At 50.2% G+C, this 57,671-nt stretch carries 46 protein-coding genes and 2 tRNA genes (2 of these 48 cut by a window edge); 23 read left to right on the forward strand and 25 right to left on the reverse strand.

Annotated features, from left to right (window positions below):
• The 12 genes from C4F51_RS03770 to C4F51_RS03825 form a co-directional block, all read left to right on the forward strand.
• A protein-coding gene (locus C4F51_RS03770) for a bifunctional metallophosphatase/5'-nucleotidase (protein WP_193907297.1) crosses the window boundary here: on the forward strand, nucleotides 1-468 show its end. 1,539 nt of this gene lie to the left of the window's left edge; only the last 468 of its 2,007 coding nucleotides appear in the window; its start codon lies beyond the left edge, outside the window; its stop codon occupies nucleotides 466-468.
• 411 nt (nucleotides 469-879) lie between these two features.
• Entirely contained in the window at nucleotides 880-2,142 is a 1,263-nt protein-coding gene (locus tag C4F51_RS03775) for a glycoside hydrolase family 28 protein (protein WP_193907298.1), read from the forward strand.
• A 414-nt stretch (nucleotides 2,143-2,556) separates the two neighbouring features.
• On the forward strand, nucleotides 2,557-3,837 hold the full coding sequence (locus tag C4F51_RS03780) for an HlyD family secretion protein (RefSeq protein ID WP_193907299.1): 1,281 nt from the start codon (nucleotides 2,557-2,559) through the stop codon (nucleotides 3,835-3,837).
• Nucleotides 3,837-5,948: a peptidase domain-containing ABC transporter gene (locus tag C4F51_RS03785; protein ID WP_328701303.1), complete on the forward strand. Its 2,112-nt coding sequence runs from the start codon at nucleotides 3,837-3,839 to the stop codon at nucleotides 5,946-5,948. Before C4F51_RS03780 ends, C4F51_RS03785 begins: the two co-directional genes overlap by 1 nt.
• A gap of 50 nt (nucleotides 5,949-5,998) precedes the next feature.
• Nucleotides 5,999-6,265: a hypothetical protein gene (locus C4F51_RS03790; protein WP_193907302.1), complete on the forward strand. Its 267-nt coding sequence runs from the start codon at nucleotides 5,999-6,001 to the stop codon at nucleotides 6,263-6,265.
• A 130-nt stretch (nucleotides 6,266-6,395) separates the two neighbouring features.
• Nucleotides 6,396-6,599 carry a hypothetical protein gene (locus C4F51_RS03795; protein ID WP_193907304.1) on the forward strand — a complete coding sequence of 68 codons (204 nt, stop codon included), beginning with the start codon at nucleotides 6,396-6,398 and terminating at the stop codon, nucleotides 6,597-6,599.
• Nucleotides 6,600-6,717: 118 nt separating this feature from the next.
• Nucleotides 6,718-7,959, forward strand: coding sequence for a nucleotide disphospho-sugar-binding domain-containing protein (locus C4F51_RS03800; protein WP_193907306.1), 1,242 nt, complete (start codon nucleotides 6,718-6,720; stop codon nucleotides 7,957-7,959).
• 11 nt (nucleotides 7,960-7,970) lie between these two features.
• Nucleotides 7,971-9,680: a hypothetical protein gene (locus C4F51_RS03805; protein ID WP_193907308.1), complete on the forward strand. Its 1,710-nt coding sequence runs from the start codon at nucleotides 7,971-7,973 to the stop codon at nucleotides 9,678-9,680.
• Complete coding sequence (locus C4F51_RS03810) at nucleotides 9,667-10,092, forward strand: hypothetical protein (RefSeq protein WP_193907310.1); 426 nt, start codon at nucleotides 9,667-9,669, stop codon at nucleotides 10,090-10,092. Before C4F51_RS03805 ends, C4F51_RS03810 begins: the two co-directional genes overlap by 14 nt.
• 101 nt (nucleotides 10,093-10,193) lie before the next feature.
• Nucleotides 10,194-11,444, forward strand: a complete 1,251-nt coding sequence (locus C4F51_RS03815; protein WP_193907312.1) for a glycosyltransferase — start codon at nucleotides 10,194-10,196, stop codon at nucleotides 11,442-11,444.
• A 103-nt stretch (nucleotides 11,445-11,547) separates the two neighbouring features.
• Nucleotides 11,548-12,456 (forward strand): hypothetical protein, encoded by a 909-nt coding sequence (locus C4F51_RS03820; RefSeq protein WP_193907314.1) that lies wholly within the window; start codon nucleotides 11,548-11,550, stop codon nucleotides 12,454-12,456.
• 46 nt (nucleotides 12,457-12,502) lie between these two features.
• Nucleotides 12,503-13,486: a UDP-glucuronic acid decarboxylase family protein gene (locus tag C4F51_RS03825; RefSeq protein WP_202987604.1), complete on the forward strand. Its 984-nt coding sequence runs from the start codon at nucleotides 12,503-12,505 to the stop codon at nucleotides 13,484-13,486.
• A 159-nt stretch (nucleotides 13,487-13,645) separates the two neighbouring features.
• On the opposite strand, the gene ychF is transcribed toward C4F51_RS03825, so the two are convergent.
• From ychF to C4F51_RS03895, 14 genes are all read right to left on the reverse strand, one after another.
• The gene (gene ychF / locus C4F51_RS03830) at nucleotides 13,646-14,737 is read right to left on the reverse strand and encodes a redox-regulated ATPase YchF (RefSeq protein WP_193907316.1); all 1,092 of its coding nucleotides are present in this window, start codon (nucleotides 14,735-14,737) and stop codon (nucleotides 13,646-13,648) included.
• Nucleotides 14,738-14,891: 154 nt separating this feature from the next.
• Complete coding sequence (locus C4F51_RS03835; RefSeq protein ID WP_193907318.1) at nucleotides 14,892-15,167, reverse strand: hypothetical protein; 276 nt, start codon at nucleotides 15,165-15,167, stop codon at nucleotides 14,892-14,894.
• A complete protein-coding gene (locus tag C4F51_RS03840; RefSeq protein ID WP_193907320.1) occupies nucleotides 15,164-15,451 on the reverse strand; it encodes a DUF3325 family protein in 288 nt (95 codons plus the stop codon). Before C4F51_RS03840 ends, C4F51_RS03835 begins: the two co-directional genes overlap by 4 nt.
• Nucleotides 15,451-16,965 (reverse strand): PepSY-associated TM helix domain-containing protein, encoded by a 1,515-nt coding sequence (locus tag C4F51_RS03845; RefSeq protein ID WP_193907322.1) that lies wholly within the window; start codon nucleotides 16,963-16,965, stop codon nucleotides 15,451-15,453. Before C4F51_RS03845 ends, C4F51_RS03840 begins: the two co-directional genes overlap by 1 nt.
• A gap of 25 nt (nucleotides 16,966-16,990) precedes the next feature.
• On the reverse strand, nucleotides 16,991-19,426 hold the full coding sequence (locus tag C4F51_RS03850) for a TonB-dependent receptor (protein ID WP_202987605.1): 2,436 nt from the start codon (nucleotides 19,424-19,426) through the stop codon (nucleotides 16,991-16,993).
• A 269-nt stretch (nucleotides 19,427-19,695) separates the two neighbouring features.
• The gene (locus tag C4F51_RS03855; RefSeq protein ID WP_202987606.1) at nucleotides 19,696-20,700 is read right to left on the reverse strand and encodes a FecR domain-containing protein; all 1,005 of its coding nucleotides are present in this window, start codon (nucleotides 20,698-20,700) and stop codon (nucleotides 19,696-19,698) included.
• A 6-nt stretch (nucleotides 20,701-20,706) separates the two neighbouring features.
• On the reverse strand, nucleotides 20,707-21,249 hold the full coding sequence (locus C4F51_RS03860; protein WP_193907324.1) for a sigma-70 family RNA polymerase sigma factor: 543 nt from the start codon (nucleotides 21,247-21,249) through the stop codon (nucleotides 20,707-20,709).
• 170 nt (nucleotides 21,250-21,419) lie between these two features.
• On the reverse strand, nucleotides 21,420-22,019 hold the full coding sequence (gene pth / locus C4F51_RS03865) for an aminoacyl-tRNA hydrolase (protein ID WP_193907326.1): 600 nt from the start codon (nucleotides 22,017-22,019) through the stop codon (nucleotides 21,420-21,422).
• Between the two features lie 35 nt (nucleotides 22,020-22,054).
• Nucleotides 22,055-22,666 (reverse strand): 50S ribosomal protein L25/general stress protein Ctc, encoded by a 612-nt coding sequence (locus C4F51_RS03870; RefSeq protein WP_193907327.1) that lies wholly within the window; start codon nucleotides 22,664-22,666, stop codon nucleotides 22,055-22,057.
• Nucleotides 22,667-22,788: 122 nt separating this feature from the next.
• The gene (locus C4F51_RS03875; RefSeq protein ID WP_202987750.1) at nucleotides 22,789-23,721 is read right to left on the reverse strand and encodes a ribose-phosphate pyrophosphokinase; all 933 of its coding nucleotides are present in this window, start codon (nucleotides 23,719-23,721) and stop codon (nucleotides 22,789-22,791) included.
• A gap of 169 nt (nucleotides 23,722-23,890) precedes the next feature.
• Nucleotides 23,891-23,965 (reverse strand) — tRNA-Gln (locus C4F51_RS03880).
• A gap of 21 nt (nucleotides 23,966-23,986) precedes the next feature.
• Nucleotides 23,987-24,826, reverse strand: a complete 840-nt coding sequence (ispE, locus tag C4F51_RS03885) for a 4-(cytidine 5'-diphospho)-2-C-methyl-D-erythritol kinase (protein ID WP_193907331.1) — start codon at nucleotides 24,824-24,826, stop codon at nucleotides 23,987-23,989.
• A 3-nt stretch (nucleotides 24,827-24,829) separates the two neighbouring features.
• Nucleotides 24,830-25,471, reverse strand: coding sequence for a lipoprotein insertase outer membrane protein LolB (lolB, locus tag C4F51_RS03890; protein WP_193907333.1), 642 nt, complete (start codon nucleotides 25,469-25,471; stop codon nucleotides 24,830-24,832).
• Complete coding sequence (locus tag C4F51_RS03895; RefSeq protein WP_193907334.1) at nucleotides 25,468-27,255, reverse strand: tetratricopeptide repeat protein; 1,788 nt, start codon at nucleotides 27,253-27,255, stop codon at nucleotides 25,468-25,470. Before C4F51_RS03895 ends, lolB begins: the two co-directional genes overlap by 4 nt.
• A 232-nt stretch (nucleotides 27,256-27,487) precedes the next feature.
• On the opposite strand from C4F51_RS03895, the gene hemA reads away from it, so the two are divergent.
• Genes hemA through C4F51_RS03915 form a run of 4 tightly spaced genes read left to right on the forward strand, consistent with a single transcriptional unit; the run spans nucleotide 27,488 to nucleotide 31,512 of the window.
• On the forward strand, nucleotides 27,488-28,762 hold the full coding sequence (hemA, locus tag C4F51_RS03900) for a glutamyl-tRNA reductase (RefSeq protein WP_193907336.1): 1,275 nt from the start codon (nucleotides 27,488-27,490) through the stop codon (nucleotides 28,760-28,762).
• Nucleotides 28,762-29,844, forward strand: a complete 1,083-nt coding sequence (gene prfA, locus C4F51_RS03905) for a peptide chain release factor 1 (protein WP_193907338.1) — start codon at nucleotides 28,762-28,764, stop codon at nucleotides 29,842-29,844. The genes hemA and prfA overlap by 1 nt, the downstream gene beginning before the upstream one ends.
• 10 nt (nucleotides 29,845-29,854) lie before the next feature.
• Entirely contained in the window at nucleotides 29,855-30,751 is an 897-nt protein-coding gene (gene prmC / locus C4F51_RS03910; protein ID WP_328701304.1) for a peptide chain release factor N(5)-glutamine methyltransferase, read from the forward strand.
• 8 nt (nucleotides 30,752-30,759) lie between these two features.
• The gene (locus tag C4F51_RS03915; protein WP_193912333.1) at nucleotides 30,760-31,512 is read left to right on the forward strand and encodes a HesA/MoeB/ThiF family protein; all 753 of its coding nucleotides are present in this window, start codon (nucleotides 30,760-30,762) and stop codon (nucleotides 31,510-31,512) included.
• 176 nt (nucleotides 31,513-31,688) lie between these two features.
• On the opposite strand, the gene C4F51_RS03920 is transcribed toward C4F51_RS03915, so the two are convergent.
• On the reverse strand, nucleotides 31,689-32,687 hold the full coding sequence (locus C4F51_RS03920; protein ID WP_193907340.1) for an adenosine kinase: 999 nt from the start codon (nucleotides 32,685-32,687) through the stop codon (nucleotides 31,689-31,691).
• A gap of 178 nt (nucleotides 32,688-32,865) precedes the next feature.
• On the opposite strand from C4F51_RS03920, the gene mrcB reads away from it, so the two are divergent.
• Both mrcB and C4F51_RS03930 read left to right on the forward strand, forming a co-directional pair.
• Nucleotides 32,866-35,211 carry a penicillin-binding protein 1B gene (gene mrcB / locus C4F51_RS03925; RefSeq protein ID WP_193907342.1) on the forward strand — a complete coding sequence of 782 codons (2,346 nt, stop codon included), beginning with the start codon at nucleotides 32,866-32,868 and terminating at the stop codon, nucleotides 35,209-35,211.
• A gap of 38 nt (nucleotides 35,212-35,249) precedes the next feature.
• Complete coding sequence (locus C4F51_RS03930) at nucleotides 35,250-35,735, forward strand: tetratricopeptide repeat protein (RefSeq protein WP_193907345.1); 486 nt, start codon at nucleotides 35,250-35,252, stop codon at nucleotides 35,733-35,735.
• 24 nt (nucleotides 35,736-35,759) lie between these two features.
• On the opposite strand, the gene C4F51_RS03935 is transcribed toward C4F51_RS03930, so the two are convergent.
• Nucleotides 35,760-36,374: a LysE family translocator gene (locus tag C4F51_RS03935; RefSeq protein WP_193907346.1), complete on the reverse strand. Its 615-nt coding sequence runs from the start codon at nucleotides 36,372-36,374 to the stop codon at nucleotides 35,760-35,762.
• 436 nt (nucleotides 36,375-36,810) lie between these two features.
• On the opposite strand from C4F51_RS03935, the gene C4F51_RS03940 reads away from it, so the two are divergent.
• From C4F51_RS03940 to C4F51_RS03960, 5 genes are all read left to right on the forward strand, one after another.
• A tRNA-Pro gene (locus C4F51_RS03940) sits at nucleotides 36,811-36,887 on the forward strand.
• Between the two features lie 347 nt (nucleotides 36,888-37,234).
• A complete protein-coding gene (locus C4F51_RS03945; protein WP_193907347.1) occupies nucleotides 37,235-37,669 on the forward strand; it encodes a hypothetical protein in 435 nt (144 codons plus the stop codon).
• 718 nt (nucleotides 37,670-38,387) lie between these two features.
• Entirely contained in the window at nucleotides 38,388-41,597 is a 3,210-nt protein-coding gene (locus tag C4F51_RS03950) for a TonB-dependent receptor (protein WP_193907348.1), read from the forward strand.
• A 499-nt stretch (nucleotides 41,598-42,096) separates the two neighbouring features.
• Nucleotides 42,097-44,898, forward strand: coding sequence for a TonB-dependent receptor (locus C4F51_RS03955; RefSeq protein ID WP_328701305.1), 2,802 nt, complete (start codon nucleotides 42,097-42,099; stop codon nucleotides 44,896-44,898).
• 200 nt (nucleotides 44,899-45,098) lie between these two features.
• Nucleotides 45,099-46,994: a metallophosphoesterase family protein gene (locus tag C4F51_RS03960; protein WP_202987607.1), complete on the forward strand. Its 1,896-nt coding sequence runs from the start codon at nucleotides 45,099-45,101 to the stop codon at nucleotides 46,992-46,994.
• Between the two features lie 80 nt (nucleotides 46,995-47,074).
• Here the strand turns inward: C4F51_RS03960 and C4F51_RS03965 are convergent, their stop codons facing one another.
• The 9 genes from C4F51_RS03965 to C4F51_RS04005 form a co-directional block, all read right to left on the reverse strand.
• Nucleotides 47,075-47,863, reverse strand: coding sequence for an EcsC family protein (locus C4F51_RS03965; RefSeq protein WP_193907350.1), 789 nt, complete (start codon nucleotides 47,861-47,863; stop codon nucleotides 47,075-47,077).
• A 35-nt stretch (nucleotides 47,864-47,898) separates the two neighbouring features.
• Nucleotides 47,899-48,327 (reverse strand): GNAT family N-acetyltransferase, encoded by a 429-nt coding sequence (locus C4F51_RS03970; protein ID WP_193907351.1) that lies wholly within the window; start codon nucleotides 48,325-48,327, stop codon nucleotides 47,899-47,901.
• 277 nt (nucleotides 48,328-48,604) lie between these two features.
• Nucleotides 48,605-49,804 (reverse strand): pectate lyase, encoded by a 1,200-nt coding sequence (locus C4F51_RS03975; protein ID WP_193907352.1) that lies wholly within the window; start codon nucleotides 49,802-49,804, stop codon nucleotides 48,605-48,607.
• Nucleotides 49,805-49,931: 127 nt separating this feature from the next.
• Nucleotides 49,932-51,515 (reverse strand): carboxylesterase/lipase family protein, encoded by a 1,584-nt coding sequence (locus C4F51_RS03980; RefSeq protein WP_193907353.1) that lies wholly within the window; start codon nucleotides 51,513-51,515, stop codon nucleotides 49,932-49,934.
• A gap of 184 nt (nucleotides 51,516-51,699) precedes the next feature.
• Nucleotides 51,700-52,221, reverse strand: a complete 522-nt coding sequence (locus C4F51_RS03985) for a hypothetical protein (protein ID WP_193907355.1) — start codon at nucleotides 52,219-52,221, stop codon at nucleotides 51,700-51,702.
• A 384-nt stretch (nucleotides 52,222-52,605) separates the two neighbouring features.
• Nucleotides 52,606-55,626, reverse strand: a complete 3,021-nt coding sequence (locus C4F51_RS03990; protein WP_202987608.1) for a TonB-dependent receptor — start codon at nucleotides 55,624-55,626, stop codon at nucleotides 52,606-52,608.
• Between the two features lie 89 nt (nucleotides 55,627-55,715).
• The gene (locus tag C4F51_RS03995; RefSeq protein ID WP_193907357.1) at nucleotides 55,716-56,780 is read right to left on the reverse strand and encodes a FecR family protein; all 1,065 of its coding nucleotides are present in this window, start codon (nucleotides 56,778-56,780) and stop codon (nucleotides 55,716-55,718) included.
• Nucleotides 56,780-57,337, reverse strand: a complete 558-nt coding sequence (locus C4F51_RS04000) for an RNA polymerase sigma factor (protein WP_193907359.1) — start codon at nucleotides 57,335-57,337, stop codon at nucleotides 56,780-56,782. The genes C4F51_RS03995 and C4F51_RS04000 overlap by 1 nt, the downstream gene beginning before the upstream one ends.
• 134 nt (nucleotides 57,338-57,471) lie before the next feature.
• Nucleotides 57,472-57,671 carry the 3' end of an alpha/beta hydrolase gene (locus C4F51_RS04005; RefSeq protein ID WP_193907361.1) on the reverse strand. It continues 811 nt past the right edge of the window, so 200 of the gene's 1,011 nt are visible here — the last part of the coding sequence; its start codon lies off the right edge, out of view; the stop codon is at nucleotides 57,472-57,474.

Consider the following 57,671-nt stretch of genomic DNA (forward strand, 5'->3'; position numbering starts at 1 on the left):
CTGGTTACGCTGGAATTGACCGGTGCACAAATTAAAGCCGTATTGGAAGATGCCATGAGCAGCGCACTGCGTGTTGGTGGCTCCAGCGGCTCTTATCCTTACGCTTCAGGTTTGCGCTATCACGTTAACGCGTCAGCCGCTGAGGGTTCGCGCATCTCCAATATTGAAGTGAATCCTCGAGTCAGTGGTGACTGGGCTGCCATTAACACTACCGCCACTTACACCGTAGTTACCAATGACTTTATTGCCGCCGGTCAGGATGGCTACGCTACCTTCGGCGGGCTCTACGATGCCGGCCTGTATGTGAATACCTTTACCTTGTACACCCAGGCGTTTATCAGTTACATCACCCGGTTGACGGCCAATGGCGACGTGCTGACCAAACTGCCAGCCAGCGAATACAGCACACAGCAATATATCGGTCGCGATGGTTGCAATCACTCGCTGGAAAATTGCAGCGGGTATTAGTAGCTGCGGCAAACCTGTCATGCGTGATTGATTGGGTGGCTGCAAGTGTTTGACGTTAATCGGGCACTTGCAGTCTGAAAATTTCGTTGTTATTTTTCATCTCAAAAATTGCAGGCTCTATATTTTGAGCCTGCAATTCCTCAGTTCTCTCTCTTACCGTCGCCACTCAGGTTGTACCTTCTATCGACTTTCTCTGATATCAGAAAAATCCTGTCATATTTAATCTGCTGCGATCTTGTGATAGCGTTGCAAAAATGTTTCTGCCATACCTGGTGGAAATGATGCGCCCATGTCTTTATCCAATAATCTAAAAATCGGAGCATGCGTAGTATGTCGATGGCACCCTTTACCCGGCGGGGTTTCACTTTTTCTGTTCTTTCGGTTCCCTTTTGGAGTTTGTCTGCAAAAGCTATGAAACCTCATCAGGCGGTTATCTCCGACTTTGGTGCCAAAGCTGACGGCAGCACGGTTAATACAAAAGCCATTCAATCCGTCATTGATGATTGCGCCGCGAAAGGTGGCGGAACCGTGGTTGTTCCGTCTGGTGTGTTTGTCAGTGGCGCCTTGTTCCTGAAACCTGGTGTAAACCTTCATCTTGAAAAAAATGCCGTTCTTAAATGTTCTACAGATATGGCAAATTTCCCCCGTCAGCGGACCCGTATCGAAGGCCAATATAATGAAAGTTTTAATCCGGCACTGATCAATGCGGATGGCTGCGATGGTTTGAAAATCACCGGCGAAGGCACGCTCGACGGTGCAGGGAGACCCATATGGGATTTATTCTGGAAGCTGCGTGGCGAAGCGTCAGATCCGGCAAGTTTTCCCAATCTCAGCGTTGATCGCGCTCGCCTCGCGCTCATCGAAAATTCAAAAGACGTAACCGTTGAAGGCGTTACTTTCAAGGATTCCCAGTTCTGGAATCTTCATTTATACAAATGCCAACATGTGCTGGTGCGTAATGCCCGCTTTGAAGTGCCGGATGATTACGAACAGGCACCGAGTAGTGATGGTATCGATCTGGATAGCTGCCAGAATGTTTTGGTAGACGGTTGCTATTTTTCAGTCACGGATGATTGCATAGCCGCAAAAGGTTCAAAAGGTCCGCTCGCAATGCAAGACAAAAACAGCCCGCCTGTTGAGCACATCTGCGTGCGCAACTGCCACTTCAGGCGCGGCCACCAGGCGTTTTCCTGCGGCAGCGAAGCAACCATCATCCGCGATGTCATTATTGAAGATTGCAAACTAACCGGGGCGTTGAATTTATTAATGCTCAAACTGCGCCCGGACACACCGCAACGCTACGAAGATATTCATCTGCGCAATATCACGCTCGATAACGCCGGCGGCCGGATCATGTTGATAGAACCTTGGGCGCAATACAAAAACCTGCAGGGCGAAGCCCCGCCGCAATCAACCGTCCGCAATATTACCTTCAGTGATATTAAAGGTCGCTTTGGCTCGTTTGGAATTGTTCGACCGAATCCAGGGCAAACCGATATCAGTGATATCACCGTAAGCCGAATTGATGTGCAACTGGAAAAAGAACCCGAGCTAATGGTTTCCGGCGCAACCAACATCCGCTTCGAGCAAGTGGTGGTAAATGGTAAAACCGTAACCGAACCGACCACCGGATCAGTGCCACTTCCGGAGGGTGGTTTTCGGGTATCGGGTTGAGACGATAAGGCTGAATTAATATTGGTTCAGTTCTGAGCGGGTGAGTGCAGCAACTGAGTACCCGCAGGCTGCTAGTTTTTTATCCTCGAGCATTACCCACATCTTCCTGTTGTATAGCTTTTCTCTTAAAATTAAGCGTCTGCATTTAAGAAAATGGCTGGAAAAATTTCTATCCACCTATGGAGAGATGCATTCATTTAAAAACTATTTATTTACAGCCAATACAAGTCAGATAAATTTTTCACTTTAAAAAGTTAGTTTATGGCTTGTTTCCATTGTAGAAAATTGTTAGGGTAGCTCGAAATAGAGTTCAAAGAGTGCCAAAGCTGGTGCTCATTGGAAAATAATAATAGCCAGTGTTAACTGGCGACATAGCGTCTTCGCTAATGACTATCAAGGAACTGATGGCCCCCAATGAACAGTGAATGTTCTTCCTTCAAAAAAGCATCGCTTTTTCGAGAGCAAGTAATTGAACAGAAAGCAGACCGTTTGCACGGTGATGTTCTGCTCTTGCCACATTTGCGTCATTCGGTATTAATTTTTTCTTTGCTGGTTTGGTTATTGGCTGTGGCTATCTGGCTGGCTACCAGCACTTATGCGCGTAAAGAAACCGTGGTGGGCTGGCTTGAACCACCGACAGGGGTGGTGCGGTTGTATCCCGAAAGCTCTGGTCAGGTCAAGAAAGTTTTGGTTAAAGAAGGCGACCGAGTGCAGGTAGGCCAGCCGCTAATGATTATCAATGGTGACAGAACCTTAGCTGACGGCGGCAATCTTGAAGGTCGTCTGTTGGAAGAGTTTGAAAGCCAGCGCCGATTACTTAAAGAACAAATAACTCGTGCAGGGCAGACGCATCAGCACCGGGAGGGGAGTCTGGTGCGGCAGGTCGAATCCCTTCAGCACAATTTGGCGCTTATGGACGAGCAAATGGCTACATTGGATGCTCGCCACACTCTCATAAAAAATCAGCTCGAACGATATCGTCCGCTCGTTGAAGAGGGCCATATCTCACACAGAGAATATGACAGCTTTCTCTCGCAAGAGCTGTCTGTGCGAAGTGAAAGGCAGGCATTGCTGCGGGAAATCGGGAATCAACGCGATTTGCTATCGCAACGGCTTACCGATCTGCAGCTGCTCCCGCAGGATGCCGCTAATAGTCTTGACCAGCTGCAATCGCGCCTGAGCGAACTTGCTCAACAAATTGCCCAATTGAATGGCGAGCGTGCTCATGTGATCACAGCTACTCGCGCTGGCATCATTAACAATCTTCAGGCTCGAGAGGGGCAGTTTGTCTCATCGGTAAATCCGGTACCTTTGTTGACGTTGGCGGATAGTGCCAGTCCTTTGGTCGCTCATTTGCTGGTTCCAGTAAGGGCGGCAGGATTTATTGCACCGGGGCAGCGCCTGGATATTCGCTATGATGCTTTTTCGTATCAAAAATTTGGGCTATACCAAGGTGAAATTGCGCAGGTAGCTAAAACGCCACTCCTTCCTGGCGAATTGCTAAATGCCTCTTTTACCTTACAAGAACCTGTATATCTTGTTGAAGCCCGCTTGTATGAACAGGGGGTGCATGCCTACGGTCAAGAGATATCCCTAAAGTCTGGTATGACGCTAACCGCTGATGTTGAACTTTCCGAGCGTCGACTATGGCAGTGGTTGCTGGAGCCCATTTACAGTTTGAGAGGGCGTCTGTAGTGGATACGACCGAAAACTTAAGACAAAAAAGCACACGGCCGGATCAGCTCCTTAATTTCAGCGTGGCCCGCCGCCTGCCCGTGATTCATCAAACTGAGTCTGCCGAATGCGGATTAGTTTGTTTGGCCATGATTGCCAGTTTCCATGGTTATGAAACAGACCTTGCACACCTAAGGCAACGGATTCAGATATCCAGTCATGGCACGAATCTTAAAAATCTTATAGACATGGCCGCTCGGCTGCACTTGGCTGGACGAGCCCTAAAGCTGGATTCAGATTCTCTGGGTGGGCTTCAGTTGCCCTGTATTTTGCATTGGGATCTGAACCATTTTGTTGTCCTGAAAACGGTAAAGCACCGCAAGGCGGTTATTCACGATCCAGCCACTGGTGAGCGAACGTTAACAAAAGAAGAGTTCGATAAACATTTTACCGGCATCGCTCTGGAGCTAACACCTACAAGCAAATTCGAGATAGCAGACACTAGAAAACGCTTGGGCTTACAACATTTCTGGTCACGGATTAGCGGTTTAAAGCGTAGTCTTTTGCAAATACTTGCGCTGTCGCTGCTGCTGCAAGTATTTGTCGTGATCAGTCCTTATTACATACAAACAGTGGTAGATGACGTTGTTCTTAGAAATGATCAGAACCTGCTGCTAGTGTTGGCGTTAGGCTTTGGCCTTTTATTGTTAATAGAGACTGGTACTCATGTGCTCCGTCAATGGGTAATGCTTTATTTGTCCAGCCGCTTGAATATGCAGATGGCAGCTAACCTGTTTCGTCATCTGATTCGTCTCCCTATGAGCTACTTTTCCTCTCGTCATATGGGGGATATCGTATCGCGTTTTGGCTCCCTGCAGAGTGTGCGAGAGTTGCTTACCACCAGTCTGGTAGCGGCTATAGTAGATGGCATTATGGCTATCATAACCCTGACGGTAATGTTCTTTTACAGCATCAAGCTCACCTTCCTGGTTCTTTTTGTAGTGTTACTCTATGCCACTTTACGCTTAGCTCTCTATCGGCCCTTACGACTCCTGACTGAAGAGCAGATTGTTGCCCAAGCCAGACACGACTCTCATTTCATGGAGTCTGTGCGAGCGATTCAAACCATCAAGCTCTTTCAGCGTGAAAATGACCGACAAGGTCAATGGCAGAATCGTCTTGCCGACACGATTAACCAGAGTATACGCATAGCCCGCTGGAATATCGGTTACGAAACTATCAATAGATTGTTGTTTGGTTTTGAAAACTTGCTGGTAATTTACTTTGCAGCGACTGCCGTTATGGGGAATATTTTTTCGATAGGTATGCTCTACGCTTTTCTCAGTTACAAAAGCCGCTTTGTAGGATCCATGGATACTCTGATTGCAACATGGATTGAGCTGAAAATGCTTGGTCTGCATATGGACCGTTTATCCGACGTGGTCTTTACCGAGATAGAAGAGCAGGATGATCTGTTACCAGCACAATTGCCCCTGCCTCCTTTGCAGGGAAAAATTGAAGTTCGCAATCTTGGTTTCCAATATGGCGAAACCGAGGGGCCAGTCTTTCAAAACCTTAACTTCACCATAGAGCCGGGTGAAACTGTAGCTATAACTGGATCCAGTGGTTGTGGAAAAACCACTCTTATCAAGTGCTTGATGGGGTTGCTACAACCTACAGAGGGCGAAATCCTTATTGATGATCGCCCCATCAAACAAGTACCCGAATATCGCCGACAAATTGCCGGTGTAATGCAAGATGACCAATTACTTGCAGGTAGCATCGCTGACAATATCGCCTGTTTTGAGTCGCAGATCGATTTCGAGCGCCTTGCCCTATGTGCTCAAATGGCCTGTATTCACGATGAAATTATTAAAATGCCCATGCAGTACAACACCTTGGTTGGTGACATGGGCAATAGCCTCAGTGGAGGGCAAAAGCAAAGAATTGTGTTGGCGCGCGCGCTCTATCGTGCTCCACGTATTCTGTTCATGGATGAAGCCACCAGTCACCTGGATGTGGAAAACGAGTCTATGGTGAATAGCCATATTAAGCGGCTTACAACAACTCAGGTTTTGGTGGCACATAGGCCGGAAACGGTCAGGTCTGCAGAGAGGCAGATCGTGCTTTAACCTGGAAAGTCCGTTTTATTGGACGTTCAATTTAATAATGGAGCTATTTTATGAATACTTTTGGTTTGGATAAAAATTACACTCAATTCAACTTTGAGGAAATTTCTGTTGATGAGCTGCAAATTATATCTGGAGGATCTGGGTCGGGAACTGACGGAGCTTATTGGGCAATGCTTGGTATGTCCGCTGTGTTTGTTGTTGGGGCTGCCACTGTTGCTGCAGGCCCTGTAGCGTGGGCAATGGTTGGTGCCTCTTATCTACTTTCAGGAGGAGCGACATATCACGCATTAGGCTGGAATGGTCCAATATTTGGTTGATTTTTCTAGCTGATAATTAAAAATAAAAGTTGTAAAAGAGTTGGTGAGATCTGCTAACTCTTTTACTATTTTTGATTGGTTTTTAGGTTTCACAATTTATATTTGAAGATCCAAAAAAACAGGTGTTGATATGATGAATTCCAAAATAAAATCGTTTGCTGTTGCACTAGGGCTGTCTGCTTGGGCTGTTGCTGCTTTAGTGTTAACTGAAATGGTAGGAAAATTTGAGTCTGTATGGATATTTTTTGCAGTTTTCTTGGTTTCAATACTTTCAATGATCTATTCAGATTATATTGAATCAAAGAAGTCTACTCAAAGCCTGAAAATAAAATAATAGTGTTATTTTATACGCTATTTTTACTCTTTTATTTTATCATTAAAATTAAATAGAGATGTTAATTTTTTTGGTGATATTAAGTTTATTGTTACTTCAAGGTGTCTCAATTTTTAATATGGATTATTTATTTTATTCGCTAGGGACAATGGGTGATGCACTTCCATTTATCAAATTAGCAGCCTCAATTAATGAGGGCGGAGCTAAGGCAGCTTTTATTGGTAATGAAAAATTTGATCATCTGGCAAGCTCAATGGGAGTTAAATTATTTTCTGTTTCATCCTTGGCTGCTTATCAGAATAGCTATAATAATCCCTTAACATGGTCTCGTCATCATGCACAAAACCATTATAACGATTTCCATTTTCCAGCAATAAAGCGAACGTTCAAAACCATTGAAAGTATTATCCGAAAAGGCCACAAGCCAATTATTATTTATCAGGATGCATTATCGGGTGCGAGAATGGCCGCAGAGGAGTTTGGCCTGAAGTCATGCCAAGTAGTTCTAGCGCCTCAAGGAATTGGTTCCATATTAAGTCCGCCTTATCCCATGCGAAGGCAGGTTGAAGAGCGCCTGTGGGGGGAAATATTTCCTCAAATAAGAGGAAAGGCAAAGAAAGATACTTTCGATAGACTGGTTAGGCCTTTGATAAATCCGGCTAGGAAAGAGTTGGGGCTTGCACAGTGGTCCTTGTCGGATTTGCCTGATATGGAAACCAGTCCCTCTATATTGGCATTGTTTCCTGCGTGGCTTAAGCCTAACCCGGGGGACTGGCCCAAACAACTGGTCAATACTGGCTTTATTTTGGGTGAAACTCAGGATAGTGAAAGCAACGCGAGGTTGGATGAATTTATTAACCAGTATGGCGCACCTCTTGTATTTACATTTGGTACAGGAATTCCAGTTACCAACTTACTAATCGATAAAATTAGAAATCTCTGCCGCATAATTGGTAAGCCGGGTATATTTGTTGCACATTCGAAAAATGAGAGCTTTTTCGAATGTGGTGAATTTCCCGTCTTGATTCTACCATCCGTCCCTTTCAGTTATCTATTTGCTCGTGCAGCGCTCGTTATTCATCACGGTGGCATAGGTACCTGTGCACAAGCACTCGCCACTGGTATTCCACAAGTAATTTCCCCTTACACATTTGATCAGCCCGACAATGCTTTTCTTCTGTGGCAGCTAGGCATTAGCAACGCGATTGATTTTTTAAGCGATTCGGTTAATCAGATTGCGAGCTGTGTGATGGAAGTTCTGTCATCACACAGTATCAAGGAAAAAGTAAAGTACTATCAAAACCTCACTACAGATGAAACGGAATCCTCGGTACAGTTTCTGCTGTCACTAAAGGAATAAGGATTACAGAAATGCTAATTAAACTTGCAGACTCGTTTAATCTACTCCCGGTAGAGATGAATAAAGTATCTGGAACGCATCTATTATGGAGGAATAGATCTACTAACGGTGATGTATCGGATGACGAATTTGTTGATAATTATTCTTGGGTCGTAAAAGGTAGTACATTTTCTGACACACTTAACAGCTACCCCAATTCTACAAGGATGATGTTTGCTGAGCGCTATGGTGGATTTGGCGTAGGCACAAATGGTGGTGGAGCCAGAGTGGTTAATATCAATAATGCGCAAATAAAAGGTGTTGGTGCCAATGCGTTGGCTGGTGATGGTGCACTGAAATCACACTCATATGGAGGGCTTGATATCCAGGGTGCAGTAAAGGAGGTCATCTATTCTCGACTATTGAATAAAATATCACCCATCGGTGTACAAAATATCCATGGTCTGATTTTTCTGGATGAAACCTCTGCGCTGCATAACAACAGCAATGCACCTAGTGTGCTAATGGTAAGGGAATCTATAGCAAGGCCAAGTCATTTTCTTCCTTGCATGTACTTCAGGTTAAAACCAGAGCATCGCGCATTGATGCGATCGGATTACTCAAGAATATTTAGTATTTATAAAAATATTAGAGAAAATAATTTGTTGTCAGAATTTTATTCGATGATACAAAATTTTTTAGAAAGATGTGCTGACCAGTTGTCATTTTTCAGAATGGCACGGTTTTCTCATAATGCACTGACGCCTTCAAATATTAGCATGGATGGCCGCGTTCTGGATACTTCATTGTGCAGCTTTGTTATCTCCGGGAGTAATTATGGTCAAGTTACTAGTTACTTTGAAGAGCCTGCCACTCCAGCTCAAGTGATAAAAGAATGGTTTTATCTCATTAATAAATTTTTATTTGATAAGCCGGTTGAGGAGCATTTTTTGATGCTCTATGAAGAAAAATTTTATCAATATGCACACGTCAACATGGGGTATATGTTCGGACTAGATAGAGAAATGTCCACCAAGCTGTCTTGCACCGTCGAATGGAGAAGGGTTTCAACCCGCTTGCTGTCTTTATTGTCAATGGGGTCCCCAATTAAAATTGGTACTTTACCTACTGATGATTCTATTGACTTTGTCAACGATATATTAACTGCCAGTCTCTACTCTATATTGAATAACCTGAAGATTGACAAAGCCAATAAATTTCTTAGCGAATTCATCTTGGACCTAGATTTACTGATGACACTACTTTCCTCTTCTTTGGGCTGGCATGGACAAAATGAGCATGTGTTTCATAAGGTGTTCGTCATTCAAACAATAAAAAGAGCAATTCTGAGCAGCTATTTCTTTATAACTTATATCGGTCGAACAGTGGATGAATTCTGCGCAGATGGTCGTGTCGAAGATACTGAAAAAGTAATCATCCAAAACGATCGTATCGCTGACTGGATTTACGAAAATTTGTTATCCGAACGCTGTACCCTTTATTCGGGCAATGGGATATCTATTGAATACGATCGCGTCTCTGACGAATATCTCTATTGCGATAAAGCGGGTATCGTAAAGCATATTAATAGCTCTCGCCACTTACGTCAGATAATTGATAGCAACAAGAGTGATTGTATTGTGCAGGGTTATAATTTTCACCCCTATTTAAAACGCCTTGTCGCGCTTATGGATGGTGATGCGGAAAACAGCTTTAACGGAGTGAAAAATGTATTTTGTTGAAAGTCAGGGCGCGGATTTGTTAAACGAGGCTATTGTGCTGCGTGTAATTAGTGGGGCTGGCATAGATTCTCAGTGTCTCGGATCTTTGCTAGAAGCAAGTAAGCATCGGCAGATAATGATGATAAAAACACAAAAGGATGAACCCTTGGCAAGTCTTGCCTTTGCCAAAATATCTAAATACACACTTAGGTTGTTCGCGGCTAATCCAGTACATAAATTGCAAGCCTATGAATATAATGAGGGGAAAATTCTATATATTCTAGATGGGTTTTTCAGGAAAGGCAGCTTTAAAAATTCATTGCGGTTATTGCTGCCTCAGCTTAAAAGATACCGCTTAATTGCGTATGTAAAAAATGGTAAGCTGAAGGTTTTTTATAATAAAGGTGGTTGTATTTTTAGGGTTTCTATTTGATTTTTTATCCAATTAATATTTGATACTTGGTCGTATAAATTGAAAAGGCGGATTCAACCGCGAAGTGCATAACTTGGGTTTAGAATATGTTTTCACGGAAGATGAAATTTATTTTGCATGCATTAGGAACGAGTGGAGACGTTTTTCCAGTTATGGGCCTAGCGAAGTCGCTGCTTCTGGCTAAATACGATGTGGTAGTTCTATCAAATGAAAAATTTAGGTGTATTGCTGATAAGGAGGGAATTCCATTTTATTCGACCGGTGGGATAGGAGAATATTGCGCTGGGAATACATCTGAGATTTATCGTTCTGGAAGTTGGGATAGTCAAGTTCTTTACTACATTCTTCCTGCTTTTAAGCCATCTTTTGATTATGTTCATTCAGAGTATAGAGAAAATAAAAATATTATTGTGATTAGTTCTTGTAAGAGCAATGGTGCGCGAGCTGCTGCCGATATTCTTTCAATATCTGTAGTGGATTTAGTGATTTCCCCTGCTAGCTTGCTTTCGGTGTATGATTTGTCTGCGCCTTTTTGTTGGTATTATAAAAATAAATTTCCTTTTTTTATTCAGCGATGGCTGTTATCGAAAGCTTTTAAAAAGCTCAGTAAAATTTGTATTGATTATTCAATAACAGTTTCAGTAAATAAGGCGCGTCGAGCATTAGGTGCGTTGCCCTACGGGAAGAACAATAAAAAAATAGAAAATCTGTCCTTTGGTCTTTTTCCAGAGTGGTTTTCGCCGAGAGCTAAAGATTGGCCTAGCCATTTTCAAAGTGTAGGCTTCCCTCTCGCCTGTTTTTCAAAAAGCAATGATGAACTTGTCAGAAAATTTATTGGCGAAAACGGTCCGCCCATAGTGTTTTATTTCGGGTCAGGGGCTCATGATCTTTATGCGCTTCAAGAGCATTGTTTTAAAATTTGTAGTCAATTGAAAGTTTCTGCAATATTTCTTGGGCCATCGGAAGATGTGGTAATTAAAAGAGATGGGTTAAATCATCTTTTGCTTGCTGAAATGGATTTTTCGGTAATCCTGAAAATGTGTCGAGCTATAGTTCATCATGGTGGTATTGGGACTGTTTCGCAAGCGATTAACGCCAGGATACCTCAGCTTATAAGACCTTTGCGGCCTGATCACATTAATAATGCTTATAGAGTTAAACTTAATGGATTTGGTGACTATCTACTCCCGAGAGATTTTCGTGTAGTTGATGCGGCTAAAAAGCTGGGTGATCTGCTTTCTGTCCGGGATGCTTTTAATAGCTTGGATGTCAGTGAAGGCTCTCTTGATGGCAACTCTGTGTTTGATCGAATTGTTTTGGAAATAGAAAAAGTTTATGTTCGACGCTCATAGCTCTGTTTGTGACATGATGGAATCGATCGCCTATTAATGGCTTAATGTATATGTTTATTGGTGCATAGCCAGAGTTTTTGGCTTTTTAAAGGAGAAATTTACTATGGAAAGCAGAGGGGTATATTTTCTGGCAAATGACCGCGTAAAGGAAATTGCTATTGCCTTTCTAAATAGCTTTAGATTGCATAATCCTGAGATGCCATTATGCCTTATCCCATTTAATGATGATTGCGAGGGTATTGTTTCATTGCAAGATGAATATGATTTCACCATCTTCAATGATTACGATATTTTATCAGCCTGTGACTATGTGAGTAGTATCTTCCATGGAAATGTATGTGGTGCTTATAGAAAATTTTCTGCCTGGCATGGTGGATTTGAAGAATTTCTCTATATAGATATTGATACCGTTGTTTTAAGAAACATAGATTTTTCCTTTTCTTTCAACCAAAAATTTGATGTTTATACGTCTCACTCTGATCTTCCTGGCCTGATTCAATGGTGTTGGAAATTGAGTATCTTTGAAAAGAACGTATTAAGCCGTTTGCAGATAGAGTTTTCTGCTAATACTGGTTTTATAGCGAGTCGAGTCGGGGTTTTTTCTGTAGCTAGATTTTTGGAGGCGGCTGGGGAGGCTGTAAGTCTTAAGAATGATATGAGACTTGAGTGTATGGAACAGCCTTTCTTTAACTATTTGTTTGTCAATTCTGGGGTGAAATATAGCAGTCTTAGGATGATATATTACAAGTATGGTATTGCCGATGGACCTGTCGAGTATTGGGCTGGTCTTCAGCATGGAAAGTTAATTAATAATGAAATAATAATAGAATCTGGCCCGCCCATTTTTCTTGTGCATTGGGCTGGCATTATGCAGGGCGTTGGAAAACGAGGTCATTACTTTCCCTATAGAAAATTATGGCTTCACTATAGACACTTCCGTAGCCGGAATGACTCGAATCATGGCTTCTTTCGTGGCTTTCTTAGGTTTTTAAAGCCTTTTTGTATAAAGTAATTGCGCTAATTTTATATTGGTCTGAAGATTAAGATAGGGATTATTTATGATTTTAAGGAAAAGACGATGTTTGGTTACTGGTGGGGCTGGCTTTCTTGGTTCCCACGTGTGTGAAAGATTATTAAATAACGGGTGTGCGGTGATTTGTGTTGATAATCTCTACACAGGCTCAAGATTAAATATTCAGCATTTATTCGCCAATCCATTTTTTCAGTTTATTTTCCACGATATTACCCAGCCTTTATTTATCGAGGTTGACGAAATTTATAATCTTGCTTGTCCGGCTAGTCCAGTTCAATATCAAAAAGATCCTGTCCAAACGACTAAGACATGTGTTTTAGGGGCTATCAATATGCTGGGCTTGGCAAAGCGTTTAAAAGTAAAAATATTCCAGGCCTCTACTAGCGAAGTATATGGCGATCCGGAGGTGCACCCTCAAGTTGAGTCTTATAGAGGATCTGTTAATCCTGTCGGAATTCGCTCATGTTATGACGAGGGTAAGCGGTGTGCGGAAACGCTCTTCTTCGATTATCATCGCCAACATGCTGTTGACATAAGGGTGGCCAGAATTTTTAATACTTATGGACCTCGAATGCAATCAAATGACGGTCGAGTTATTTCAAATTTCATTATTCAGGCCCTGTTAGGGCAGCCGATAACGATATTTGGATCAGGAAACCAGACGCGATCTTTTTGTTATGTTGATGATTTGGTTGATGGAATTATTGCTTTAATGGGCTTGGATACATCAGTAAATTCACCTGTTAATCTGGGAAATACTATTGAAATTTCCATGATTGACTTGGCTACCCTGATAATTTCTTTATCTGATTCATCATCTACATTGATTTATAAAGATTTGCCTTTGGACGATCCATCCCGGCGAAAACCAAATATTAATTTTGCCAAAGCTCTATTTGGCTGGACTCCAGCCGTGAGTCTTGATGGTGGTCTTATGCAGACAATTGATTTCTATCGATATAAGGTTATAAATAGAGAGGTAGTTGGGGAGAGTTATAGTCTTGTTTAGGGGATAGGATTAGTTTTCAATTGTAAATTAAGATATTAATTTTGTTTTTATAGGATGGTACCTAAGTGGTGTATTAATTCCATTTTTATTTTTTTGAAATTGCAACCACGCCCCTCCCCTTTTAAGTTAAGCAGGAGGAGCTTGGCTATCAGAGCATATTTACACATTAAACAAAAAGTGCAACACATCCCCATCTTTCACAACGTAATCCTTTCCTTCCTTACGCGCTTTACCGGCGGTTTTTGCGCCTTGTTCGCCTTTGTATTCAACAAAGTCTGCGTAGGAAATGGTTTCGGCGCGGATGAAGCCTTTTTCGAAGTCGGTGTGAATAACACCGGCAGCTTGCGGGGCGGTGGCGCCTACCGGGATGGTCCAGGCGCGTACTTCTTTTACGCCGGCGGTGAAGTAGGTTTGCAAACCGAGTAACTGGTAACCGGCGCGAATAACGCGGTCGAGGCCGGGTTCGGTCATGCCCATTTCGGAAAGGAATTCAGCTTTGTCTTCGCCTTCAAGTTCGGCGATATCAGCTTCCAGTTTGTTGCAGATGGGCACAACTACGGCGCCTTCTTCTTCGGCAATTTTACGCACGATATCCAGCAGCGGGTTATTTTCAAAACCGTCTTCGGATACGTTGGCGATGTACATGGTCGGTTTTACGGTGAGCAGGTTTAACTCACGCAGCAACAGCAATTCTTCTTTGTCCAGACCAAATGAGCGCAGCGGTTTGGCTTCGTTCAGGTGCGGCAGAATTTTTTCCAGTAGCACTTTCATCAGGCCGGCGTGCTTGTCCTGGCCTTTGGCGGCGCGGGTGTAGCGTTGCAAGGCTTTGTCTACGGTTTCCAGGTCAGCCAGCGCCAGTTCGGTGTTGATCACTTCGATGTCGGCAGCCGGGTTTACTGCGTTGGCCACGTGAATAACGTTGTCATCTTCAAAGCAACGTACTACGTGCGCAATAGCGTCGGTTTCGCGGATATTGGCGAGGAATTTGTTACCGAGGCCTTCACCTTTGGACGCGCCGGCAACGATACCGGCGATGTCGATGAACTCCATGGTGGTGGCGATCACTTTTTCGGGTTTGACGATTTCAGCCAGTTTTTCCTGGCGCGGGTCGGGTACTGCAACCACGCCAGCATTGGGCTCAATGGTGCAGAAGGGAAAGTTTTCAGCACCGATACCGGCATTGGTCAATGCATTGAAGAGGGTGGATTTACCGACGTTTGGCAAACCGACGATGCCGCAATTAAAGCCCATGGTGTTATTCCGCTCTTGATCAAGGAAAAAGCGCGATTATACCGCGCCTGAGGCGGCTATGGCGCTTTTTCGGGCGGAAACCGGCTTGCTGCGCCAGGATGGCAGCGGAAATAACTCCTTGTAATCCGTTATGGATGCCCGACAGCGCGGCGGCTCAGAGCGCGGCGCGTAGCCACCCGCCCAGCAGCGCCAGTGGTAGCGCTGCGCCCGCCAACCAGCACCAGGCGCGCAAAGCGCTGCGGGCGTGAAAACTTGCCATGGCGATTACCGGGTAAATGATAAAGCTGGCCAGCGTGGCGCCAACGACGGTTTCTGCGCGATTCAGGCCGACGCTTGCCAGTAACAGTGAAAGGGTTACGGTGATGATGACCGTGAGTCCGAAGGCGCCAAGTGTGACCGCCAGTGCACGTGCGAGGTTGGAGCGGTTCATGGTCGCCCTCTCTTCAACGACCATTGGCGGGCGTTTAACGTGATGACCGCCATGGCTGCGAGGCTTGCCCAGCCAAACCAGATAACACTGCCGTAACCAAAGCCGGTATGACGACCGGCGACCCACCAGGCGATAGCCAAACAGATAAACCCGCTGGTGCGTAGCAGCCTGCCAGGTGTTGGAGAGAATGGCTGGCGCAGCCAGAGTGATTGCTGACGTGGCAGGCCGAGCAGTAACAGCGTAAAGCCTGTGAGGCAGAGTAGCGCGGTGGCGGCATGTGTCATCAGCGGCTGCGCTCCGTTTTATGGGGGGACGTAGGGGGGCGGCTAATACGTTTCGCTGCACCGGCAAAAAACAGCGCGCTAATCAGCATCGCAATATCGAAGCCGATAAATAATCCATCACCTTGCAGCAGGCTTTGATAAATACCCCGCGATGTGGCCAGCGTATTCACTACCGGAACCAGCGCAAACAACAAGGCGCACATCACCAGCGTTTCCCGCCAGGCCGATTTGGGTGGCCGCACCAGCGTCCATAACAGCACCGCAGCCCAGGTGAGAAACAGGCAATGAATTTCCCACGCTGCACGTTCTGCCAGCGCGATGGGCAGCAATCGATTAGCGAGAAAGTAAGCCGCGATGCCTGCCGATGCGCCCACTATCACAGTGATATTTAAACGCTCAACCAGAATACGACCCATGGTGGATGCGGGCATTTGTCGGCCACGTTTTACCGACCAGAGAATCAAGCCGGTGGCGATCATCAATGTGCCGCCCACGCCCGAGAAGAAATAAAGCCAGCGCAATACCGGGTCGGCAAAGCGGGCGCTGTGTAAATCGGTCATTACGTCCAGGGTGCGAATGGCTGCGCCGGGGGTAGCTGGCGGCTGCAATAATTGCCCATTAACTCCGCTGAAAAAAATCGCCTGGTGTGGCGAGCCCAGCCGGTCGGTGTGCGGAAAAATTTCAACCATGGCATTCAGGTCGCCAGGATGATGGACTCGGATAAACGCTGGCCGTACGCCATTAAAATGTTGCTCTGCGGTAGCGATTATTTTTGATAATGGCATCGGTTCTGCCATCACACCGGCAGGCTGCACGTGCGGTGCGGTGGGGCGAATGGCCTGGCGAAATTCCGAAGGGTCAGGAAAGTTGGCGAGAATCGCCCAAGGCATAATAGTGAGCAGTAAGGTTGCCAGCCCGGTCCAGGTAATCATCAGATGAAAGGGCAGTGCAACTACTGCGGTGATGTTATGCACATCCAGCCAACTGCGTTGCCCTTTGCCAAGGCGTAGCGTAAAAAAGTCGATAAATATTTTCCGGTGAATCACCACGCCGGATAGTAGCGCCACCAGCATCAGTAACGAAGCAATGCATACCAGATAGCGGGCGAGTTGCCAGGGAATGTAATAGAGGTTGTAGTGAAAGCTGAACAGGAAATTGCCACCGTGGGTGTCGCGTGTGGTCAGTGCTTCGCCGCTGGAAGGGTGAAGTTGCAATGTCTGGCGTTGTTCCTCCGCCTGCCAGGAGGCTCGCAAGGTTTCACCGCCCCGCTGTGGCGGTAGCGAAATTTGCCAGGCCTTTGCCCCCGGTGCGTTGCTGGCAAGTTGCTGCCAGAGTTTATCAACGGCAACGCTGCTTAATGCTTCATCGCGCAGCTCCGGCTGCATCCATGTCGAAATTTCCTGTTTAAAAAATGAAACCGTACCGAATAAAAAAATAATAAAAAGCAACCACCCGGGCAGTAATCCTGCCCAGGTGTGCAATACCGCCATGGATTGGCGAAAACCGGTTTTCATCCGCGAGTGCGATGTTTAATGGGATTTAAAAATCAGCGGATACCGACACCAGGAAAGTGATTGGCGTTCCTACGGTAAGGCCTGCTCGCGCTGCGGATTGCCAGTAGTTTTCGTTCAGCACATTTTCAATCGCGCCGCGAATTGTTACCGGTGTGCCGTTAGTTATAAATGCATAGCGGGCACCCAAATCAAAACGTTGCCATTCGGGAATTTTCTGGGTGTTGGCAGCATCTACATATTGCGAGGCAGTATGCAGCACGCGCGCGGTCAGGGTTAAGCCAGGCAGCGCTGGCACATCCCATTCGCCAGAGAGATTCAATTGAAAATCCGGTACCGCCGGTGCGGTATTGCCTTCATTGCTGCGGTTATCGCTTTTGGTCAGTTCTGCATCGGTCCAGGCAGCGCCACCCAGCAAACGGATACCGTCAACCGGCTCGCCGTTGGCGGTGAGTTCAATACCGCGATTGCGTTGGTTGCCATCAACACTGAAGTGTTGCGTGGCCGGGTTTAAAAAACTGCTGGGGCGATCAATCTGGAAAAAGCTGATGGAGGTGGTTAATTTACCCCAGTCATATTTCCCGCCAATTTCGTATTGTTCTGACGCAGACGGTTCAAAAATTTCACCGGCATTTGAGGCGCCTTCCGGAGCAACCGGCCCCTGGCTCAGGCCTTCAATATAGTTACCGTAGAGCGCGAGATTTGCTGACGGTTTAATAATGATTGCTGCGGTTGGCGTGGTGGCCGATTTATCGTAAGAGGATTCGTTTTCGCCGGAGACGGCATTAATGTTAATGGCTTCAACCTGTTGATAGCGAACACCGGCTGTGACTTGAATAAAACCATCGGCAAATGACAGGGTATCGGCCAGCGCCAGGCTGCGCAGATTCACTTCTCTGATTTTGGGGATGTCGCTACTGATGCTGATATCCGGCTTGGGGATATTGGCCGGCTGATAAAGATTGGACATCACAATCGGGTCACGCACGCGCACCTGCCCCTGATCCATCTCAAAAACGCTCGCGCTTAATACCGGTTCGTGATGTACCGGGCCGGTTTCGAACTGCCCGCGCAGGCCGACTTCACCGGTGAAGGTGTCGAGTGTTTCATCGAGGCGGGTTGGTCTTGCTCCCATGGTTCCTTCACCGTCAAGCAATAACCAACTGGCTTGATAGCTGGCAAATTCATAATCTTTTGCACCCAGCGCACCGTAGAGAGTCCAGTTGTTATTCAAGTCGAATTCGGCGCGCACCGAGCCGGCCAATTCTTTGGTATCCCAATAGGTCCATGCCGGGAAAATATTGTGTTTGGCGTCCGGCACTTTGCCAATCGCGATGCCGGAATCGGGCGGCAGCAGCAGGCCGCTACGTGCATGGGTGGTGCGATCCTGATAACTCAAATCGCCGTCAACGCGAAAACGTTCGCCCTGATAATCTGCGCCCAGTGTGAAAGCGGCCAGCGCTTCTTTACTGCCATTCACCGGCATATCGCCGTCGCTGTAGAGCACATTAACGCGCGCACCGGTTTGCTGTTGCTCTCCGAAACGGCGAGCAACGTCAGTGTGTAACCCGAGCTGGCTGTCGGAAATATACGACAGGGTTACGCGGTTCAGCGGCGTTACGCCAGCGCGCTTTGGTACCAGATTGATCGCGCCGCCCACAGAGCCGAAAGGTGCTATGCCGTTCAGCAAAGCATTGGGGCCTTTCAACACTTCTACCCGCTCCACGCCAATCAAGGCACTGGAGCTGTGCGGCGATACGCCGAAAAGTCCGTTAAACGAAGCGTCATAGTTATACAAGCTGAAACCGCGCACGTTGAATTCATCGCGTCCGGCGCCACGGGAATAGGTGTTGCGAATGGAGGGATCGTTTACCAGCACATCGCCGAGATTTTGCGCTTGCTGGTCTTCAATCAGTTTTGAGGTGTAGTGGGTAACCTGAAAGGGCGTATCCATGGTGTCGCGATTGCCCAATAAACCCAGTCTGCCGCCGCGCGCTGTTTGGCCGCCCGCATAAGCTTCCGGCTGCGCCGCCAGCAGCGCGGAATCGGAAATACTAACGGTGGGCAGTGTGGCGGATTGGGTGTTGACCGCTTGCAGGCGATATTGGCCTTGTGCATTGCGCTCGGCGGCCAACCCGGTGCCAGTCAATAAGGTGTCGAGTGCGGCCTGGGTGCTGTGGCTGCCTTGTACGCCGGGGCTGTTTTTCCCGCGTGCCAGATCGGTGGCGCCGACCAATGAAATGCCCGCTTCCATGGAGAAACGGGTGAGTGCATCGGAAAGCGGGCCGGCGGGAATGTTATAGCTGCGCAAGGTCTGGCTGGCGGAAGTTGAATCGGCTGTTTGTGCCCAGGTTGCCGGCACGGCAGTGGCCAGGGTCAACAGGCTGCCCGCCATCAGCAAACGGGTTGCCACGGTTAAAGGGTGCATTTTGCGGTCGGGAGTAGTGGATTGGCGGGCAGGCATAAACGGTTTCCTCGAAACAGGGCTATGGACTGATGAGCCTTGTCATATGTCAGGCGGGTGGGCAGCCTGCTATTTATGACGCTGAGTTGCTCTTTCTCCGGTTAAATCAATTGAGCGAGCAAAAAGCGGAACCATTTTTTTAATTTTTTTGAAAAAAACTTCGGGGCGAGCGATACCCGTGCGTTTGCTATGTTTTGCAGGTGCAGGTGCAGGTGCAGGTGCAGGTGCAGGTGCAGGTGCAGGTGCAGGTGCCGGTGCCGGTGCCGGTGTTATTCGGTGGGAGCCGCCACTTCAAGGCTTGTCCACCAGGGCAAGGTGCGTTGAATCCGCACCGGTAAGGCATAGGCCAGCAGATCCAGCGCGGCGTTGGGGTCGTCCAATGGAAAGCTGCCGAATACCCGCAGGTCGGCAATCTCCGGGGCAACACCCAGGTGGCCATGGCGATAGCGCCGTAATTCCTTCACCAGCTGGGCGAGCGGAATGTCCTGGGCTACCAGCAATCCGCGGCTCCAGGCTTCCCGCGCACTGTCTGCCGGTTCCAGTTTTCCTGTGCCGCTGGCATCAAATCGTATTTGCTGGCCCGCCTCCACCAAGCTCCGCGAACCTTTGGCGTGCTTAACTTCCACGGCGCCCTCGAATACCGCCAGCAAGGTGCTGCTGGTATCCATGTGTACGGTAAAGCGTGTGCCGAGGGCGGTTAATCGTGCATAAGGTGCGTCGACCACAAAGCGGCGGGCAGTATCGCTGGCGGTATCGACCAGAATTTCGCCGGTGATCAATTGCAGGCGACGTTGCCGGTCATCAAAGTTTTCGCTGATGGCGGTGGCGGTATTCAGCCATACATGGGTGTTATCCGTCAGTGTAACTTCGCGTCTTTCTCCGGTGGCGGTGCGGTGGTCAGCGCGCCAGCTGCGAGCGATCACGGGCAGTGAGGTGTGTTGCCACGACCCCCAACCGAGCAGGCCGGCACCGGCGAGTGTGGCAATACTGGTAAGTACCCGGCGGCGTTGCAGGGTGCGGGTATTGGCAGACCAGATACTATCGGCCGCCTGCCGGGGAGCGGCAGTTGTCTGTATCGGAGAAAAACGCTGGCTGACCGCTTCTACATAACCCCAGGCGTGGCGGTTGTCTTCCCGGTCATGCAACCAGGTTTGCCAGGCTTCCCGCTCTTTGCCGGTCGCCTCGCCGGAGCGCAGCAAGGCATACCAACTGGCCGCTTGCTCCATGGCTTCATGGGAGGGTTCGGTATCGGCTGCTGGCGTAGGGCGGTTCATCGGCGGTCAGTCCTGCAGCAGATCTGCCATGGATTGTTTGGCCCGCAAACGCATACAGGCGAGCATCGCCTGGGTGATGTATTTGCGCACCATGCGCGAAGAAACGCCCAGCTCGGCGGCTACTTCGTTGTCGGTCATCTGGCAGGCTTCGGCGAGCAAAAAGGCGCGGGCGGCTTTGGGTGGTAAGTCCAGCAGCATATTGCCCACTTCATGCAGTGCTTCGAGAATCGCGGCCTGATGTTCGGCGGACGGGTAAAATTCTTCGGGGCGGGCCGCCAGGGTTTCCAGCCAGGCCTTTTCTATCTCGCGCCGGTGCCACAGGTTAATGCACATACCCTGCGCCATGCTGCGTAAGTAAGCGCGTGCTTCGCCTTCGCTGCCAAAGCCGCGGGGCGCCGGTTTTAAAATCAGTCGGAGAAATACATCGTGTGCCATGTCGGCGGCATCAGTGGCATCGCCCAGCCGGTTCCAAAGCCATTTTTTCAACCAGGGGTGATGATCGGAATACAGGTGTTCAATGGCAGGTGACGGATATTCGGTAATGCTCACAATCTCGCCAACTCCTCGCCATGTTAATAGAGGTAATGATAATGAAATTCATTATTGATCTCGCGGTTGGCGATTATACGGGGGCGAAAAGCGGTTTAGCAACCGGGCGGGCAGGGTGCAGCCGGGAGAGGCGTCAAATTTTTAGCAGAATAAAAAGCAGGCTGGAGGTATCAGGCTTTGGGGTCGGTATGCAGGGTTTTCATGGCATTGCTCCAATCGCCTTTAACGGCGTAGGGCAGTACATCAATCGAGCGGTCGATGGCATCGTCAATCAGTGATTGTTCGCTGGACGGTGCACGCTTGAGCACAAAGTTGGCAACCTGAGCGGCATTGCCGGGGTGGCCGATGCCAATCCGCAGGCGGGCAAAATCGCGATTGTTACCCAGCGCAGCAATAATATCCCGCAGGCCGTTATGGCCACCGTGTCCGCCACTGTGTTTCAGGCGAGCAATACCGGGAGCAAGGTCGAGTTCATCATGAACGACCAGAATAGCGTCAGGGGGAATTTTAAAGAAAGTCGCTAGCGCGCCAACAGCCTGGCCACTGCGATTCATAAAGGTGGTGGGGATCAGCAAGCGCAGGTCGCGCCCTTGATAAGTGGTGCGGGCCGTAAGGCCAAAAAAGCGGTTTTCCTGAACAAGGCTGGCGCCCGTTTGGCGCGCCAGCTCTGTTACCAGATCAGCACCGGCATTGTGACGGGTTCTTTCATAATCGCTGCCCGGGTTGCCCAGGCCAACAATTAACTGCAAAGGAATGTCCGTAAATGCCATAACTCAGTGCCGATCCGGTCAGAAGCAAAAAGTAATTAAGCTTCTTCGCCTTCGGTGTCACCACCTTTAGGCTTCTGGATAGTTGCAATCGCCAGGTCGTGATCAGCACCGTGAGACAGAGCAACGGAAGTAACGCCTTTTGGCAGCTTCAGGTCGGAAATGTGTACGATTTGACCAACTTCAACTTCAGCCAGGTCAACTTCGATGAATTCCGGCAAATCAGCTGGCAAGCAGAGGATTTCCAGTTGGGTCAGGTTATGAATCACTTTACCGCCTTGTTGCTTGACGCCTTTGGACGTAGCTTCGTTCACAAAGTGTAAAGGAACATTGGTGTGCAGCTTGGTTGATTTGGAAACACGCAGGAAGTCAGCGTGCAGAACCAACGGCTTGGCCGGGTGACGTTGCAGATCTTTCAGGATCACATTCTGGCTTTTGCCATCAACCACCAGGTTGATAATGTGAGAGAAAAACGCTTCGTTTTCCAGTTGCTTGAGCAGGTCTTTATGAGCAATGCTCACAGATACCGGATCAGCTTCACCGCCGTAAATTACAGCAGGAACCAGACCTTGTTCACGACGCAGGCGGCGGCTCGCACCTTTCCCCAGATCGTTACGGGCAGCAGCATTCAATACAAAATCTTCAGACATGATGTCTTCCTCAATAACCCACAAGGATCCGCGACCAGAATCGTTTGTGGTAATAAAAAAACCGCTGAGCGCGGCAGTCAAACCCGGTGCGATGTGTCGTTACTTATTCGTAGCGAAACATCCTAGTAGCGGAACATCGCACTCAGGGATTCTTCATTACTCAGACGACGAATCGCTTCGGCCAGCATTTTCGACAAGGTTAATTGACGAATGCGCGAGCAATCAGCAGTAATCTGGGTAAGCGGGATAGAGTCGGTAATAACCAGTTCGTCGAGTACCGAATTATCCAGGTTTTGAATTGCACGGCCCGACAAAACCGGGTGCGTACAATAGGCCACCACTTTTTTGGCGCCGTGTTCTTTCAAGGCTTTGGCAGCGTTGCACAAGGTGCCGGCGGTATCGACCATGTCGTCTACCAGCAGGCAAGTGCGGTTGTTAACGTCACCAATAATATTCATCACTTCGGCAATGCCCGCCTGCGGACGACGTTTGTCGATAATCGCAAGGTCAATGCCCAATTGTTTGGCTACCGCGCGCGCGCGAACCACGCCGCCGATGTCCGGAGAAACAACAATCAAATCTTCAAATTTTTGTTTCTCAATGTCTTCCAGCAATACCGGTGAACCGTAAACGTTATCTACCGGTACATCAAAGAAGCCCTGAATTTGTTCTGCGTGCAGATCTACCGTCAGCATGCGGTCAATACCTACGCCAACCATCATGTCGGCAACCACTTTTGCGGTAATAGGTACACGTGCTGAACGTACACGACGATCCTGACGGGCATAACCGAAGTAAGGTACAACGGCAGTAATACGACCGGCGGAGGCGCGACGCAAGGCGTCGACCATGACGATCAGTTCCATCAGGTTGTCATTGGTTGGTGCGCAGGTAGGTTGTACAACAAACACATCGCGACCGCGAACGTTATCGTGCAACTCTACGGCAATTTCGCCATCGGAAAATTGTGAAACCGATGCCTGTCCCAATTGGATGCCCAGATTGGAAACGATTTTTTTTGCAAGCTCGGGATTGGCGTTGCCGGTAAAGACCATCAAGTCAGTCACGTCGAATACCTTTGAATATGTCGGTTGCCGATTTGTTTAATGCACTAACGTGAATAAGTGTTTATACCCTATGTTTTTCGCGTAAAAGCGAACAGCATAAGCACAATGAACTCTGGGGGAGGGATTATATGCAATTTTCCAAAACATGTTTGGAAAATGGCAGGGGCGGAAGGACTCGAACCTACGCATGGCGGGATCAAAACCCGCTGCCTTACCACTTGGCTACGCCCCTGGAGAGATGTCTATTGTAACGCTACTGAAGCAATTCAGAAAGCTTTGATTGATTAATACCTTTGGCGATAAAACCGGGTAAATCTTTCGGCGCTTTCATCAGCACTTGTGTTGCTTCTTCTCTCGAAGAGAGGACAGAAAAAACACTTGCACCCGTTCCAGTCATTCTTGAATTGCCGGCAGTTTGCTCAAGCCAGTTGAGCGCTTTATCCACCAGAGGATAAAGTTTTCTTACCAGTTGCTGGCAGCTATTTTCGCCACCGTGCTCAAGAAAGGCCGCCACTTTAATTCGAGGCGCGTCCCTTGTCAAACTTTTATTTGAAAATATTTCAGCTGTGGAAACCTGGCAATCCGGATTGATCACAACGAACCATTTTTCAGGCAATTCAATAGCTTGAAGTTGTTCACCAATTCCTTCGGCCCAGGCGCTTCTGGCGCCAATAAAAACGGGCACGTCGGCCCCGAGGGTAACGCCGAGTTGCAGCAGCTGTGAACGATCGAGTTGGCATTGCCACAAATAATTGAGTGCAACCAGGGTCGTTGCTGCGTTGCTACTGCCGCCACCCAAACCGCCGCCCATGGGTAAGCGTTTGGTTAATTCGATATCAATTCCCGCCGCCGTGCGTGCGTGGGGTTGCAGCAAACGGGCGGCGCGCACAATTAAATTTTCTGCATCGGGCACACCGGGAAGAGACGGCGTTAATTGAATACGATCATCGTTACGCGGTGTAAAACGCAGCTGGTCGCCGTAATCGAGTAATTGAAAAACCGTTTGCAGTTCGTGATAACCGTCGGGGCGACGGCCATTGATGTGCAGAAATAAATTCAGTTTGGCGGGCGATAGCAAATCGAGTGCAGGCATGGATCAGTTTCTTTCTCCGAGTTGCCAGTCGCGAATAACCAGTGTCAGCCGGATATCGCCCCAGCTGGCAATAACGCGCCCGGGCAGTGCCACCGCGCCATTCTGATCGGGCCGGATGACTGCGCGGTAGTTGCTGTATTGAATTATCCAGCCGGCTTGCTCGAGCTCCACCAGCTGGCGTTGCTCATCCCGTTGCAGGCGGGAAACCGGCTCGTCGGGGGCTGGCAGTGCGCGCACCCACCAGGCAAGCTGCGCTACCGGGATGGTCCAGCCGGTGTTGGCCAGAATCAGTTCTTCGGCGCTGTTGGCGATTTGCGGTTCAAAGCCGGCTTGCAGCAAGGTGACCTCGCCATCGCGGCCTTTGATGGAAAAGCGGTTGGAACCCATCGGGCCGCTCAAATCAATATCGTATTCCTGAAAGCGCTGCTGCCAGTTCATGCTGGCACTGCCGTTGTCGCCGGGGATGCGAATGCCCAGTTTGCCGGTGAGTTGCCAGTGCTGAAGGTCAGCCAGCTCGTCATAGCGTTCCTGCCAGTTCTGGTCGGGCAGTGGCGCGCCCTGGTGGGCACAGCCGCTCAATAATAGCAGGCCGCAAAGCAGTATCAGCGGGCGGAAGCGGGCGGCGATAAAGCGCTGAAGCATCATGGCGCGGGCACCTGCAGGCGTTCCATGGTGCGGCGAATAATGTCGCTGTCGGGTGAGGTTTCAAGGCCGCGAAGCCACACGGTTCTGGCTTGCTCCTGCTCGTTGATCACCCAGAGTACTTCGCCCAGGTGCGCGGCAATTTCGTCGTCAGGATAAAGGTTAAATGCCCGGCGCAAATAAATCAGTGCTTCGGAATAGTTGCCGGTGCGAAAGTGCAGCCAGCCGAGGCTGTCGATGATGGCCGGGTCTTCGGGGCGCAGCGAATAAGCGCGGAAGATCAGCTCCCGGGCTTCGTCCAGCCGCTCATTGCGGTCCGCCAGAATGTAGCCAAAGGCATTCAGCGCCGAGGCGTGTTGCGGATCTTTTTCAATCACGCTGCGCAAATCCTGCTCGGCCTGCTCGCTCTGCCCCATTTGGTCAAACAGCATCGCGCGGGCGAATAACAGGTGGGTATTGTCCGGTGATTGCGACAGGGCGCGGTCAAGTATCCGGCTGGCGGTGGCCAGCTGGTTATGGTTAATCAGAGCGCGGGCGTAGAGGAGTTGCAGGTTGTCGGCTTCATCGGGTGTGGCTTTGATCAGCCGATCAATGTGCTCCGAGGCACTGAGCAGATCGCCCTGGCGAATCAGGATGTTCATCAGGCTGGCGGTGGCCGGAATAAAGTCCTTGCCGCGTTCCACCTGCAAATAATGCAGCAGCGCCTGGGTTTCGTCCTGGCGGGTTTCAGCGATTTGCGCCAGATAATAGTGCGCGGTAGACAAGTGCTGGTTGTTGTCCAGCAGCTGTTCAAAGGCGGCTACGGCCACGTCCATATCGCGCCTTTCCAGCGCAATCAGCGCCAGCGAGAGCCGGAAATCACCATCCTGTGGTGACTGTTCGGAGAGAATACGGAATTGTTCCTGGGCGGCTTCAAGGTCGTTGTGCGCCAAAATGCGGGCGTACTGCACCCGCAGGCGAATGCTGTCGGGGTTGGTTTCGAGTATTTCAGTCAGCCGCGCCAGGGCTTCGTCATCGCGTTTGAGCTGGTGCAGCAGGGTGGCTTCCAGTAGCGATGCCGGTACGCTCTCCGGGGTCAGTTTGCGTGCGAGTACCGCTTGTTTCAGGGCGCCTTCAAAATTGTTGCTCATTTGCAGCAGCAGGCCGCTACCAATCAGTAATTGTTCATCTTCCGGGTATTGTTTGAGCTGTTCTATATAGAGACCGAGCAGGTTTTCCCGGTCGGCGGGGGTCAAATCGGCGGCGTTGGCGGCAATGGATTGAAACAGGGTTTCCTTGCCTTTTTCCTGCAAGCGGCGCGACATTTCAAAGGCTTCGGTGGCGCGTCCTGCCTGCATCAAGGCCATGGCCGCATTGGCGAGGGCTTCATCGCTCTCGGGGCTTAACTCGACCCACAAGAGAGCGGTTTCGCCCGCCAGCTGGTTGGCATTCATATAGCGGGCAATCAGCGTAGCGCGCTCGGCAACCTGCGGGTCGCGGGTAATTAGCGCCTGCTGGGCATAATTATTCAGGGTGATATCGTATTGCTGGCGGCTGCCGGCAATCTCGGCGGCCAGCAATGAATACAGCGTATCCCGGGTAAAGGCACGGCTTTTAACCGTTTCGGCCGGTTTTTCTGCGTCTGCCGCCACGGGTGCTGGCGAGGTGTCAGGCGTATCGGTGGGTAGAGGCTCGGCCAGTTCTACCGGGATCACCGGTCTGTCGGGTTGCGGTGAATGATGGCTGCAACCGGCAACAAGCCAGCAGCCAAGAAGCGCCATAAGAAGACCGGAGTAACCTGATTTCATGCGTGTTCGGGGCTCGTTCGGAAAAGCATGGTTGGGAGTGGCTGATGTTTCCTGTCCGACAGGATGAAATAAGAGCCAACTCTGGCAGCTGAACATCATATGTCAGACTGATGGTTCAGCTCCAGCCTTAAGCGTGATAACGTGCCAGGCTGCTCGTTATGTGTAAAGCACTTGTCACAGCGCTTGCATCGCCCGACAATACCGCCCTTTCAGGATACCTGCCCACCTGGCCATGACGTTACTCGCTTTTGGAATCAACCACACCACAGCCCCTCTCGCCCTGCGTGAGCGGGTGGCGTTCGCGCCGGAATCGGTTGAAAGTGCGTTACACCAGGCGCAAATCCGGGCCGGATTGTACGAAGTCACCATTCTTTCTACCTGTAATCGCACCGAAATTTATGCCAGTACCGACAGCGATGTAGAAAATTTGATCACCTGGCTGGTTGAGCATACGTCTATCAGCACCCAGGATCTGGCGCGTTGCTACTATTGCTACCGCGATGAAGAAGCGGTGCGGCATATGATGAAAGTGGCGGGCGGGCTGGATTCACTGGTATTGGGCGAGCCGCAAATTCTCGGGCAAATGAAATCTGCCTATGCGGTAGCACGATCGGCCGGCACCCTGGGTTCATCCTTGCACCATGCCTTTCAGCAGGTGTTCAATATTGCCAAACGGGTACGCAGTGAAACTGCGATTGGCGAAAACCCGGTTTCGGTGGCCTATGCTGCCGTGACGCTGGCGCAACAAATTTTCTCCAACCTGAAACAGGACACCGCGCTGCTGATTGGCGCTGGCGAAACCATTGAACTGGTTGCCCGCCACCTGGCGGAGCAGGGCATTCGCCGCATGATTGTTGCCAACCGAACGCTGGATCGCGCCAAGCGCCTGGCAGAAGAATTTGCCGCAGAAGCAATTCTGCTGGCCGATATTCCCGACTACCTGCCCAATGCCGATATTGTTATTTCATCCACCGCCAGCCAACTACCTATTTTAGGCAAAGGTGCGGTGGAATCTGCGTTGAAAAAACGCAAGCACAAACCCATGTTTATGCTCGACATCGCGGTGCCGCGTGATATCGAAGAGCAAGTGGGTGAGCTGGCCGACGTGTATTTATACACCGTAGATGACTTGCACGCGGTGATTGATGAAAACAAAAAAACACGTTTGGCCGCGGCGGACAAAGCCGAAATTATTATTGATGAAGGTGTTGAAAGTTTTCGCCGTCAGGTGCGCGAGCTGGATGCGGTTTCCACCATCAAGGCCTATCGTGGGCAAATGGAAGAACTGCGCGATAACGAAGTGCAAAAAGCACTGCGCATTTTGCAGGCGGGCGGCGACCCGGCACAAGTGCTGCAACAGCTGGGGCGCAACCTCACCAATAAAATAATTCACACCCCGACCACCGTAATGAAAGATGCCAGTGCGAATGGCCGTAATGATGTGATTCGCGCTGCGCAGGAACTGTTTGATTTGTCTCACCACGATAGCGATAAAAGCGAGCCTTAATGAAAGCATCGATTTTGGAAAAACTGGATCGCCTGAGCGAGCGCTACGAAGAAGTTAGCGCCTTGTTGGCCGAAGCCGATACCATCAGCAACCAAAATAAATTTCGCGAATTGTCGAAAGAGTACGCCGAGCTTGAACCGGTGGTACAAGGCTACCAGGTTTATCAAAAACTGCTCGCCGATATCGCCGAAGCACGTCAGCTGCTGGCGGAAGGTGATGACGACATGAAAGCCATGGCTGAAGAAGAGCTGGCTGATTGCGAATCCCGTCTGGAACCGACCGAGCTGGAATTACAGCGTCTGTTGTTGCCGAAAGATCCCAACGACGATAAAAACTGCTACCTCGAAATCCGCGCCGGCACCGGTGGCGATGAAGCGGCAATTTTTTCTGGCGATTTATTCCGCATGTATTCCAAATACGCCGAGCAACAGCGCTGGCGTATTGAAGTGCTTAGCCAGAGTGAAGGCGAGCACGGCGGTTACAAGGAAATTATTACCCTGGTGACCGGCGCCGGTGTTTACGCCAAATTGAAATTTGAATCCGGTGCGCACCGCGTGCAGCGGGTTCCGGAAACTGAATCCCAGGGGCGTATTCATACCTCGGCCTGTACCGTGGCGGTAATGCCCGAAGCCGATGAGCTGGAAGAAGTGAATATCAATAAAGCCGATTTGCGTATTGATACCTTTCGTTCTTCCGGTGCCGGTGGTCAGCACGTTAACAAAACCGACTCGGCCATTCGTCTTACCCACTTGCCTACCGGTATTGTGGTGGAGTGTCAGGATGAGCGTTCGCAGCATAAAAACCGCGCTCGCGCCATGTCGCTGCTGGCGACCAAATTAAAAACCATGCAGGAAGATGCCGCCCACAAAAGTTTGTCGGAAGAGCGCCGCAATCTGGTTGGCTCCGGTGATCGCTCCGAGCGTATTCGCACCTACAATTATCCGCAAGGTCGGGTGACAGACCATCGCATCAACCTGACGTTATATTCGCTGGACAGCGTTATGGAAGGCGATCTCAATGGTGTTATTCAGCCGTTGACCAACGAATATCAGGCCGATCAGCTGGCAGCGCTGGCGGATTAATGGCCCGGCTGTGAACCCTACGCCACTCACTGTTGCACAATGCCTGCGTCAGGCCGTTCAATTACAAGCGCTCAGCGACTCGCCGCGTCTGGATGTTGAATTATTGCTGGCGTGGGTGCTGCAAAAAAATCGCACCTTTCTTTTTACCTGGCCGGAAACACAACTGACTGACGCACAGCAGTTGCAGTTTAACGATGCCTTCAATCGTCGCCTGCAAGGTGAGCCAATAGCGCATATTCTCGGTGAGCGCGAATTCTGGTCGCTGCCTATTTCCGTGAATGCCACCACCCTGATTCCTCGCCCGGATACCGAATTGCTGGTTGCAACTGCGCTGGAAATCTTTGCCGACGATGCAAAAAACCAACAGCGAAAATTACTGGACCTCGGCACCGGCACCGGCGCCATTGCGCTGGCGCTGGCGTCAGAAAAACCTGCCTGGCAATGTATAGGCGTTGATCGCGTTACCGATGCGGTAGTGCTGGCGGAATTCAATCGCGATAAATTGTCACTGCCGAACGCCCGCTTTTTGCAGAGCAACTGGTTTGATGCGGTGCATATAGATAACGGCGGTGCCTTCGATATTATTGTTAGCAACCCGCCTTACATTGACCCGCAAGACCCGCATTTGCAACAGGGCGATGTGCGCTTTGAACCGCTTTCTGCGCTGGTAGCAGAACAGCAGGGACTGGCGGATATCCGTTTTATTGTTGAGCAGGCGCCCGCATTTTTACAGCCCGGTGGTTGGCTATTGATTGAGCATGGGTATGATCAGGGTGAAGCGGTGCAGGCATTATTTGCCGCGTGCGGTTTTCAGCACTGCGTAACCCGCAAAGACTATGGTGATAATGACCGAGTCACACTTGGGCAATGGGTCGCTGGTGAACCTGTTAATACAGGAGGGGTTTAATCGTGACTATGAATGATCAACAGCTCCTGCGTTACAGTCGTCAGATTATGCTCAACGATATTGATATCGACGGCCAGGAAAAGCTGCTGGCAGCGCGCGTGCTCATTGTCGGTATGGGCGGTTTGGGTTCGCCGGTGGCGCTCTATCTCGCCGCTGCGGGGGTTGGTCATTTATTACTGGCGGATTTTGATCGCGTTGATATCACCAACTTGCAGCGGCAAATTATTCATACCACCGACAGTGTTGATCAGCTCAAAGTTGAATCTGCCACTGAACGTTTGCGCGCCTTGAATCCGGGCATTGCCCTTACGCAAATTACCGAACCGCTGGATGCAGAACGCTTGCAGCAGCATCTGCAAGGCGTGGATGTGGTAGTGGATTGCACGGATAATTTTGCCATTCGCTTCGCGGTAAATGCCGCTTGCGTGCAACACAAAATTCCTCTGGTTTCCGGCGCAGCCATTCGCATGGAAGGGCAGTTGGCCGTATTTGATTCCCGCTTGCCACACAGTCCGTGCTATCGCTGTTTATACGAGCCCACGGAAGACGACACCAGCTGCACCGCCAACGGTGTGTTGGCACCCTTGGTCGGTATTATCGGTTCCTGGCAAGCGATTGAAGTGATCCGCCTCATCACCGGCTTCGGCGAAAGCAGCGCCGGCCGCGTTCAACTCTTCGACGTAAAAACCGCCCAATGGCGAACCTTCAAACTCCCCAAGGACCCGGCTTGCCCGGTGTGTGGTGTCGATCAGCAAAACTGATTATTTTTTATTATCATTTTCTTGCGGTTGTTTTAAAAGCGGCTGCACTCTCTTATGGGTGCCATCCTCGCTGTATTGCCCTTGATAAAAATTTTATCTCTTAACTTGTTTGTTACTTATCTTTTTTTATGGCTCCGGTGAATGCCGGCCTGGCATTCACCTGTTTGCTTCATTGATTACCCAAAAAACGTCGCTTTGATTTCCTGGTGTTGTTCCGGGCGCAGGCGGGGGCCGTATTGGGCTACAACCTGAGCGGCGGCGTAGCTGGCAAATTCACCGGCGGTTTTGAAATCGTGGCCGTGGGTGATGGCGTAAAGGAAGGCACCGGCAAACATATCGCCAGCGCCGTTGGTGTCAACGGCTTTAACCCTGGTACCGGCGATGCTGATCAGTTGTTCGCCATCAAATACTTTGGCGCCTTCGGCGCCGCAGGTAATGGCAAAGGTTTTGCTGATTTTTTTCAGCGCTTCAATTGCATCGTCCAGTGTGTGGGTTTGGGTAAAGCCCAGTGCTTCATCGCTGTTACAGAACAGCAGGTCTACACCGTCGCCCAGCATTTTCACCAGACCATCGCGGAAAAATTGCACCATCGCCGGGTCAGACAGGCTCAGTGCGGTGCGCACCTTGCTGCGCTCTGCGGTTTCGCGCAGGGCGATGGCGGCGGCACTGCCGGTGGGTGAAGTGACCTGATAGCCTTCTATATAAACGTATTCGGCATTGGCAGCAGCTTCCGGGCTGACTTCGTTAACTGACAGGGTTTCACTGATGCCCAAAAAGGTGTTCATGGAACGCTCGGCGTCCGGGGTGATCATAACCAGACATTTTCCGGTAATACCTTTGGGTAATGATGCCTGAGCCGGATAGTCAACATTGGCGGCTTTCAGCCCGTCCAGAAACAGATGGCCGTTTTCGTCATCGGCAACTTTGCAGGAGTAAAAATTCCGGCAGCCGAAGTAACCGGCGGCGATAATGGTATTGGCACCGGAGCCGCCACTGGCGCGCTGTGCGGCAATTTGGTGTTGCTCCAGATATTGAATCAGCTGGCTTTGGCGAGGTTCATCCACCAGTGTCATCACACCCTTGGCGACCGCCATGGCAGTAAGGTCCGCGTCGGTTACGGTAATTTCTGTATCGACCAGGGCGGCGCCTATGCCGTAAATGTGATGCGTGCTCATGGGAGTCCTTTAACCGGCTGGCCGGTGCTGAAGCGTTGGAAGGAGTGCGATCTGTGTCGCAAAGGGAGGGCATTATGCAAAATAAGTCACGGTGAATAAAGCGCGCCTCGATAAACCGCGCCAGTGTCAGTACACTAGGCCGTTATTTTTCTTTTACCCCTATTTGACCTGAGTACCGATGACCAAACGCCGCTCGCTAAAACGCCCTGCCAAAAAATCCAGCGTTAAAACGCCCCGTCACGGCTGGGCGCTGGTACGCCTGATCGCTTTTTATGCGGTATTGCTGGTGGTGGCTTTGCTGGCGATCTGGACCTTCTTTCTCGATATTCAGGTTCGTGAAAAGTTCGACGGTAAAAAATGGGCGCTGCCAGCGCGCGTTTATGCCCAGCCGCTTGAGTTGTATGAAGGCTTGTCGCTAACACCGGCGCTGCTGGAGCAGGAGCTGAATACGCTGGGCTACCGGGCGGTTTCCAATGTGTCTGCTGCCGGCCAATTCAGCAAGCGCGTATTGAGTACGCGTGATGCCAGCTACCAGATTCACAGCCGCGGCTTCGATTTCTGGGACAAGCGCGATGAGCCTACCCGCTTCAACGTGGTTATCGCTGAAAACACCGTAACCCGCCTTAACGACATCGCCGGGGCACAAATCCCCTTGCAGCGCCTTGAGCCGGAAGAAATCGGCGGGATTTATCCGGCCAATGTGCAGGACCGGGTGCTGGTCAAGCTGAATGATTTGCCACCGCTACTGGGTGAAACCCTGCTGGCGGTGGAAGACAAAAACTTCCTCGATCACCACGGCGTATCGCCGCTCTCTATTTTGCGTGCCGCCTGGGTGAACGTGCGCGAAGGCGATGTCGTGCAGGGCGGTAGTACGCTGACCCAGCAGCTGGTGAAGAATTTCTACCTCACCCGCGAGCGACATCTGCGCCGCAAGGTGCAGGAAGCCATTATGTCGGTATTGCTGGAAGTGCATTACAGCAAGTCGGAAATTCTCGAAACTTACATTAATGAAGTGTTTCTCGGGCAGAGCGGCGTGCGCGCTATCCATGGTTTCGGCCTGGCATCGCACCATTATTTCCGCCAGCCGCTGCGCGAACTGGAGCCGAAGAAAATTGCCCTGCTGATTGGTCTGGTAAAAGGCCCGTCCTACTTTAACCCCTGGCGTTCTCCCGAGCGGGCCAAATCGCGCCGCGACGTGGTGCTGGGGGTAATGTATCAGGAGCATTTGATTGATGAAGAAACTTACCAGCAGGCGCTCAAGTCGCCGCTCGGTATTGTAGAAGACACCAACACCAGCCTGGTCAGCTACCCGGCATTTGTGGATCTGGTAAAACGCCAGCTGCAACAGGATTACCAGGAAGAAGATCTGCGCAGCGAAGGTTTGCGCATCTTCACCAGCCTTTCTCCGGGCGTGCAGCGTCAGGCTGAAAAAGCACTGGCCGAAGGCGTAAAAACCTTGCAAGAGCGCCACAACACCAAAGAGCTGCAGGGCGGCATCGTGGTTACCTCGGTGGGCAGCGGCGAAGTGCTGGCGATGGTTGGCAACAAGCAGCCGCGCTTTGAAGGCTTTAACCGGGCGCTGGATGCGCGTCGCCCGATCGGTTCGCTGGTCAAGCCGTTTGTCTACCTCACCGCGCTTGAGCAACCGCAGCGTTACAACCTTGGCTCCATCATCAGCGATGAACCCATCAGCATGAAAGCGGGTGATGGTCAGCAGTGGGAGCCGCGCAACTTTGACCGCATCAGCCACGGCGATGTACCGCTCTGGCTGGCACTGGCAAAATCGTACAACCAGGCCACCGCGCGTCTCGGTATGGATGTGGGCTTGAAAAACGTAGCAGCAACCATCAACGCCGCCGGTTATGAAGGCCGTGTACCGGCGGTGCCAGCGCTTACGCTGGGTTCACTGGATATGACGCCATTTGAAGTGGCGGGTATTTATCACACCCTGGCGGCAGAAGGTGTGTACACGCCTTTACGCGCCATTCGCGAAGTGCTGACCGCAACCGGCGAGCCTTTGCGTCGATACCCGCTACAATTGCAACAGAGGCTATCGCCGCAAGCGGCCTTCCAAACCCAGTACGCCATGCAAATGGTAATGAAAGAAGGCACTGGTCGCAGTGTCATGAATCGCCTGCCTGCGTCGCTGACCCTGGCGGGTAAAACCGGCACCACCAACGATCAGCGCGATAGCTGGTTTGCCGGTTTCAGTGGCGAACATCTGGCAACTGTATGGCTGGGTCGTGACGATAACGGCGCCACGCCGTTGACCGGTTCCAGCGGCGCCTTGCAGGTGTGGGCCGAATTTATGCGCACCCTGCCAACGCAAAGTGTGAATGATTTCCCGCCGGACGGTGTCAGCTTCGAGTGGTTTGATAACACCTCGGGTAATCTGGGTAGCGAACTTTGCCCGGATGTAACGCGCCTGCCGGTGCGTGAAGAATATCGCCCGCAGCACACCGTCAGTTGTCAGTCAGACAGCAACGGTGATGGCAAGCGCTGGTGGCAGCGCGGTTGGGATTAGTAATAACCTGTTCGTTGAACCGTTTTTAAGGAGTTTACGTGATAAAGCAAGTTCTGATTCATTCGTGTCTGGCGGCTGCACTGCTCATCAGCGGCTGCGCCTCCACGGTAAACCATGAATCACCCACCGTAAGAGATCGTAGCTCACCCGGCACAACGCCGCCGGTGCTGGTAGAAGAGCGCGCGCCGGACGAAATCATTATTCCGCCAGAGCAACCGCCGGAAGTGGTTCAGCCACAACAACCTCTGATTAACCCGGCCGTGAGTAGCCTGATCAACCAGTCGCGCGCGCAGTACAACGCCCGTAACTACCCGGCGGCCATTGCCTCGGCCGAGCGCGGTTTACGCATTGATCGTCGTACGCCGGAGTTGTATCTGGTACTGGCGCAAAGTTATCTGCAACAATCCAACGCTGGCCAGGCCAAGCAGTTTGTGCAGCAGGGCTTGCGTTTCGCCCAGCCAGGCTCATCGGTTGCCGAGTCTCTCAATCGCGTGCAAGAGATACTGCAAGGCGGCGACTTCTAATTATTTAAACAATGGCAGAGCGGTTTAAAAACCGAATGCCATCAGCAGGCCGGCCAGCGCTAACAGGCTGCCGGTTACCCGATTAAACCCGCGCTGATGTCGCGGGTTTTTTATCCACCGCATAATAGTGCTGCCACTGCTGGCGTAGATCAGCATCCACGCCAGATCAATAACCAGAAACACCGGCACCAGAATAAAATACTGTGGCAACAATGCCTGCTCCGGGCGCAAAAACTGCGGGAAGAGTGCGCCGAAGTACAGCAAACCTTTCGGGTTACTCAGCGCGATAACAAACGCCTGCCACCACAACCGCTTCGCACTTAACGCATCCATCTTCTCTGTCTGAATCGTCTCCGGCTGTCGGAGAAATGCCTGTATCCCAAGCCAGATCAGCCAGGCCGCGCCGCACCACTGCAACGCTTGAAAAAGCCAGGGGTGCTGTTTCAATAGCAAGCTGGCACCGATGGCCGATAAACCAATCAATAACAGATTGCCCGCAGACGCACCCGCCATGGCAAACAGGGTTCTCGCTACACCGACCTGGCCGCCATACGTCATGCACGCCAACATAACGGGGCCGGGACTGAGAGAAACGAAAAAAGTCAGGGTAATGAAAAGCGTCAGGTGTTCAACAGACATGGCGATAAGCAGACGGTGGGGGAAAGAAGCAGTGTAAACCAAAAGAGACGGCGGCTTTTAATTTAAAACTTTGTTTTTACTGGTGATAAAAATCCGCGAAAAAACGTGAAGTTCGGCAATAAAACACCTCATTATTTAAAGCAGTTGCAATTGTATGACTGTTTATTGCTAAACAGTTTAAAAACTGAACAGAAGTTGCTGGCAAAAAAAATTGGCTGAACAATAATCAATTTACTGGAAACTAAATGCGAGGTGGGATCTTCCCGAATTGCCCTTAGAGGCCAGTCAGCGCTCCTTTTTGTTATCTTTCCTGATTTGCCAGCAACTCTGCGGAGATTGTTGGCTTTTTTATAGAAAAAAATAAGCACCGGAACTTTACACGGAAAATCTCGCCGCTATAATGCGCGGGTCTGTTACGCAATCGTAACCGGCGTGTCGGAGTGTAGCGCAGCCCGGTAGCGCACCTCGTTCGGGACGAGGGGGTCGGAGGTTCGAATCCTCTCACTCCGACCAGAATCTGAAAAGCCCCTGCATTGCAAAGTGCAGGGGCTTTTTGCGTTTTGGATACTGAAAAACGGTAGTTACCCTTGCTAACAAGCAACCTGCAATGGGTTTGGCTGGTTGGTTGTCAGAAGTATTTCCCCGGTTCGTTAAAAGATTATTGGCCGCAAGAACCTTCCAGGAACTAGCCGCAATTCTGTCCCGTCTTTGTCGGGGCGATATCTTGAAACAACGTCCGCTTTACTCCACTATGCTTCGTTCTTGCCTGCAGGGAAATCAACGGAGGAAGAGGTGATGGATATGCTCATAGAAACATTACCCGGTGCAAAAGCCGGTTGCTGTAACAGGGCGGCAGATAAATGAATTGGGACAATTTGAGGGATGCGGAGGGAGAAAGAAATGCTAAAGAGCGTGCTGGTAGAAACAGCAAGCTGTTAACCACTATCATCACTGCCGTTGTATTGAATGGTCTTTTGCTGATATTTACCTACCCTTTCTTTAAAGATGCGCTCTTAAAAAATTCCGCAGAAAAACCGGTGCAGGCTGAGAAAAAAATGCACCAGCCATCAGTGGTCATTGAAGATGAAATCAATCAGTCAGTTAAATATGAAGAAAAATTCGATCAACCTCCGATAATTACAGAAGCGCAAGCAGTTCAAGCGAGTCAGGTTCAGCGCGAAGAAAAATCAATAAAGATAGAGCGAAGGTCACTGAGAGAGTGTATGAAGCCAGGTAACCTGATTGATAACGATGTGCTCAAGTGTGCCGAAGGGTTAATAGAGAAAAGTTGGTAATCCGGGTTTTATAGACGTTGATGCCGGGCAAGCCTTGAAGAATGATTCTGGCAATGCGTAGATAAAATAAGCGTGACGTGTTCGATGCAAGATATAAAATATCCTGAAAAATTTAAGTGTTTTATCCTTTTAAAAGTTGTAAGCAGTTTTTTTTCGTGCCGCGTTAATTCCTCTCTAATTAATCTGCATTGAGTAGTAGTGATTTCTTTCATGCGTGATTGAAACAGACCTGCCGCATAAATGGTGTATTTTGTTTTTTTAATTTATTCTCTAAATGCAAATAAGAGTGCCATCTTAATAATTTTCTGTGACCTATTCGCATCATTTTTCTGATTTTCTATATCGAATAAAAATAATTTCGGCATTAGCTATTAAACCGCCAGTAGCAATCAATATTTTCTGTTTTACGTTTTTTGAGGCTTTATGCTACCCTGTAGCTAAAACGTATTAGCAAAATAACAAGAAAACCGCAAATCAACCATTTGCATTCTTTATTCAGTCATAAGGATTTTTCATTCAGGAAGAGTGATCGTTAATCATCTCTTAAAATTTCTTTTCAGCATCTCTGGCATGTTGCGGCTTTGTATTGCTTTTTGTAATGCAAGGGAAGCATCAACGCTGCCCGGGAGGAGATGTTTTATCTAAAAAACGGAGGGTTTTAAAAAGCAGGCGGGCAGCACGAAGGATAACGTGAAAATAATGCGATGAGGATAGAAAGATGCATAATAAAAAATTCAACCAAAATCTGTTGTTCCTGGGGGTTGTTGCGGCCATTGCAGCCGGTTCCCATTCCGTAATGGCTCAACAAGCTGTTGAGGAAGAAATTATTGTTAGCGGCAGTTACCGCGAAAGTCTGGCGCAGGCGCTGGATATCAAGCGTAATAGCACCACGCAGGTTGACGCGATTGTGGCGGAAGATATTGGTAAATTTCCCGATATGAACCTCGCCGAATCCATGCAGCGTATTGCCGGTGTGTCGATTGATCGCGAGGGAGGCGAGGGTCGGCAAATCTCTATTCGTGGTTTAGGTTCCGATTTTACCCGGGTGCGCGTGAATGGTTTGGAGGCGCTGTCTACCGCCGGGCAAGGTTCCAATGGGCCCAACCGCAGCCGTGGTTTTGACTTTAATACTTTTGCCTCTGAATTATTCAGCCAGGTAAAAGTGAACAAAACCCAGTCGGCACAACTGGACGAAGGTTCGTTGGGCTCCACGGTTGACTTGCGCGGATCGCGTCCCTTTGATTTTGATGGCTTTCAAATTTCCGGCAGTGCACAGGGCGGTTATAACGAGCTGAGCGAAAGTTACAATCCGCGGTTTTCCGGTTTGGTCAGTAACCAGACTGAAGATGGTCGCTTTGGTGCCTTGTTGTCTGTGTCTTACAGTGAGCGGGAAATTCTCGAAGAAGGGTTTAATCCGGTTCGCTTTGATTGGGGTAATGGCTTCGGTACCAGCAGTAACGCCAACGCCGGCCGACCGGTTACGGCAACCGCCAACCCCAACAATATGTACGGTTTTTGTAGCCCGCGAGGATACGATCCGCAAACCCCGCGTAACCCTATCGATAACGAACTGGGTAGCAATGCCAACCTGAACCGCAATAATGGTTACGGCAGTTTTGGCATTGATGAAAATCATTGTGCAACCGGTTTGCCGCGCCCGGAGAATACCCCGGAAAACATTGCTGCTTATGAAACGGCTACCGAATCCTGGCATCCGCGTTACCCTGGGTTGCGCCGTCAGGCGCATGATTTGAGTCGCCTCGGTGTAACCACGTCATTCCAGTTCCGGCCAACTGATAGCACCTTGTTCAATTTCGATGTGTTGTATTCCAACTACGAAAAAAATCAGCGTGAAGATACGCTGGGCGTGAATTTGCACCGTACTGCCAACCTCGGTGGTAAAAGTGAAATTATTATTCGCCAGGCGGAAAAAGATTCGCTCAATCGTTTGACCTATGCGGTGATGGATAATGTCGACTTCCGTACCGAGTCGGCAATGTTTAAAGAAGAAACCGAGTTTGCTCAATACAGCCTGAACGTTGAACATCATTTTAACGATCAGTTGCGGCTGGACGCGATTATCGGTACCTCGGAAGCCAATTATGCGCGCCCGATTAACTCGCTGATCACGCTGGATAACACCAACCTGAACGGTTTTATCTGGGATGCGCGGCAAAGTTTTAAAACGCCGACGATGATTTTTCCCTTCGACCTGAACGATAGCAACAGTTGGGAATGGCGCGGTTATGGTGTGGTACCTGCCAACGCCAATGGTTCCGCGCGCGGTTCAAATATCAGCGAAGTCCGTTTGAACCCGATGTATGTGGATAACCAGTTTGATACTTTCAAAGTCGATTTGGCGTATGACCTGAATGACGCGGTGCAAGTGAGTGGCGGCATCAGCTTCAAGGATTACACCATGACCTCGCGCGAGTATCGCCACATCAGTATGGGCTTGTTGCCACAAGCGCTGCCGAGCGGTGTCAGCGTTGGCGATATCAGCCAACAACTTACCGGTTACGGTAAAGGCATTGATGGCGCGGTTGATTCCTGGCTGGTGCCAGACTTTAACAGCGTTGCCGAGTTGTTGGGCATTTATAACAATGCCGATAACGGGCAGCCGGGTGGCAACTACACCCTGGCCGGCGTAGGGCATTACGGTTCATCCGGGAATAACTACACGGTCAATGAAGAAACCCTGGGCGCGTATTTTCAGGCAGATTTCCGCAGCAGTTTTCTTGATCGGGATTTGCGCACCAACGTGGGCGTGCGTTATGCCAAAACGGATATCACCTCCAAAGGCTATGTTCCCTGTGCTGGCATAAGAGCCGTACCGGCAACCGATACCACACCGGCAATTCCTGCTATTCCGGCGGGCGATAGTCAGTGTGACGGCAGCGAAACTTTCTACGGTGTTGGCAGCGCTACGGCGATGCCGGGCGACCGCCATTATCTGCCGATTCAGGCAACCAACGGTTACGATGATTGGCTCCCCTCTATCAACCTCGCCTGGGATGCAACGGACGATGTTATTTTGCGTTTCAGTGCGGCAAAAACCATGGCGCGGCCTAACCTGAACCATTTGTCACCCACCATTAGTGGTGCGCCGGGCAGTTACAATAATGAGGATGCGCTCTACAGTATCAACGCCGGTAATCCGAAAGTTGATCCTTACCGTGCAGACACTTATGACTTCAGTGCCGAGTGGTATTTTTCGGAAGGTGCTTTGTTGTCTGCGGCCTATTTCTACAAAGATATCAAAAGCTATATTCAACGCGTGCGCCAGGTGCAAACCTGGGATGAAACCGGTTGGCCGGTGGGGTTATTACCGGAAGGTTTTAACGGTAATGAAAGCTTCAGTGTGCAGAGTTACTACAACACGCCGGGCGGCCCGCTAAAAGGTTTTGAGTTAACCTATCAGCAGCCTTTTACTTTCTTGCCCGGTTTTTGGCAGCATTTTGGTTTCCAGGCCAACTACACCCATGTTGAGTCAAAACTGCAATATGTTGAAAGCAGTTCGGTTAGCAGTAGCACGCGCGAAGTGACCACGGTGTATAAAGAAAATGACCTCATTAACATGTCGCCAAATTCTTATAACGCCACCTTGTACTTTGACAACGGCAAGTTCAGTGCCCGTATCTCTACCTCTCACCGCGATCAGTACCTGACCAATATTCTGGTGCCGGAGCTGGGGTACGATCTGGACGGCCGCGAAGTTTATACGCCGGACGTGCAGGGTAAATACGCTACAACCAACTACGATTTCAATATGTCGTACCGTTTTACCAAACAGCTGACGCTTTCATTTGAAGCCATCAACCTGACAGATGCCTTCGATGATCGTTTTGCCGGTTCCGATGTGCAGACGCCGTTGAAGTACTCTCATACCGGGCGCCAGTATTATTTGGGCGCACGTTACAAGTACTAAAAAATAGCCAGGGAAACCCGGCTACGGCTCCTTAAAAGCCTCAAGCTGGCACAAAGCAAGTTTGGCGTTAGGCAGTTTGTTCCAAAACTGTCGAGTCAGGGATGACTCGTCAGAGCCACATGGAGGTGTTCATGCGCTTTTGGAACAAACTGCCTAATGACAAACGGGCAGAGTGGCACCGTTGCTTAATTTAAAAACAGTAGAGATTGCTAAATACTTTTGAAAGGGAAGCCCATTTTTTTAGCCTCTTTTTTGTAATAAAAAATTCACGAACTTAAAACAATAATTTCATATTAAAGCCCGATTCATGTTTTATCCCGCCCTGATTTAAAACTGTCATTAAAACTTAATGAAGCATCGCAATAATGCGCGCCAGGTCAAACGGCCATTGTTATTGCGTATCCGGTTTCTACGGTTAATGATCAGCGAATCGCTGGTTTTTAGCTGGTAGACGAGTGATCCCGCCTTTCTAAAACCTTTGATGTATAAGGTCTTCGTTGTGAAAATTAATCATTGCAATCCAATCCCGACATCGCGTGGTGTCTTAAGCAAAACCATTCACTCCATTATTGCAGGAAGCATGTTGTCAGCAGTGGCGGTTACCGCCGTTGCACAGGGATCGGATGATGCGAATTTGATTGAAGAAGTGATGGTGACCGGCAGTTACGCCAAAAGTCTTGAACAGGCGGTAGATATTAAACGCAGTTCGGTGGGTTTCTCCGATTCGATTGTTGCTACCGACATTGCCGATTTTCCGGAGCAAAACCTCGCTGAAGCATTGCAACGTATGCCCGGTGTTACCATTGAGCGTAACCGTGGCCTGGGTAGCAAAGTGAATGTGCGCAGTTTGCCGAGTGAGTTTACCCATGTGTCTATCAACGGGCTTGCCACCGCATCCGGCAGCGGTGGCCGTGAAGTAGAGTTTGATATTTTTGCTTCGGAAATTATTCAAAGTGTCACCGTGCAAAAATCGCCCACCGCAGCTGACGAAGAAGGCGGTATTGCCGGTTCAGTGCTGATTTCTACCGGCCGGCCGTTTGATTACAACGAACCGAAATTTGTGTTGTCTGCGGAAGGCGCCCACAATTCTATCTCTGAAGAGATAGACCCGAAAATTTCCCTGCTGGCGAGTAATACCTTCGGTGATTGGGGCGTGCTGGCTTCTTTCTCCAAAGCGCAGCGTACCAACCGCACCGATGCCAATTCGGGTATTAACTTCCGCCCGCTTTCGCGCTGGACAGAAAAAACCGGTTCATCCAAATGGCAAGCGGATCAAACTCTGGAGGTGCTTGAGCGCGATACCGGTGTGGTTATTACCGACCCGTTTGATTCCGAACAAACCAACCGCGTGGTTTTTCTCGACAAGGTGGGCAACCGCAGTTATTTGAACGATCAGGACAAATGGGGCGGCACCTTGTCGCTGCAATATCAGCCGAGTGACACGTTCACTCTGTCATTTGATGCGATGCTGGGTGGTTACGACAACACCGAAGACGAATACGATGCAGCGGCTTATACCGCGTCCAGTATCAGTGCGCTGGAGCGCGTTCATGCTTACGACAGCACCACACTGGCGGATTACGGCGTTGTGGTATTGCGCGATGTGTCCTACGCGAATACCCAGCATGAATTTTTGAGCAAGGAAAACGTTCATAAAACGGATTACACCCAATACAGTTTTGATATGGATTGGGAAGTTGCCGGTTGGCAAGTCAAAGGTTTGGTGGGTTATTCCGGTGTTGAAAAATTGTCAGACACCAGCAACCTGAAGCACGTAGCTTATGGCCCGTCGCGTTCACGTTATGCCGGTAAAGGCGGCGAGACTATTCTCAGTGATAATCCGGGCAGTTTCGATATGTACAACTCGCCGGGTAAATACCTGTTCGATTCCTACGAAGTGAATCTGGAATCTATTGAGGATGACAAGTACGCGGCACAACTGGATTTTATCCGCCCGATGTTCCTCGATTCATTCCCGGCATTGGCACAAATTCAATGGGGTGCACGTTATACCGATAAATCCAAGAAGCGCGATCGCGGTACCGAGTTTGTGTATGGCCCGTCAGCCGGTGACACTTCCTGGCGCAACAAGCGCACCCTGCAAGACAGCAAGTTAAACTCTATTTCCGGTCTGGTGCCTGGCGGCAGCTTTCTGTCTGATGTATCCAATTCGCCGCAGTGGGCGCAAGTAGATAACGGCTATGCTCGCAGTCATTTCCGTTACGATGGTTTTAACGTTGATTATCAGGAAAGCGAATACTACCGCGTTGATGAAGAAGTATTGAGCTTCTATGCGATGGTGGATTTCAAATTTGATGTTGGCAATTTACCCACCACCATCAATGCCGGTGTTCGTTCGGTAGATACCACTGTTGAGTCTTACGGTTATCATCAGGTGCAAAACAACGATGGTTCTACCGGTTACACGCCTGCGCCCATCTCCAAACAAGGTCAGTACCGCGACACTCTGCCCAGCCTCAACCTGAGCATGGAGCTGACTGACAATGTTATGTTACGTGCTGCCGCCTCGGAAACATTAATTCGCCCGGCACTGGGTGATATTGCTTACAAGCGCACGGTGAGCGTCAGTGAATTCAAATACCGTGATGGCAACCCGGATTTGAAACCTACTTATGCCGATCAGTGGGAAATCGGTCTGGAATGGTATCTGGAGCAGGGCGGCTTGTTAGCGGTTTCCTGGTTTGAAAAAGAAATCGAAGGTGTAGTGCGCGAATCACTGACCGGCGTAGTAAAAGATGTAACCAAGTATAACGCCAACGGTACGATTGATGGCATTTACGATTTCGATGTTTATCAAAAAGTAAACGCTGAAGGTTCTTACGATGTCTCCGGTGTGGAATTTATTGCGCAGTTCCCTTTAAGTATGTTCCACCCGGCGCTGGAAGGTTTCGGCATCAATGCCAACCTGACCTTGCTGGATAACTCATTGACCGGTGATTCAGATTTGGGTATTCCAACCCCGCCAGCGGGTTTAACGGATAAAACCTGGAACCTGACCGCTTTCTACGAAAACGATGTGTTTGATGCGCGTATTTCCTACAACTACAAAGACAAATATGTTGAGTATATTGAGCGTGACATGTTTCCGGTGTATCGCGATGACTACGGTCAGTTGGATATGGCAATCGGTTATCATGTTACGGACAATATTAAAGTGGTGCTGGATGTTATTAACCTGACCGACGAAGCAACCTCTGCTTACACGATTGATCCGTCATTCCCGACCATGTATGAAATGTCGGGCCGTCGTATCAGTCTGGGTGTAAGAGCTGATTTTTAATTTGTAATTTATTAGCGCCCCGCCTGTTGGTGGGGCTTTTTTTTGCATGTAGTATTTGTATTTCTTAAAAAGTTAGAGGCCACTGCATGAATGTCATGGTTCGGATAGCGCTTTGCACTATAGCGGTGCTTCCTGTTTTTTTAGTTGTCGGTTGTGCACCATCAGAACCCCCTGTAGCCAAAGTACAGCAGATTGCTTTTATGCCGGATATTCACTTTCACGATATTTATGCGGAATTTGAAGATAACTCTTTTCAGGGATTGGAGAATACTATCTCCGGTCAGCGGGCAACTATTCGTACCATGCAGGCACAACTGCAATCTACGCGATTATTTAACGAAAATTATTTCGCACTGATCGCCGCGCTGGATGATGTGGTTCGGCGTGGTATTACGCTGGTTGCCTTGCCGGGTGATTTCAGCGATGACGGCCAACCGATTCATTTACGCGGCTTGCAAAAAATTCTTGCGCATTACCAAAGCGCACACGGCCTGCAATTTTTTGCCGCGCCGGGTAATCATGACCCGGTTAAACCTTTTGATAGTGCCGCCGGTAAAGCCGATTTTGCCGGTGAGGGTGGTTTTGATCAGCGTATTTTCAGCCGGGGAGCCGCCGAATGCGCAGATTATGACGGCGAGTGGGCAAGTATTGATGCCGGTTACGCGCTGAACACGATTTGTACCGAAGAAATTCGCCAGCTCGGTTATCAGGGTGTGATGGACTTGTTGTCCGATTTCGGCTTTTATCCGAAAGCAGAATATCTTTATTGGGAAACGCCTTACAGCAGTTATCTGAACCAACCATCAAGCGCTTACCACTTATCCATTGCCGAGGCCGAAGCTGATTATTCGAAGCGCTTGTACGAAATTTGTCTGGAAGGCACGGGTGGCAAGTATAAAAAAGAAAATTACACACATTGTTCTTTGGTAGCCGATGCCAGTTATCTGGTCGAGCCTGTTGCCGGTGTCTGGCTGTTAGCGATTGATGCCAATGTGTATGTGCCGGATGCTCAGCAACCCGACGGCGGCTACCATGGTTCAAGCAGTGCCGGTTATAACCGCATGGTAACGCACAAGGCGCATGTTATTGAATGGATCGCCGATGTGGTCGCGCGAGCCAGCCAGCACAATAAACAACTGATTGCTTTCAGTCATTTTCCGATGACTGATTTTTACGACGGCCAATCGGAAGCTATTGCTGAAGCGTTTGGAGAAACTGCCTTTCAATTACAGCGCAAGCCGGAAAAACATGTCAGCCAGGTGCTGGCCGATACCGGGCTCAAGTTGCATATCGGTGGGCATATGCACTTTAACGATACCGGGATGATTAAAGGCACCCGGGGCAATATTCTTTTTAATATCCAGGCGCCGTCACTGGCTGCTTATTTACCCGCTTACAAAATTGTCACTCTTTCCGACAGCAAAAAACTGACGGTAGAAACCGTGGTGCTGGATGATGTGCCGCGCTTCTCCGAGCTGTTTGAACACTACCGGGTGGAGCACCAGCGTTTGCATCAGCAGCAGGCGACCACTCTATGGGACCGCAATGTGCTGGCAGCCAAAAGTTATCGGGAATTTACTCAATGGCATATTCGCGAACTTGTTCGCCACCGTTTTTTGCCGGGTGAGTGGACTGATGAGATGCAAACCTTGTTATTCAATTTGAAGGGCGATGAGTTGCTGCAATTGTCACAACTGTCTCCGGCACCCGATTGGTCGGCATTCGACAATCAGCAATGGACGGACTTGAAAGCGGGTGCAAGCTGGCAGGCTGCGGCAGAAAAAGCCGCCCGGTTACTGTCGCAAAACCCGTGGTCGATGGACGATTTTTCGCAGTGGAGTGCGTTTGATCTGGCGGTCGATTTTTATAAAATTCGCAATGCCGGTGACCTCGCCCTCGCCGATATCGGCAAGGCGCGCATGGCGCAATATAAATTACTCGGCGGCGCTATGCAGCAGCAAGCGGTGCAACAACCGGACGCTGGCCCGATTGTGCAGATATCCCGTGTGCTGAGTGTATTGCAGGGGCTGAGTGAAGGATTGCCCAATGACCGTTTTGTGATTGATCTGGAAAAAGGAACGCTGGCGGTGCACTAGTCAGGCGCTCATCGCTGCAAGCCCTGGCAGAGATGAGTTTTTAAACCTGACGATTTGCAAAAAAGTGGCTGGCGGCGGGTTTAACGGGTGGATGGCAAACCTTCGTAAGCTTCACGCACCACGGCATCACCATAAAGTCGTTCCAGCCGCCGCACAATGAAGTGGCCGCGCGCCATGTCCTGAAAGTGATCAATAAACATAGTGTTGATTACCGCACCGCCTGCGGCGCCGATGACCGGTAGCGATTGGGCGGCAAATTTTTCCGATACCTGGATACCAAAACGGCTGGCGATGGCTTCGACCAGCCGCAAAATCGCTGGCGTGGCATCTTTTGACACGCCGTGCAGGGCAATAAATTCGGTGGCATCGGTCAGCGATTTGGCCAGCAAGGTACGCACCGCAAAATAACCTGACTCGGCACCATCATCGCTGGCGCTTTTTCCGCCCAGTGCAAAAACCTCCAGGCAAGCGAGTTTCCCTTCGGCATTACTGAGCGACTCGCCTTCGCTGCGAGCGATATCAGCGATGGAGCGCAACATAATCACCGTCGATACCGGCAGCTCAACCGCCAGCCCCGGTAGCCCGAAAAAACCGCCCGCGCCGCCAGAGAGTGCTGCGCCCAACTTGTGCCAGGTGCGCGACGCTTCTACACCGGGGCTGTCTTGCAGGGTCAACATCGCCAGGTCGGCGGCTTTCATCAGCGCGTTGCGGGTAACCTGGTGCAGTTTCTGGCTGACTTGCGCCGGTAGTAGCTCCAGGCCTTTTTCGATGGGCGAACCCAGCAAATGGGTCAGGCGAGCTGCCAGACCGGGGTTTTCGAGCAGTATTTTGGCTGTGCCCAATTGTTGCAGATCGGTTTCAACCAGCATGATATTGCGATCTCCAGTGACAGGATGCCCCATTATTAATGCTCTTTCAGTGCCATGGTGTAATAACGCCCGTGTCGATCTTCCCCTTCGCCGGTAATGGCCCAGCCGCGCTGCCGGTAGAACTCTACGGCGCGCTGGTTATCAATGAGGCATTTGAGATGGGCAGGGCGCCCCAGCCGCTCAAGGCTGGCGTTAAGCAAGGCAGAACCAACGCCACGGCCACTGGAGTCTGGGTCTACATAAAGATGGTGTATGACGTCGCCGGACGGGTTCAGTGCGATAAAGCCGACCGGCAGGGTATTAATGGTCGCCACCAGCAAGTCTTCGTCTTGCGTGTCCTTGTCAAAATCTTCCTCGTTCAGGTCAGTTCGGCTCACCCAGGGCAGCGCTTGCAGGCGGGCGGCGAGGTAGATGTTTCTTAAACCGTGGCGGTCACTATCGGTAAACGGGCGTATATCAAACATGCAAACGTCCTCATTCTTATGAAGTCAGCGCTGCAGGGCAGGCGGGTGCCCGGACAGCGGCAGGTTTACGGTGACTGGGTGATGTTTTTTTAAAGGCTTTGCAGGAGTATAGCGCGAACCCAACCGGCGGGCGTAGCGGCGGCCGGTTTTGTGAACCCTTCAAGGCAAGCGGCGCGTTGCAAGGAGGCGCGGGTGTAGCACCCGAAGCAAGCGTGTACTGCTCCGGGGATTACACCCGCGCGCTGCATCCGGGTGGGTGGTGCGGTGGGCTGGTTACTTAAAACGCGGTAACGTCAGAGCGGGAGACATCGCAGCCGGTGGTGTTCCAGGCTTCGCCGAGGCGCTGCGCGGAGGCTCCTTCGGATTTTTCAAAACCTTGCCATTCGGCGCAAACTTCCTGTTGGCCCGGCTGGTAGTTTTTAATGGAGAGGTTGCGCACTTTTGCTACGTCACCGTAGTTAACGTTGGGAGCAACAATTTCTTCCTTCAACACGCCTTCAATGCGTACGCCATCAATAATCAGTTTTTTATTGCCACCGTTATTGTCGCAATTGCCGCAGGCGCGCAACATTTTGGCGTTGCTTCCTTTCATGGTGAAGCCACCGGTTACGATGAAGGTGGTGTCCGGTGCATTGTGTTGAAAAACCTTGCCGCCGTTTTTATCCCACGACCAGCCGCCGATCACAGTCATGGTGCTGCCCGGGGTAGACTTTTGCGTTGCTGCGTCTTCGCAAATATCTTCCCACACAATATTTTCCAGCACGCAATCGCCTTTGGTGCACCAGATGCCGTCAGAACCGCCATCGGCCGCAATACGCAAATTTTTCACCGTGGCATTTTCCAGAGAAATAACCGGTGGCATAAATTCGCCGCCTTCGCAGGCGAGGCCGATGCGTGCACCGCCACAGTCCACGGTTTCGTTGCTGAAGGTTGAACCGGCAATACAGCGCGGGTTGGGGGTCAGTTCGGCTACCGGGCTGCCGTCACAGTTCACTACCTTGACATCCTTGCCGCTTACGCTGAGTGAGTCAATATGTGGCAAGCCCTCATCGCTGCTGGCAGTCAGGGTGATTTCGGTAATGCCGCTGGCGAGTTGCAATTGCACGGTAGCATTTTGCCAATGGTCTGCGGCGCCGGTGGCCGGGAATTTCACATGAGCCGCATTGTTCTGATTGATACGGACTTGTGCCGCCGGTTGTTGTTTTTCTGAAGCGTAACGCCACTCAAGCGTGTAAGTATCGGCTTCCAGCACGTGCACCTTCCAAACAATGCTGCTGCCGCTACGGCGCTCAACAACGGCGTAACCACTTGCTTCATAACCCTTGATGCTGTTATCGACCGAACCGTCGATATGGCAAAAGCCCTGGTAATTTTCTTCCAGGGTGATGCGTTTTTTGTTAGCCGTTTCGGTACCGGTTGAGGTGGCCGCGAGGGTAATTGCTGCCAGACCGAGGCACAGGTTTATTAACATCTTCATTGAATTTCTCTCAACATTATTATTAGTGGTTTTTACTGTTCGTTTTCAAGCATTGTGCATTGGTAAGAATTATTCAGGTTTATTATTGACTGCTTTAAAAATTACCTGTTTTAAACGGTTTACCCATTTAAAAAGTCCCGCGTTGCACAAACGGAAACTGCGCATAAAAACGGCGTTCGTCACCGCGAGGATCATTGACCAGAGCCGAGGTTTCATTAATCACCAGGGTTTCGCGGTTTTCCAATGTGTAAGGTTTCCATGAAGGAATACCGGGGTGATCCGGCTTGCCGGTCTTCGCCATGGCTAACAGGATGCTGCTTAATTGCTCGGCAACGTTTTGCGCGCCGGGCAAACTTTCTGCGGGTCTTTTTGACGACATCAGGTTGTCAAAAACCAATGGCAGGTCAGAGCCATGCCCACCACCGAAGCGGCCGCCCTCTACCTGCGATGTCCAATCGAACTGGTAAACGTAAGCGGGTGCTCCCTGGCGGGCACGCGCTTCGGCTTGCATAACCGCGCCACGCCATGAGCGGCCTGCGGTGGTAGCTGCGAAAAATACATCGGAAGGTGAAAAATCCGGGTAGATTTTTCTGTAAGTGGCGATAACCACTTCCGGGTCTGCATCGACGTATTGGCTGTGCAAAATTTTGTCCGGCAGTTGTGACCATTCCAGCGAAAAATCACCGGAGTCGCGTTTGGAAAAGGCGCGGGTTTCCCAGCGGGCATTACCGATGATCATCGGGATCTGTGCCGATTGTGCCGGGGCATCCGGGTAAAACGGATGACGCATTAACGACACGCTATCCAGCACCGGTAAAAATTCCAGCGGGCGCTCTTCAATGCGTGAAGGGTCATTGACCTGCGCCGCATTGAGTAACACATCTATCGGTAATCTTAAGAGTTCTTCTGTATTCTGTGCGGAAAGCTTCAGTTGTTTTAAAAAAAGTTCTGCACGTTGCGTGGCTGCCCGTGGCCCGGCGGCGGTAACCTGCTGGCCGCTGATGGCAACCGCTTTATGAAATAGCCCGGCAGCTGCGGGCATCGCCATCAGCGTAGAAATTTTTGCACCGCCACCGGATTCACCGACCAGAGTCACGTTGGCCGGGTCGCCACCAAACTCACTGGCGTGCTGGCGTATCCACTGCAAAGCCAGTATTAAATCCAGTTGGCCAATATTACCGGAGTAGCGAAATTTTTCTCCGCCGAGTTTGGCAAGGTACAGATAACCGAATAAGTTGATACGATGATTCAGGGTAATTACCACTGCATCGCCTCGTAATGCCAAATGGCTGCCATCTACCACCGCTTCAGAGCCGGAGCCATTGGTGTAGCCGCCGCCGTGAATATAAACAATCACCGGGCGTTGGCGCTGGTCTCGCAAGGCAGGTGTCCAGATGTTTAACACCAGACAGTTTTCGCTGGTCTGCTCTTTAATACCGTTTTGTGGCGCAAAGTCACCAAATTCGGTAGCCGCTCGCACGCCTTTCCAATTTGCCGGGACAACTGCCGGTTGAAAGCGACATTGACGGGTGTCTTCGCCGTAGGGAATGCCTTTGAAAATGATCACGCCATCTTTTTTTGCGCCGCGAACTTTCCCCTGAGCGAGATTGGCTATCGCATCCTGTCCGGAGTCGGCAAACGTTGAGTGGCTCGCTGCCAGGGTGGCGGCACTCGCCAGGGTTGTTGTAAGGAATTGTCTTCGTTTCACCATGTTCACCGTTAATGCAGGACGTTTTATGAATTTATTATGAGCGTTTTATTAACGCGGCGTTTACCAGACGGTTACCAGGATTTGGCGGTGTCGGCTTTGATTTCAAAATGGTTGAACGCAAACGTCCGTTTCAGAGGCAGTCAAATGCTATGACGGGTGGGGCAGGTCCTTGCGGGTGAGAAAATTATTGAGCGGTCGGGCTGGTGCGACGTATCAGGGCTTCGGCAATAGGAATAACCAAATCGAGTGAGATGCCTTCAACCGCGGTCAGAATAATCCAGTAAGCACTTTCGTCATGCTTTAACAAAAAGTACACCTGACGATGGGTTTGCCCCGCCGCGTCGTATTGATAGCTTCTGAACCAGACCGGGTCATTTTGCTGGGTGGAAAAATTGCCTTTTCTCTCACTCACAAAATTTTTACTGATGCTGCGTTTGCGTATTTCCGATTCCAGCCTTTTCCATAACAGCAGGTTTTGCTCCCGTGTTTTGATGCCGGTAGCGGCTATAAAGTAGCCCGGTTCGCCACCAATTTCGCCGGCAATAACCGGTGCTGTATCGGGTGCTTGGGGAGCAACAACCTCCACCACCAGAGAAGACGGCAGTGGCATATCGAGGCCGGGGGCGAGATTAACCGAAGCGGCGAAAGCAGTTCCGGCCCACAGCAATAGCAGCAGCCGGGCGGCAATTGCCAGTCCGGACTTCAATAGGCTCGGGATGCAGGAAACGGGCGGGTTTCTGCGGCCAGAGAAGTGCCTGGGAAAACGGAAATACTGGTTCACGGGTCTTGGAAAATATCTTTATTGTTATCACTCGCCGCGCCCATCTCCCGATGGCTGACAGGGGGCGAATGTTATGGATACTTACCGATGCGAATCACCTGCTGCTTTTTATAACAGGCAGATCAAGCGATGCAATCCGGTTGTGTTTTATCTGTGGCTCAAGGGTAGCGGTATTTAACCGGTTTGCCCATACGTGATGTGGTTTTTGCAGCAAAAAAAGGAGGTCTTTCGACCTCCCGGCTATAAGATTAAGCCTTCAACAGTATTGCTCAGGGGAACAACAGGTTTTCAGGGTTTACCTGAAGCGGATTAAAGCGAATAGCGAACACCTAAAAGAAGCTGTCTGCCGGTGTGGTTCAGCTCGCGGGTTAAATCCATGCCGCCGTCGCCAGTACCGTAGATGCGTTCTTTTTCATCGGTCAGGTTGATCAGTTCCATGGTCAACGTCAGGTTGTCGCTGAAGTTGTAGAAGGAGGAGAAATCAACATGCGTAGGGCCATATTTCATTTCAGCAACGTGGCCGTTACCACCCGGCAATGACAGTAAATAATCATCGCGGTAGTTGGCCGCCAGACGCATACCGAAATTGTCTTTCTCGTAGAACACGGTGACGTTGTAGGAATTTTCTGACAACCCGGTCATATCGCCCGCGGTTACGTGAGTAAAGTTACTGACGATACCGAGGTTGGACAGGAAGCCCGGCAGGAAGCTCAGGGTTTGCTGATAAATCAACTCGTAACCTTTTACTTCAAAGCCTTCATTGTCATTCACCGGAATGTAATGGGTGTAAGGCACGGTGCGCGGGTCAGCGTTATAAATGGCATCGTATTGCGGGTCAGCCAGAATTGCCGCGTGGTATTCCGGATCAATCAGCTTTTCAACGATGTCGGTTTTCAGTGAGGTGGTGACATCTTTGTAGAAGTAATTGACGGCCAGCAGTGACTCGTCAGCAAAATACCATTCAACACCCAAATCAATATCGTTGGACTCGAATGGATTCAGGCCGGGGTTGCCCAGGTTGGCCACGGTACGGGTGGTATAACCAAACGTTGGCGCTGCAATGTTCAGCGAGCCCATGTCCGGACGTGTCATGGTTTTGCCGTAGGAAAGACGGGTTACCAAATCTTCAGTCAGGTTTAACGAGAAGTTCATGGATGGCAGGAAGTTGGTGTAATCGCGTTCCACTTTTACCGCATTACCGTTGATCCAGGCTTCAGACGTTACATCGGTTTTCACCGCACGCACACCGAAGTTGGTTTTCAGCAACATGTTGCCGATATCAAAATCGGCATCCAGTGCAACGTAAGCCGCGAGGGTTTCTTCATCAACAATCCAGGCTGCGGCCGGGTTATCGGTGTATTCCTTGGAGACGCGGTTATCACGATAAATTGCCGCGAAATCTACAATAGGAAATTTCACCAGATCGCCATCAAGACCCTTGCCGAAATTGGAAACCGGGAAGTCATTCAGGTAGCCCACCGCAGAGAACGCGGCCGGGTAGTTGCCATTACCTTCGCGGGATTCAACCTGACGGTCGTTGTAAGCCAGACCGGTTTTAATAGAGAAACGATCCTGCTCAAGCGTCAAATCAATCTTCGACGTCAGGTTGTCTTTTTTCACATAGTTGGAACGGTTGTTCGGTGTCGTGATTTCGTAATTGGCTTCATCAAAGTAATCATAACCTTCACCCCAGGACACTTTGGGAATATGGCGATTACCGGTAAAGTCAAACGAATAGCGGTGCGACTCGGAGATGGAGTAGAAGCGAAGTTCTTCACGGTCAGCTTCGTTGGTTGCTTTACCGATCATGGCATCCAGGGTCAATGCATCATTGAGTTTGAACTCGCCGGACAACACGAACTGGTTAAATTCGGATTCGGAGGTCTGGTCGCGGCTTTCAATCCAGGACTCTACATCATCAAAGGTAGCGGCAAGAATTTGTTTGCCATCCGGGTGTACCGTGATGTCTAGCGGCGTCACTTCGTTATGGGTGAGGAACCATTCCATCGAGTTGTAATTGCGACGGTCATTATCCAGTTTGGAATGCAGCGCGTCGAAAGTGATCAGCGTGTCGTCATTGGGACGGTATTGAAACGAGGTAGTAACACCGAGACGTTTCTGATCATTGGCGAAATAGTCAGCACGCGGCAGGCGTGGCGTCCACAGGCAGTTAATCGCAGCAACGGCAGCGCCATTGAGCGCGCAATCGTCTTCTGCAATCTCACCGCGAATAACCGGCGTGGCGCTGGTCGGGTAAATATTGTTGGTGGCAACCGGAGTGGTCCAACGAACTGTACCAAAACCTTCCTGACGAACGGTACGCTCAGAGTAAGCAACAGACATCAATGCGCCGAGTTTTCCATCCGCAAAGGTGTCGCTGACCATAACAGCAAGACGAGGATCGGTTTTTTCGCTGAGGTCGTTAAAGCTGCCCTGTACAGAGGTAGCAAATTTAAAGCCGTCGAAGTCAAACGGTTTTGCAGAATACAAATCTACGGTACCGGCAATACCACCTTCTTCCATGGATGCGGTGGTAGATTTTTGAATATCAACACGGTTAAACAATTCAGAGGCGAATACGTGGAAGTCAAACGCGCGGCCGGCGTTGATGGTTACACCACCGGAGTCCAGGCCATCGCTGCCTGCCGGTACTTCCATACCGTTAAGGGTGGTGCGGGTAAAAGACGGTGCGAAGCCGCGCAGGGTAATGTTACGGCCTTCACCGCCTTCCCGTGAAATGGCCACGCCGGGTACACGTTGAATGGATTCGGCAATGTTCAGGTCAGGGAATTTGCCGATGTCTTCGGCCATGATGGTTTCTTTGGCGTTAATAGAGTTGCGTTTTTCATCAAGACTTTTAACAAGAGAACCACGGAAGCCGGTAACAAGAACTTCTTCTACACCGGTTGCTTCTGAATCCTGGGCTAATGATTGGGCGGCTGCGAGTGAGGCCATCGCAAGTACAACAGCGGTTGATAATTTATTTTTGTGCAGCATGGCGTGCTTATCCTCTGAATCGTTATTTGTTCGTATAAAGAGTTGGCCATTGCTATTTACTGACAGGTGTAGATTGGAACCATCAAGGAGCGATATGGCTCCGTCTACTACCGAGTAATTTCCCACAAGTTCAGGCGTTTCAACCGCGACCACTTTGTCGTAAGGAACGATCAGGGTCAGGTTGGACTGCTGTGCAAATTCTGTGAGGGCAATGTCCGCTCTATTTTCAGAGATATTAAACGGAATAATTTCTGACAGATTGTTGCTGCTGGCCTGCGCCTGGGAAGCGCAGGTAGCCAGAGAGACAAAGAGTGTTAAAAACTTATTATTCAATTCAACTTTCTCCGACGCGGTTTTTGGCCGCTATAAACAAAGACGACTCAGCTTTTATTTTCCTCCATACGGCTAAAAAATATTTTTAACTAATCGCTGTTGGTGTTGTCCTGGTGCAGGGAAAGCTCAATAACGCCGCCAGCGGTGCGGGCGTGATCGATGTTGAAATTTTCTTTCAGTGCCAGCAATAAACTTTCAATGTCGCCCGCTTTGTATAACCCGGCGATGCGCACGTCGGTAATGCGTGGGTCGATCACCTTAAAGGTTTCCGGCGTGTAGCGGCTGAGTTCATCGAGCGCATTTTGCAAGCTCTCGCCACGGAACACCACATTGCCATCGCGCCAGGAGAGGCGATCGGAAATTACCGCTGTCTCAATCGGTTTGACTTCAACCGGTTGGCTGGCGCGCACACTTAGTTTTTCACCGCGGCCCAGCTCCTGAAGGTTTTCGACCTCGGTGGGGATGGTCAGCCGGTCGGCAACCGGTTTTACGTGAACCCGACCTTCGGTAACAATCACATCAAAATTCTGATCATCTTTTCGATACACATTGAACGCGGTGCCCACTGCTTCAACAATTTTTCCGCCGACCATGACGCGCAAGGGGCGCTGTTTATCGTGGGCGACTTCTACATGCAGCTCGCCTTTTTTAAGTTCCAGCAAGCGCTCGTTATCGGTGTAGGTTACCGTCACCTGGGTATCGGTGTTCAACAGCATGCGAGTGCCATCTGGCAGGTTAACCGTGGAGTGCGCGCCGATACCGGTTTCATAAACATTGTTGGGTGTTACTGCTGCTGTTTGTAGCGGTTGCACCTCGGCGGCCGGTGTTTTCCAGCGCTCTGCCGGTGCCAGCAAACCGATTGCGCACACCAGTGCCGTTACCGATGCGGCTACCGCCCACACGCTGCGCTGCCGGTTGCGGTTTTTTGTGGCGGCGGGCGGGTCAAATAATTCGGCGAGCATGGACAAGCTGTCCATACGATCCCAGAGGTCTGCCATTTCTAACAGGCATTCCCGGTGTTTGGGGCTTTTATCCAGCCAAAGCCGCAAGGCTTCGGTTTCCTCTTTGGATAAGCCGCGGTCAAGACGGGCTATCCAGAGACTGGCATCGTCGTAAATTTGGCTCTCAGGCTGAAATTGATAAATATTGGTCATTACCTTATCTCCCGGCTCCTGTTGGAGTCCGGATGTCCGTTAAGGCTGGCAGGCATTTGTGTCATAAACTGCCGGCAGCGGCCCAAACCCATTGCGATATGTTTTTCAACGGTGTTTTCGCTGATATTCAAATGTTCGGCGATCTCTTTTTGCGAGTATCCATAGACTTTTTTCAAAACAAAGGCTTTGCGGCACTGTAGCGGCAGGTGACGCACCGCTTCACAAAAGTGCTCGAACTCCTGCATGGCCGATACATTGCTGTACACCTGGTCGTTGTCATCATTGTTGCCATCAATGGCAAAGGGGGCGTCTTCCAGGCTGACGCTGGTTCTGGTTTCGGCGCGCTTGAGGTGGTCAAGCGCCAGATTTTTTGCCGTTCGGTACAGGAAAGAGCGCGGGTGCAAAATTTGCTCGTTGGTTTTTACCGCGCAAATTCGCACGTAGGTTTCCTGCACAATGTCTTCTATTTCCTTGGGCGGCACCAGTCGCGATACCGCTCGCATCAACCCGCGGCGGATTGATAGATAGACGCTTTCCAACTCTTCTTTGCTGGTCATACTTATTTTTGCGCCTGTTATAATTTTGATCCCCCGTGATGGCTTGAATCGGGGGCTTATCGTGTTGACGACTGAGCGGCGAAAATCCGCCAGTGCGGCAACAAAAAACATTCTGCTAAAAAGACCTGCCTGTATCAGATAGCAGGCCGGGTATTGAAATGCTCGTCCAGAAACTCTACCACCACCTCGGCGGCCGGTTTTATCCAGGGCTCATACAGCCAGAAGGTGTGCGGCGTATTGGCCAGGGTGACGGTCTTTGTCGGGATGCCATAAATCGCCAGCTTCGCCATCATCTCGTCCCTGCCTACATGAAAACGCTCTTGCGCACTGTTGA

Source organism: Cellvibrio polysaccharolyticus (genome assembly GCF_015182315.1).
In the GTDB taxonomy this organism is placed as follows: Bacteria; Pseudomonadota; Gammaproteobacteria; order Pseudomonadales; family Cellvibrionaceae; genus Cellvibrio; species Cellvibrio polysaccharolyticus.

Coding starts and splice junctions, on each gene's coding strand:
- C4F51_RS03775 (WP_193907298.1), top strand. CDS start 880: ATGAAACCTCATCAGGCGGTTATCTCCGACTTTGGTGCCAAAGCTGAC.
- C4F51_RS03780 (WP_193907299.1), top strand. CDS start 2,557: ATGAACAGTGAATGTTCTTCCTTCAAAAAAGCATCGCTTTTTCGAGAG.
- C4F51_RS03790 (WP_193907302.1), top strand. CDS start 5,999: ATGAATACTTTTGGTTTGGATAAAAATTACACTCAATTCAACTTTGAG.
- C4F51_RS03795 (WP_193907304.1), top strand. CDS start 6,396: ATGATGAATTCCAAAATAAAATCGTTTGCTGTTGCACTAGGGCTGTCT.
- C4F51_RS03800 (WP_193907306.1), top strand. CDS start 6,718: ATGGATTATTTATTTTATTCGCTAGGGACAATGGGTGATGCACTTCCA.
- C4F51_RS03805 (WP_193907308.1), top strand. CDS start 7,971: ATGCTAATTAAACTTGCAGACTCGTTTAATCTACTCCCGGTAGAGATG.
- C4F51_RS03810 (WP_193907310.1), top strand. CDS start 9,667: ATGTATTTTGTTGAAAGTCAGGGCGCGGATTTGTTAAACGAGGCTATT.
- C4F51_RS03815 (WP_193907312.1), top strand. CDS start 10,194: ATGAAATTTATTTTGCATGCATTAGGAACGAGTGGAGACGTTTTTCCA.
- C4F51_RS03820 (WP_193907314.1), top strand. CDS start 11,548: ATGGAAAGCAGAGGGGTATATTTTCTGGCAAATGACCGCGTAAAGGAA.
- C4F51_RS03825 (WP_202987604.1), top strand. CDS start 12,503: ATGATTTTAAGGAAAAGACGATGTTTGGTTACTGGTGGGGCTGGCTTT.
- ychF (WP_193907316.1), bottom strand. CDS start 14,737: ATGGGCTTTAATTGCGGCATCGTCGGTTTGCCAAACGTCGGTAAATCC.
- C4F51_RS03835 (WP_193907318.1), bottom strand. CDS start 15,167: ATGAACCGCTCCAACCTCGCACGTGCACTGGCGGTCACACTTGGCGCC.
- C4F51_RS03840 (WP_193907320.1), bottom strand. CDS start 15,451: ATGACACATGCCGCCACCGCGCTACTCTGCCTCACAGGCTTTACGCTG.
- C4F51_RS03845 (WP_193907322.1), bottom strand. CDS start 16,965: ATGAAAACCGGTTTTCGCCAATCCATGGCGGTATTGCACACCTGGGCA.
- C4F51_RS03850 (WP_202987605.1), bottom strand. CDS start 19,426: ATGCCTGCCCGCCAATCCACTACTCCCGACCGCAAAATGCACCCTTTA.
- C4F51_RS03855 (WP_202987606.1), bottom strand. CDS start 20,700: ATGAACCGCCCTACGCCAGCAGCCGATACCGAACCCTCCCATGAAGCC.
- pth (WP_193907326.1), bottom strand. CDS start 22,019: ATGGCATTTACGGACATTCCTTTGCAGTTAATTGTTGGCCTGGGCAAC.
- C4F51_RS03870 (WP_193907327.1), bottom strand. CDS start 22,666: ATGTCTGAAGATTTTGTATTGAATGCTGCTGCCCGTAACGATCTGGGG.
- C4F51_RS03875 (WP_202987750.1), bottom strand. CDS start 23,721: ATGGTCTTTACCGGCAACGCCAATCCCGAGCTTGCAAAAAAAATCGTT.
- ispE (WP_193907331.1), bottom strand. CDS start 24,826: ATGCCTGCACTCGATTTGCTATCGCCCGCCAAACTGAATTTATTTCTG.
- lolB (WP_193907333.1), bottom strand. CDS start 25,471: ATGATGCTTCAGCGCTTTATCGCCGCCCGCTTCCGCCCGCTGATACTG.
- C4F51_RS03895 (WP_193907334.1), bottom strand. CDS start 27,255: ATGAAATCAGGTTACTCCGGTCTTCTTATGGCGCTTCTTGGCTGCTGG.
- hemA (WP_193907336.1), top strand. CDS start 27,488: ATGACGTTACTCGCTTTTGGAATCAACCACACCACAGCCCCTCTCGCC.
- prfA (WP_193907338.1), top strand. CDS start 28,762: ATGAAAGCATCGATTTTGGAAAAACTGGATCGCCTGAGCGAGCGCTAC.
- C4F51_RS03915 (WP_193912333.1), top strand. CDS start 30,760: ATGAATGATCAACAGCTCCTGCGTTACAGTCGTCAGATTATGCTCAAC.
- C4F51_RS03920 (WP_193907340.1), bottom strand. CDS start 32,687: ATGAGCACGCATCACATTTACGGCATAGGCGCCGCCCTGGTCGATACA.
- mrcB (WP_193907342.1), top strand. CDS start 32,866: ATGACCAAACGCCGCTCGCTAAAACGCCCTGCCAAAAAATCCAGCGTT.
- C4F51_RS03935 (WP_193907346.1), bottom strand. CDS start 36,374: ATGTCTGTTGAACACCTGACGCTTTTCATTACCCTGACTTTTTTCGTT.
- C4F51_RS03945 (WP_193907347.1), top strand. CDS start 37,235: ATGAATTGGGACAATTTGAGGGATGCGGAGGGAGAAAGAAATGCTAAA.
- C4F51_RS03950 (WP_193907348.1), top strand. CDS start 38,388: ATGCATAATAAAAAATTCAACCAAAATCTGTTGTTCCTGGGGGTTGTT.
- C4F51_RS03960 (WP_202987607.1), top strand. CDS start 45,099: ATGCCGGATATTCACTTTCACGATATTTATGCGGAATTTGAAGATAAC.
- C4F51_RS03965 (WP_193907350.1), bottom strand. CDS start 47,863: ATGCTGGTTGAAACCGATCTGCAACAATTGGGCACAGCCAAAATACTG.
- C4F51_RS03970 (WP_193907351.1), bottom strand. CDS start 48,327: ATGTTTGATATACGCCCGTTTACCGATAGTGACCGCCACGGTTTAAGA.
- C4F51_RS03975 (WP_193907352.1), bottom strand. CDS start 49,804: ATGAAGATGTTAATAAACCTGTGCCTCGGTCTGGCAGCAATTACCCTC.
- C4F51_RS03980 (WP_193907353.1), bottom strand. CDS start 51,515: ATGGTGAAACGAAGACAATTCCTTACAACAACCCTGGCGAGTGCCGCC.
- C4F51_RS03995 (WP_193907357.1), bottom strand. CDS start 56,780: ATGACCAATATTTATCAATTTCAGCCTGAGAGCCAAATTTACGACGAT.
- C4F51_RS04000 (WP_193907359.1), bottom strand. CDS start 57,337: ATGACCAGCAAAGAAGAGTTGGAAAGCGTCTATCTATCAATCCGCCGC.